The 57671-nt window shown below is 48.9% G+C and carries 47 protein-coding genes, 1 pseudogene and 1 riboswitch (1 of these 49 cut by a window edge); of the genes and pseudogenes, 11 read left to right on the top strand and 37 right to left on the bottom strand.

Features of this window, described 5'->3' with window-relative positions:
• Window positions 1-52: 52 nt before the first annotated feature.
• Window positions 53-898 (bottom strand): metallophosphoesterase, encoded by an 846-nt coding sequence (locus tag C792_RS0111910; protein ID WP_017549680.1) that lies wholly within the window; start codon window positions 896-898, stop codon window positions 53-55.
• Between the two features lie 143 nt (window positions 899-1041).
• On the opposite strand from C792_RS0111910, the gene C792_RS0111915 reads away from it, so the two are divergent.
• Window positions 1042-1980: an aldo/keto reductase gene (locus C792_RS0111915; protein WP_017549681.1), complete on the top strand. Its 939-nt coding sequence runs from the start codon at window positions 1042-1044 to the stop codon at window positions 1978-1980.
• Between the two features lie 42 nt (window positions 1981-2022).
• Here the strand turns inward: C792_RS0111915 and C792_RS0111920 are convergent, their stop codons facing one another.
• The gene (locus tag C792_RS0111920; RefSeq protein WP_017549682.1) at window positions 2023-3006 is read right to left on the bottom strand and encodes a Gfo/Idh/MocA family protein; all 984 of its coding nucleotides are present in this window, start codon (window positions 3004-3006) and stop codon (window positions 2023-2025) included.
• Between the two features lie 132 nt (window positions 3007-3138).
• Between C792_RS0111920 and C792_RS0111925 the strand changes: the two genes are divergently transcribed.
• Together C792_RS0111925 and C792_RS0111930 are read left to right on the top strand one after the other, a co-directional pair.
• A complete protein-coding gene (locus C792_RS0111925; protein WP_017549683.1) occupies window positions 3139-3513 on the top strand; it encodes an ArsR/SmtB family transcription factor in 375 nt (124 codons plus the stop codon).
• A complete protein-coding gene (locus C792_RS0111930) occupies window positions 3497-5566 on the top strand; it encodes a heavy metal translocating P-type ATPase (protein WP_017549684.1) in 2070 nt (689 codons plus the stop codon). The genes C792_RS0111925 and C792_RS0111930 overlap by 17 nt, the downstream gene beginning before the upstream one ends.
• Window positions 5567-5630: 64 nt before the next feature.
• Here C792_RS0111930 and C792_RS0111935 read toward each other — a convergent pair whose 3' ends face one another.
• The 10 genes from C792_RS0111935 to tcuA all read right to left on the bottom strand — a co-directional run bounded on the left by C792_RS0111935 (window position 5631) and on the right by tcuA (window position 17818).
• Window positions 5631-6866 carry a hemolysin family protein gene (locus tag C792_RS0111935; protein ID WP_017549685.1) on the bottom strand — a complete coding sequence of 412 codons (1236 nt, stop codon included), beginning with the start codon at window positions 6864-6866 and terminating at the stop codon, window positions 5631-5633.
• 183 nt (window positions 6867-7049) lie between these two features.
• Complete coding sequence (locus C792_RS0111940; RefSeq protein ID WP_017549686.1) at window positions 7050-8450, bottom strand: bifunctional 2-methylcitrate dehydratase/aconitate hydratase; 1401 nt, start codon at window positions 8448-8450, stop codon at window positions 7050-7052.
• Window positions 8447-9367: a methylisocitrate lyase gene (gene prpB, locus C792_RS0111945; RefSeq protein ID WP_017549687.1), complete on the bottom strand. Its 921-nt coding sequence runs from the start codon at window positions 9365-9367 to the stop codon at window positions 8447-8449. The genes C792_RS0111940 and prpB overlap by 4 nt, the downstream gene beginning before the upstream one ends.
• Before the next feature lie 6 nt (window positions 9368-9373).
• The gene (locus tag C792_RS0111950) at window positions 9374-10879 is read right to left on the bottom strand and encodes a tripartite tricarboxylate transporter permease (RefSeq protein ID WP_017549688.1); all 1506 of its coding nucleotides are present in this window, start codon (window positions 10877-10879) and stop codon (window positions 9374-9376) included.
• Window positions 10880-10891: 12 nt separating this feature from the next.
• A complete protein-coding gene (locus C792_RS0111955; protein WP_017549689.1) occupies window positions 10892-11341 on the bottom strand; it encodes a tripartite tricarboxylate transporter TctB family protein in 450 nt (149 codons plus the stop codon).
• Between the two features lie 24 nt (window positions 11342-11365).
• Window positions 11366-12349: a Bug family tripartite tricarboxylate transporter substrate binding protein gene (locus C792_RS0111960; protein WP_017549690.1), complete on the bottom strand. Its 984-nt coding sequence runs from the start codon at window positions 12347-12349 to the stop codon at window positions 11366-11368.
• A 133-nt stretch (window positions 12350-12482) separates the two neighbouring features.
• Entirely contained in the window at window positions 12483-13151 is a 669-nt protein-coding gene (locus C792_RS0111965; RefSeq protein WP_017549691.1) for a response regulator, read from the bottom strand.
• Window positions 13132-14751, bottom strand: coding sequence for an ATP-binding protein (locus tag C792_RS0111970; RefSeq protein WP_017549692.1), 1620 nt, complete (start codon window positions 14749-14751; stop codon window positions 13132-13134). Before C792_RS0111970 ends, C792_RS0111965 begins: the two co-directional genes overlap by 20 nt.
• A gap of 111 nt (window positions 14752-14862) precedes the next feature.
• Window positions 14863-16287, bottom strand: coding sequence for an SLC13 family permease (locus C792_RS0111975; protein ID WP_017549693.1), 1425 nt, complete (start codon window positions 16285-16287; stop codon window positions 14863-14865).
• A 31-nt stretch (window positions 16288-16318) separates the two neighbouring features.
• Entirely contained in the window at window positions 16319-17818 is a 1500-nt protein-coding gene (gene tcuA / locus C792_RS0111980) for an FAD-dependent tricarballylate dehydrogenase TcuA (protein ID WP_017549694.1), read from the bottom strand.
• A gap of 116 nt (window positions 17819-17934) precedes the next feature.
• Here tcuA and C792_RS0111985 point away from each other — a divergent pair, with 116 nt between their 5' ends.
• Complete coding sequence (locus tag C792_RS0111985) at window positions 17935-18795, top strand: LysR family transcriptional regulator (protein WP_017549695.1); 861 nt, start codon at window positions 17935-17937, stop codon at window positions 18793-18795.
• 62 nt (window positions 18796-18857) lie between these two features.
• Here the strand turns inward: C792_RS0111985 and C792_RS14505 are convergent.
• From C792_RS14505 to C792_RS0112040, 11 genes and pseudogenes are all read right to left on the bottom strand, one after another.
• A pseudogene (locus tag C792_RS14505) lies at window positions 18858-19604 on the bottom strand (IucA/IucC family protein); the annotation flags it as partial.
• Window positions 19605-19755: 151 nt separating this feature from the next.
• Window positions 19756-19935 (bottom strand): hypothetical protein, encoded by a 180-nt coding sequence (locus tag C792_RS0111995; RefSeq protein WP_017549697.1) that lies wholly within the window; start codon window positions 19933-19935, stop codon window positions 19756-19758.
• A 224-nt stretch (window positions 19936-20159) separates the two neighbouring features.
• Window positions 20160-22193, bottom strand: a complete 2034-nt coding sequence (ptsG, locus tag C792_RS0112000; protein ID WP_017549698.1) for a glucose-specific PTS transporter subunit IIBC — start codon at window positions 22191-22193, stop codon at window positions 20160-20162.
• Window positions 22194-22307: 114 nt separating this feature from the next.
• Entirely contained in the window at window positions 22308-23153 is an 846-nt protein-coding gene (glcT, locus tag C792_RS0112005; protein WP_040608821.1) for a glucose PTS transporter transcription antiterminator GlcT, read from the bottom strand.
• A gap of 95 nt (window positions 23154-23248) precedes the next feature.
• Window positions 23249-23920 (bottom strand): (Fe-S)-binding protein, encoded by a 672-nt coding sequence (locus C792_RS14510; RefSeq protein WP_017549700.1) that lies wholly within the window; start codon window positions 23918-23920, stop codon window positions 23249-23251.
• 230 nt (window positions 23921-24150) lie between these two features.
• Complete coding sequence (gene lhgO, locus C792_RS0112015; RefSeq protein ID WP_017549701.1) at window positions 24151-25347, bottom strand: L-2-hydroxyglutarate oxidase; 1197 nt, start codon at window positions 25345-25347, stop codon at window positions 24151-24153.
• Window positions 25344-26624, bottom strand: a complete 1281-nt coding sequence (locus C792_RS0112020; protein WP_017549702.1) for a (Fe-S)-binding protein — start codon at window positions 26622-26624, stop codon at window positions 25344-25346. Before C792_RS0112020 ends, lhgO begins: the two co-directional genes overlap by 4 nt.
• Window positions 26617-28023: an FAD-binding oxidoreductase gene (locus C792_RS0112025; RefSeq protein ID WP_017549703.1), complete on the bottom strand. Its 1407-nt coding sequence runs from the start codon at window positions 28021-28023 to the stop codon at window positions 26617-26619. Before C792_RS0112025 ends, C792_RS0112020 begins: the two co-directional genes overlap by 8 nt.
• Window positions 28024-28035: 12 nt before the next feature.
• Window positions 28036-28737: a FadR/GntR family transcriptional regulator gene (locus C792_RS0112030; RefSeq protein ID WP_017549704.1), complete on the bottom strand. Its 702-nt coding sequence runs from the start codon at window positions 28735-28737 to the stop codon at window positions 28036-28038.
• Window positions 28738-30684 carry a TRAP transporter permease gene (locus tag C792_RS0112035; protein ID WP_017549705.1) on the bottom strand — a complete coding sequence of 649 codons (1947 nt, stop codon included), beginning with the start codon at window positions 30682-30684 and terminating at the stop codon, window positions 28738-28740.
• Window positions 30677-31696 (bottom strand): TAXI family TRAP transporter solute-binding subunit, encoded by a 1020-nt coding sequence (locus C792_RS0112040; RefSeq protein WP_017549706.1) that lies wholly within the window; start codon window positions 31694-31696, stop codon window positions 30677-30679. The genes C792_RS0112035 and C792_RS0112040 overlap by 8 nt, the downstream gene beginning before the upstream one ends.
• A 174-nt stretch (window positions 31697-31870) precedes the next feature.
• Here C792_RS0112040 and C792_RS0112045 point away from each other — a divergent pair, with 174 nt between their 5' ends.
• The 4 genes from C792_RS0112045 to C792_RS0112060 all read left to right on the top strand — a co-directional run bounded on the left by C792_RS0112045 (window position 31871) and on the right by C792_RS0112060 (window position 35044).
• Window positions 31871-32200 (top strand): winged helix-turn-helix transcriptional regulator, encoded by a 330-nt coding sequence (locus C792_RS0112045; protein ID WP_017549707.1) that lies wholly within the window; start codon window positions 31871-31873, stop codon window positions 32198-32200.
• Window positions 32201-32344: 144 nt separating this feature from the next.
• Window positions 32345-32447: riboswitch (SAM riboswitch) on the top strand.
• Between the two features lie 99 nt (window positions 32448-32546).
• Window positions 32547-33569: a methionine ABC transporter ATP-binding protein gene (locus C792_RS0112050; protein ID WP_017549708.1), complete on the top strand. Its 1023-nt coding sequence runs from the start codon at window positions 32547-32549 to the stop codon at window positions 33567-33569.
• Window positions 33559-34209 carry a methionine ABC transporter permease gene (locus tag C792_RS0112055; protein WP_017549709.1) on the top strand — a complete coding sequence of 217 codons (651 nt, stop codon included), beginning with the start codon at window positions 33559-33561 and terminating at the stop codon, window positions 34207-34209. Before C792_RS0112050 ends, C792_RS0112055 begins: the two co-directional genes overlap by 11 nt.
• Before the next feature lie 16 nt (window positions 34210-34225).
• Window positions 34226-35044 (top strand): MetQ/NlpA family ABC transporter substrate-binding protein, encoded by an 819-nt coding sequence (locus C792_RS0112060; protein ID WP_017549710.1) that lies wholly within the window; start codon window positions 34226-34228, stop codon window positions 35042-35044.
• Window positions 35045-35075: 31 nt separating this feature from the next.
• On the opposite strand, the gene C792_RS0112065 is transcribed toward C792_RS0112060, so the two are convergent.
• The 4 genes from C792_RS0112065 to gltB form a co-directional block, all read right to left on the bottom strand.
• The gene (locus C792_RS0112065) at window positions 35076-36248 is read right to left on the bottom strand and encodes an MFS transporter (protein WP_017549711.1); all 1173 of its coding nucleotides are present in this window, start codon (window positions 36246-36248) and stop codon (window positions 35076-35078) included.
• Window positions 36249-36353: 105 nt separating this feature from the next.
• The gene (locus C792_RS0112070) at window positions 36354-37778 is read right to left on the bottom strand and encodes an SLC13 family permease (protein WP_017549712.1); all 1425 of its coding nucleotides are present in this window, start codon (window positions 37776-37778) and stop codon (window positions 36354-36356) included.
• 131 nt (window positions 37779-37909) lie between these two features.
• On the bottom strand, window positions 37910-39379 hold the full coding sequence (locus C792_RS0112075; protein ID WP_017549713.1) for a glutamate synthase subunit beta: 1470 nt from the start codon (window positions 39377-39379) through the stop codon (window positions 37910-37912).
• Between the two features lie 16 nt (window positions 39380-39395).
• Window positions 39396-43865, bottom strand: coding sequence for a glutamate synthase large subunit (gene gltB, locus C792_RS0112080; RefSeq protein ID WP_017549714.1), 4470 nt, complete (start codon window positions 43863-43865; stop codon window positions 39396-39398).
• A gap of 119 nt (window positions 43866-43984) precedes the next feature.
• Between gltB and C792_RS0112085 the strand changes: the two genes are divergently transcribed.
• Window positions 43985-44866 (top strand): LysR family transcriptional regulator, encoded by an 882-nt coding sequence (locus tag C792_RS0112085; RefSeq protein WP_017549715.1) that lies wholly within the window; start codon window positions 43985-43987, stop codon window positions 44864-44866.
• Window positions 44867-44946: 80 nt separating this feature from the next.
• On the opposite strand, the gene C792_RS0112090 is transcribed toward C792_RS0112085, so the two are convergent.
• From C792_RS0112090 to C792_RS0112110, 5 genes are all read right to left on the bottom strand, one after another.
• Entirely contained in the window at window positions 44947-46002 is a 1056-nt protein-coding gene (locus C792_RS0112090) for a tartrate dehydrogenase (protein WP_017549716.1), read from the bottom strand.
• A 27-nt stretch (window positions 46003-46029) separates the two neighbouring features.
• Window positions 46030-47451, bottom strand: a complete 1422-nt coding sequence (locus C792_RS0112095; protein WP_017549717.1) for an SLC13 family permease — start codon at window positions 47449-47451, stop codon at window positions 46030-46032.
• 167 nt (window positions 47452-47618) lie between these two features.
• Entirely contained in the window at window positions 47619-49100 is a 1482-nt protein-coding gene (gene mqo, locus C792_RS0112100) for a malate dehydrogenase (quinone) (protein ID WP_017549718.1), read from the bottom strand.
• Window positions 49101-49156: 56 nt separating this feature from the next.
• Window positions 49157-50905, bottom strand: a complete 1749-nt coding sequence (locus C792_RS0112105; protein WP_017549719.1) for an L-lactate permease — start codon at window positions 50903-50905, stop codon at window positions 49157-49159.
• Between the two features lie 140 nt (window positions 50906-51045).
• A complete protein-coding gene (locus C792_RS0112110; protein WP_017549720.1) occupies window positions 51046-51735 on the bottom strand; it encodes a FadR/GntR family transcriptional regulator in 690 nt (229 codons plus the stop codon).
• A 228-nt stretch (window positions 51736-51963) separates the two neighbouring features.
• Here C792_RS0112110 and C792_RS0112115 point away from each other — a divergent pair, with 228 nt between their 5' ends.
• Entirely contained in the window at window positions 51964-53403 is a 1440-nt protein-coding gene (locus tag C792_RS0112115; RefSeq protein ID WP_017549721.1) for a carbon starvation CstA family protein, read from the top strand.
• 19 nt (window positions 53404-53422) lie between these two features.
• Window positions 53423-54490 carry a branched-chain amino acid aminotransferase gene (locus tag C792_RS0112120; protein ID WP_017549722.1) on the top strand — a complete coding sequence of 356 codons (1068 nt, stop codon included), beginning with the start codon at window positions 53423-53425 and terminating at the stop codon, window positions 54488-54490.
• A gap of 87 nt (window positions 54491-54577) precedes the next feature.
• On the opposite strand, the gene C792_RS0112125 is transcribed toward C792_RS0112120, so the two are convergent.
• The 5 genes from C792_RS0112125 to C792_RS0112145 all read right to left on the bottom strand — a co-directional run.
• The gene (locus C792_RS0112125; protein WP_017549723.1) at window positions 54578-55324 is read right to left on the bottom strand and encodes a 2-keto-4-pentenoate hydratase; all 747 of its coding nucleotides are present in this window, start codon (window positions 55322-55324) and stop codon (window positions 54578-54580) included.
• Between the two features lie 94 nt (window positions 55325-55418).
• Window positions 55419-55754 (bottom strand): cupin domain-containing protein, encoded by a 336-nt coding sequence (locus C792_RS0112130; protein ID WP_017549724.1) that lies wholly within the window; start codon window positions 55752-55754, stop codon window positions 55419-55421.
• A gap of 12 nt (window positions 55755-55766) precedes the next feature.
• A complete protein-coding gene (locus tag C792_RS0112135) occupies window positions 55767-57050 on the bottom strand; it encodes a TRAP transporter large permease (protein ID WP_017549725.1) in 1284 nt (427 codons plus the stop codon).
• Window positions 57047-57523, bottom strand: coding sequence for a TRAP transporter small permease (locus tag C792_RS0112140; protein ID WP_017549726.1), 477 nt, complete (start codon window positions 57521-57523; stop codon window positions 57047-57049). The genes C792_RS0112135 and C792_RS0112140 overlap by 4 nt, the downstream gene beginning before the upstream one ends.
• A gap of 40 nt (window positions 57524-57563) precedes the next feature.
• Window positions 57564-57671: the 3' portion of a DctP family TRAP transporter solute-binding subunit gene (locus C792_RS0112145; RefSeq protein ID WP_017549727.1), read on the bottom strand. It continues 903 nt past the right edge of the window; 108 of the gene's 1011 nt are visible here — the last part of the coding sequence; the start codon falls outside the window, past its right edge — the gene reads right to left on this strand; its stop codon occupies window positions 57564-57566.

Below are 57671 nucleotides of genomic sequence, written 5' to 3' on the forward strand. Positions count from 1 at the left end.
AAAACAGTACATCGGGCCCCTGTGAACTGCCCGATGTACTGTTTTTCTTCTATTAATTCACTTCACGCTCGAGATCCACTATGACGATCTCAGGGTGGTTGAACACCCTGAATGGGAATCTGCTGTTTCCGAGCCCCCTGCTGATTACGACACTCGTATCATTTTTCGTATGGACCCCTTCAGTATATTCTGGCAATATTCCCTGGTGCGGTGCGTAGAGGCCTTTGACAAAGGGCAGTCTGATCTGTCCGCCGTGTGCATGGCCGGTGAACACAAGATCGATTGGAAACCTGCTGTACAGATCGATCTGATCCGGTCTGTGGGACATCAGCAGGGTCAGCCGGTCATCCTTATCCTGCATTCTCTCCCTGAGTGACAATTCAAACCGCTCCATGATCATAGGGTCCTCTTCATCACCGTAGAACCAGAGATCCTCGAGACCCAGAATATGGATGTACTCGTTGCCGATATACAGCCTGTCACTCGTCCGGCTGATATTCTTCATGGCCGACTGTCCAATCGCACGTTCGAGTGTTTCAAAATGTTTATAATGGGCTTCGTGATTCCCCGTCACATAATATGTCGGCAGTATTTCAGTCAGCTGGTCGATGAAACGGAGTGACCGTTTCAGATAAGGCGTGCGACGGTCGATGATATCACCGGTGACGAAAATCACGTCACCGTCCGCTTCTTTTATTTTCTCGAGAAGATTTCTGGAACGCCTGCCGAACCTTGCGTTATGGAAATCGGAAATCTGGATTATCCTGTAGCCGTCAAATGCATAGGGGACCCTGTCCGACTTGTGCACGTAGCGTGTCGTGACGATGTCCTTGTCCTCTTTATACAGGAAGCGGGCCAAAGCGATGAGAAACCCCAGTATGATGTGTGAATATTTCATATTGCTACCTCTGGTTTTTATATTCATTATAATGCAAAGCAGCGCATCTTGAAACAATTATCATTCGCCGTCCCGCACCCGTTCATTTTTCGATACTGCGGCTGCCGTGCACTATGGTATCATCATACTTGAGGTGATATAAGATGGAAAAGATAAATTTAGGCGGTTCGGAACTTTCAGCCTCCCGGATTGTCCTGGGATGCATGCGCATCAACCAGATGGACAACCGGTCGCTGTCGAAGCATCTGCATACAGCCTTGGAGCTCGGCATCAACAACTTCGACCATGCAGACATCTACGGAAAAGGAGAATGCGAGAGGAAGTTCGGTAAAATCCTGAAGCGGGAGCTACAGCGGGAGGACATCATCCTTCAGAGCAAATGCGGCATAAGGTACGGACATGCGGCGGGAGGGGACATTGAATACTATGACCTGTCCAAAGAATCTATCATCGATTCCGTCGACGGTATCCTCCAGCGCCTCGGCACCGATTACCTCGACCTGCTCATGCTCCACAGACCGGACACCCTGATGGAACCCGGAGAGATTGCCGAAGCGTTCGATCATCTGGAACAGTCAGGGAAAGTGAGACATTTCGGCCTGAGCAATTTCAATGCTCCCCAGTTCGACTATGTACAGCAATACACCGATCAGAAACTGATTACGAACCAGATGCAGTTCGGACCGGCAGAGCCCAAAATCATCAACAGTGGACTGCAGGCCAACACTCCATTCGCGGGAGCAGCGGACCGGGACGGCGGCCTCCTGGATTATGTGCGTCTCAAAGATGTCACCCTGCAGGCATGGTCACCGTTCCATTACGGCTATTTTGACGGCATCTTTCCTGATGACCCGAAGTATAAGGTCCTGAATGAAAAACTCGAAATGATCGGTGAAGCCCACAGCGTCTCTAAAAGTGCGGCAGCGGTGGCCTGGATATTGCGGCATCCGGCCGGCATGCAGACCATCATCGGTACGACAAACACCGAGCGTCTTACGGAAATTGCAAAAGCGGACGATGTAACCCTTTCAAAAGAGGAATGGTACAGCATCTATAAAGCCGCGGGACATGTGATTCCGTAAAGCAACACCCCGGCTAGACCGAGCCGGGGTGTTGTCAATTCCTCATTTTTCATCTGCAGGGTACAATATGCCTGCACTCTTTCGGGCAGCTTCCAGAAATTTCATCACTGTCGCTGAATGGTCAAGCAGCTTTAATGCCTCATTGCCGTCCCCGGTTTCAAAAATCTTCACGAATGCTTCAAGCTCCGCAACCATATTGTTCGTGTTCTGTCCGAGGTCAATGGTCTCTATTTCATCACCGGCATGGATTTCTATATAGTCTATCGTATTGGCAGCCCCCCTGACGCGGATATACCCCTTATCGCCCTGAAGCAGCACGAAGTTTTCAGATGCAGTGTCCTTGGAACCGACGCATGTGGCGAAAAAGCCCTCATAATCGAGCACGCTGACCCCCGACGTATCCACACCATTTGCATGCCTGTTTGGTACATAGGTGATTTCCTCCGGCCCGCCGAACAGACCGATCATGAAATGGATGTTGTAAATATTGATGTCGGAAAGTGACCCGCCTGAAAATTCCAGGTTGAAAACGTTCGGTGTCTCCCCCGCCTTCAGCTTGTCATAGCGGCTGGAGTATTGTGAATAGTTGGACTGGACAACTTTGAGCTCACCAATTTTCCCGAGGTTCTCCCTTATGGCCTTAAAATGGGGAAGATGGATTGTCGTAATCGCCTCAAACAGAAAAAGACCCCTTTTTTTGCTCAGGGCAATCAGTTCCTCCAGCTCCCTGAGTGTCGATGTAAATGGCTTCTCGCAGATGACATGCTTGCCGTTCTCAAGTGCCCGCTTCACGTAATCGTAATGCAGACTGTTCGGCGAAGCCACATAGACCGTATCGTAGTTAGTGTCCTCCATCATTCTGTCCATATCCGTAAAAGTCATGCCTATCCCGAATTCATCAGCAAGCTGACGGGCCTTTTCCCCAGTTCTCGAATAAACACCGTAGCATTCCACACCTTCCACCTGTCCCACTGCATCCAGAAAGCGCTCGACTATGAATCCGGTACCGATCGTTGCTATTTTCATGTTCCGTATTCCCCTCTTCTGCGAATTTTCATAATCCATCCTATCATAAAATACATTCAAGCGTCAGTTTGCTCGATCAGGCAATCTATTATATAATTACATTCAAACATATATTTGAATGAGGTGCATTTTATGACGGAGACAAAACACACGTGTGAAGTGGAAAGTGTCGATACAGACAAAGTCAATCATGCGAAAGAATTCATAGATTCAGATGCCGTACGCAATGTTGCATCCATATTCAAGGCGCTCGGCGATACCAATCGGGCACGCATCGTCCGGGCTTTGAGTATAGAAGATGAGCTGTGCGTCTGCGATCTCGCCAACATAATGGAAGTGAGCACCGCATCCGCATCCCACCATCTCAGAAGCCTCAGCAGGCAGGGGGTCACAAAATCCAGAAAAATGGGCAAGATGGTCTACTATTCCCTGGATGACAATCACATCAGACAGATTGTGGATATGGCTTTCATACACCAGGAGGAGCTGAATGGGAATGCAGAATGAACAGAAGACATACCGGATTGATGGTTTCTCCTGTGCCAACTGTGCCAAAACATTCGAAAAGAATGTGAAAGACATCAGCAGTGTCAAAGATGCGGCGGTCAACTTCGGCGCTGCACAGATAACAATCACCGGGGATGCCACTGTACAGCAGATAGAAAAAGCAGGGGCTTTTGAAAGCCTCAAAGTGGTTGATAGAAACCGACCGGAACCAAAAAGGACACCGTTTCTTCAAAAACACCGTGAGGTATTGATTTCGTCACTCTTCATGCTGACAGGTTTCGCCCTGGTCATCATAGGCGGTGGACAGACATGGACCACATCAGTGCTCTTCCTCGCGTCGATCCTCACCGGCGGACACCGCATGTTCCTGACGGGGATCGGCAATCTTGCAAAGCTGCGCTTTGATATGAAAACACTCATGACCATTGCTGTCATCGGCGCTGCACTGATCGGGGAGTGGCCGGAGGCTGCAGTCGTCGTCGTTTTATTTGCCGTGAGTGAATCACTCGAAAGGTATTCCATGGAAAAGGCACGGGCATCCATCCAGTCATTGATGAACCTCGCGCCGGACACGGCAGTCATCAAAACAGTTTCGGGAACCAGGACCGTTTCTGTAGAAGATGTGGATATCGGAGACATCGTGGTCATCAAACCGGGTGACAAACTTTCCATGGACGGCATCATCAGATACGGTTCCACCGACATCAACCAGGCGGCCATCACAGGGGAGTCACTGCCTGTTATGAAACTCGCAGGGGATGAAGTCTTTGCAGGCACTCTGAACGGTTCCGGCTACCTGGAAGTCGAGGTCACAAAAAACAATGAGGATACCACGCTCTCAAAAATCATCCGGCTTGTCGAAGAAGCGCAGGGGAAACGGGCACCTGCTCAGCATTTCGTTGATCAGTTCGCAAAATATTACACTCCTGCCATCATGGCCGCAGCCCTGCTTGTGGCAATCGTACCTCCGCTGTTCTTCGGTGCCCAGTGGACCGTATGGATCTACCAGGGTCTTGCAGTACTGGTCGTCGGCTGTCCCTGCGCCCTTGTCATATCGACCCCGATTGCCATTGTATCGGCCATCGGAAATGCTGCGAACAAAGGGGTTCTCATCAAAGGTGGTGTCTACCTTGAAAAAATCGGCCAGAGCAGGGCAATCGCATTTGATAAGACGGGCACCCTGACAGAAGGACATCCGCATATCACAGATGTCGTAATATATGACAATGAAAAAAAAGAAACCGTCCTCGCCATCGCCGCCGCCCTGGAATCAAGGTCCGGGCATCCTCTCGCCTCTTCTATATTGGAATATGCGGAATCAGAAAACATTGATTATACCACGCTCCACATTGATAATTTCATGTCTGAGACAGGTACAGGCATCACCGGACGTATTGGTGGCAGGACATATACGATAGGCAAACCGGAAAAGTTTGAAGATGCCGCACGCTATCAGGCGGATGGCAAAACCGTCATGATAATGAAAAAAGACGGCCGCACAACCTGTCTGTTTGCAGTGATGGATCAGCCGAGGGATTCCAGCAGAGAAGCTGTTGAAAAACTGCACGATATGGGTGTCAAAACTGCAATGCTTACAGGCGACAATCAAAGGACGGCGGATGCAATCGCAAAATCGATCGGCATTGACGAAGTGTTCGCTGAACTCATGCCCGAGGATAAACTTGATGCAGTCAAAACAATGAAAGCGGAGGATAGTGTGGCCATGGTCGGAGACGGCATAAATGACGCGCCCGCACTGGCCACGGCGGACGTGGGCATCGCCATGGGGAAAGGCACGGATACAGCCCTTGAAACCGCTGATGCCGCACTGATGGGGAATGATATAAGACAGCTGCCGTTCACAGTTGACTTGAGCAGGCGTACGCTCCGTATCATCAAAGCCAACATTACGTTCTCACTGGTCATCAAGCTGATTGCGCTGCTGCTCGTCATTCCGGGCTGGCTGACTTTATGGATTGCGATACTGTCGGATATCGGAGCAACACTCATAGTGGCCCTGAACGGCATGAGACTGCTCAGAGTAAAAGAATGATCGATAAAAGAGCACAGGAACAGCCATCCTCACGGAAGCTGTCGCTGTGCTTTTCTGTTGTACACTATTCTTCTTCGTCTGTCTTCGTGATATGGACTTTACGGATCATCTGATCCTCCATTTCAACCACTTTGAACACAAGACCCTCCTCTGTCAGAGTATCCCCTGCTTCAGGAAAATCGTTGAATTCCTTGAAAAGGTAGCCTGACAGTGTGTCCTCTTCCTCCGGAATACCGGTACGGAAAATCGAATTCAGCCTATGCAGTGTAATCTTGCCATCGCAGACGATCTCCACTTCCGTCATAGACTCGACCAGCGGATCATTCCTCAGATCCGTTTCGTCTTCTATCTCGAATCCGAGCATTGCCTCGATGATATCTTCATGGGTCAGAATACCTTCCGTGCCGCCGAATTCATCTATGACGATGGCCATATGACGGCGTTCTTTCGTCATTTTCCTCAGGACATACTCCACAGATTGGAACTCGTGGATGATGATCGGGTCATCATCACAGTATTCCATCAGCGGCCTTTTTGGATCGGTGGACCACTGGAGCAGATACTTCGAATGGAACACGCCGATGATGTCATCCATATCCTTATCGTATACCGGATAGCGGGTATACATCTGATCAATGACAAAATCACGGACTTCCTCATATCCGGCATTCTTTGAAAGAGCTTCCATCTCTGTTCTCGGAGTCGTCAGAACATCTTTGACATTCAATTCACGAAAATCCAGCACGCCGCGTATCCTGTATGATTCATGCTTCGCAAATACACCTTCGGAATCCGCAATGTCCACAATCGTCCTGAGTTCATCCTTTGAAACCGATGATTTTTCCATCTCCCCTTTTGAGAGTACCCTGGTAATCGTATCCGTCAGCCAATTCAACACGATTGTAATCGGTTTGAAGATGACAACGAAAAATGAAATTACCGGACGCACCGTGAGGGCTACCCGCTCTGGGAATGTTGCCGCCACCGATTTCGGTATCACTTCCGCCAGAACAATGATGGAAATCGTCAGAGAGGCCGAAGCGACCGCAACACTGATACCGTAATCAATTGCCATTGCAGTCACGAGAGTCGGAAGCAGTATGTTCGCTATATTATTTCCGATCAGTATTGTCGTTATGAATTCACTCGGTTTTGAAGTAAGGGCAAGCAGTTTTTGCGCCCCGGTATCTCCATTTTCCGCTTTTGTGCGGAGTTTCATCGTATTGACGGCCGTCAGGGCCGTTTCACTTCCTGAAAAGAAGAAGGAAGTGAAAAATAGTATTATGATCGCTATGATCAATTTGTCTCCTCCTCATGAGTCTTCCTGAATAAAAAACAGCCAGTCCATGAAACGGACTGGGAATTTAACGATATGTATCTATTTTAACATTTTATAACAATATTGCTCATCTTGCAAAATGAATGACCGCCGATGGCACCTGCCGCCGGCGGTCATTTTGTGTCAGTAATGCTCCTTCCGTAATCACTGGAATCCATGCATAAAAGCACATATATCCATTTTCATCAGGGAATCAGGGTTCTCAAACATTTTTCCTATCCGTCCGATCTTATCTTCGCCGAACCAGCCGCTCAGATTGTTTTCAAATTTCCTGTCGATGACCGGTATGGCCTCATGCCGTCTGAACCTGTGTCCTATGGGATATTCCACTTCCATCTTTTCAGATTCCTGTCCATCTTCAAAAATAAGCTGTACTGCATTCGGAACGGACCTTTTGGCCGGGGCCAGGTAGTCTTTTGAATACTGTCCATCCTCTTTGACAACCATCCTGCTCATAAGATGATCTATTTCCGGATGGCGGTCATGATAATCGTCTGCATAATACTCGGTCTTCAAGTCCCCGTTCAACAGGCTCACAGCAATGATATACTCCAGGGAGTGATCTCTGTCCGAAGGATTTTTCAGTTCCGATTTGCCGGCGATGATCCGGACTGCCGATTCATGTGTGGAGATACGTATCTCACTGATGAGGGCAAGTTTATCCCGGTATTCACTGTGCAGTGCCATCGCCGCCTCTGCCGCTGTCTGCCCGTGGAATTCTGCCGGGAAATCCGCCTTGAATAAAATATTGTTCACTACATAATCATCCAGTTTTCGTCGCAGTGTTATGTCATTGCCACCCATCATATTTTCATTGAATCCCCAGTCCGGTTCACTCAGTGCGTCCGGATAGCCTTCATTCAATTTATCAGTCAGCAGAGCCAGCCGAACACCTCTCATCGTCGCATCACCAGCCGCCCAGGATTTCCGTGTGGTTACGTTTGGTGCATGCCTGTATATACGGAGCGCTGCTCCGTCAGCGAATGCATTGCTTACCGTACTTCTTACTTTTTCCGCATCTCCACCGAGAATTTCGGATACAACTGCCGATGTGGCAAGCTTGACGAAAAACACATGATCATAACCCACTCTGTTAAGACTGTTGGAGAGCGAGAGGACACCCTGTATTTCATGCGCTTTGACCAACGATTGAAGCACGTCCCCCACCGTCACTTTCTCCCCCCTGGAGGAGACGTGATATGATGCAGCAAGGATGCCTCCGAGATTATCGGACGGATGTCCCCACTCCTCCGCTAAAAAGCAGTCATTATAATCCAGCCATCGGATGAGCATGCCGATGTTCCAACTGGCATCCAAAAGCCCGAGCGGCCCGCTGATGCCAGGGACCGGCATGCCATGTTCCCGGAAATCGCCTGCTTCTATGGGGCCGACCATCTTTTTACATTGCGGATTATCCAGGGACTTGATCATGCAGCCCATACTGTCCTTCAGAATCAGGAGTGCAACATTCAGAGTGTCCCTGTCAAACGCTCTCTCCTCCGTGACGTACCCGGCAATTTCCTCAATCACTTCATCGTATTTCAATCTGCATCCCCCTGTCCCACCGGAAGCACGGTACGGTCGATTTTGGAATCCATCTCTTCGTAATCGTGCAGTTTCAGAATTTCATACAGTTCCTTTCGGGTCTGCAGACTGCTCAAAATCTGTTTCTGTGTACCCTGCTCCCTGATTGCCTTATAGACCCCTTCCACATTATGGGCAGCAGCCCTGAGCGAGGTGACAGGGAAAATGACAAGATCAATGCCGATTTCAGTGAATTTTTCCATATCAATATAATCCGTTTTTCCGAACTCAGTCATGTTGGCGAGTATGGGTATTCCAATCTCTTTCCTTACATGACGGAAGTCTTCGACTGATTGCATCGCCTCGGGAAACACGATATCCGCTCCTGCATCTGTGTATGATTGCAGTCTGCCGATCATACCCTCCATACCTTCAACAGCATAGGAGTCAGACCGGGCAACGATTTTCAAAGTCGGAGCCACCTCCCTGATCATCTGGATCTTTTTGACCATATCATCCTCCGGTATCAGCCTTTTGCCGTTCAGATGTCCACATTTTTTTGGAATCTGCTGATCTTCGATCTGTACAGCAGCCACGCGGGCCTCTACCATTTCACGGGCCATCAGCGCCACGTTCAGAGGTTCCCCGAAACCATTATCGACATCGACCAGCAACGGCATGTTCGATGCACGGACGATTTCACGCGCACGTCCCGCAACATCTTCAAGTGTCAGAAGACCGATATCCGGGATACCTTTGCTTGCAGACAGTGCACCGCCTGAGAGATAGAGTACTTCAAAACCCGTCCTTTCTGCCAAAAGGGAGCTCATGCCATCATGAGCCCCTATTACCGGCAATGCCCTATTTTCTTTTACTTTTTCCATGAAGCCGGAAGCCAGCTGCTGCTGGCTTTTCGGCTGTTCCACTATCCATGTCATTTTTCATCATCCTTTGTTATCGACTTTTACCCTGGACAGACGGTTGAAGAGTGCCGGAAGGAAGATGGAAGCCACCGTCAATACAGCAAACAGTATCGCTATAGGTGACGCCGTTATCATTGCCCACAGACCGTCGTAGCTCACACTCGCCATCCTGTAGTTCTGCTCCATCTGATGACCGATGATCACTGCCAGAATCAGCGGTGCCGTCGGAATGTTCAGTATCTTCATGAACAGCCCGATGATGCCGAATATGACCAGTATGAAGAAATCGATGATGCTGTAGCCGAGAGTATATGTCCCGATGAATGCGAGTACCAGTATGATCGGATACAGTACATGCGGCGGTGTCTTCAGTATTTTGATCAGGAACCCGATGAGAAGAATGTTCATGATGACAAGCACAATATTTCCGATGAAAAGGCTGTTGATGAATGTCCATGCAACATCAGGCTGATCCTGGAACAGCATCGGACCCGGCTGCAGTCCAAGCATAATCAATGCTCCGAGTATTACTGCAGTTGTCCCCGAACCGGGGATACCCATTGTAAGCAGCGGTATGAATGCACCTACAGCCGCTGCGTTATTGGATGATTCCGGTGCTGCGACCCCTTCCGGCGCCCCTTTTCCGAATTCATCACTCTTTTTGGAAAGCTGCTGTTCTGTTGAGTAGCTGATCATAGATGCGATTGAACCGCCCGCCCCCGGGAGAATGCCCACCAGGAACCCAACCGGTGCCTGACGGACCATAGGCCAGAAGGAGCGCGTCCACTGTTCCTTCGTAATCCATGACCTTCCAACATCATCCTTTATACGCTGATCTTCATTATTGATGAGTAAAATATTGTAAAGTACCTCACCGACTGCATAAATACCGATGATTACGACAAGAAAGTCGATTCCCTCACTCAGATGCGGTATATCAAATGTGTAACGGTAGACACCCGATTGGGAGTCGACACCAATAGTAGTGATCAGCAGGCCGAGTACCATTGAGACGAACCCCTTGATCATATTCCCTTTGGACAGCGACACTACTGCTGAAAGCGTGAAGACAAGCAGGAAGAAATATTCCGCCGGACCAAACTGCAGGGCAAAGCTTGCCAGGGGCTTGGCCAGGAATACAAATCCTATGATAGCTACAAAACCACCGACCAGTGATGCAAGTGTCGACAGCGTCAGCGCCTGGCCCGCCTGGCCTTTCCTGGTCATCGGATAACCATCGAACGTCGCTGCGATTGCAGAGCCGTCACCCGGGGTATTGATCAGGATCGAACTTCTGGACCCACCGTACATCGCACCGTAATAGATGGCCCCAAGCAGAATAAGAGCACTCGTCGAGTCCATGCCGAAGGTTATCGGAATGAGGACAGCGACGGCTGTAGCCGGGCCCAATCCCGGAAGCATGCCGACAACTGTCCCGAGAAGACCCCCGATGATGATGAATATCAGGTTCTGAAAGCTCATGGCTGTGGTGAATCCTTCTAAGAAACTATTCCAATCTACTCCCATCGATATACCTCCCTATGGCAGACTGACGCTTAACAGTTCCGCGAATGTATACCATGAAATGAATGAAAACAGGATTGTCACGATAATATTCATCAACCATTTGCGTCTTCCGTTTATCAAGAATAGTAATGCGCCTAAAAATAAGATTGTAGAAATTAAAAAGCCGATGCGTTCAAATATGAATGTGTAACCTAAACATAATACGAGCACAATGATTACCTTGATTGTCAGTTCCCTGTCCGAAAAAATCTTATATGCCTCAAAGATTTTCTTCCTGTCCTTGATCTCTGACAGGATATAGAGAATGGACAATCCCAAAAGGGAAAATCCTATCAGCAGCGGATAATTCATCGCTGCTGTAGGGTTTCCTACTTTCGATTCAGGCAGATTGAATGTGAGTATCAGATAGATTACGGAAATTAACAGTATGATTGAAGGTACTATGAATCTGATGATCTCCACCCACTTTTTCCGTATTTTGATATGTTATTCAGTCAGACCTGCAGTTTTCATAAGGTCTTCATACATTTCGTTCTGCTCATCCAGGAAAGCTTTCGTCTCCTCGCTGTTCATGTAGTAGTCCTGCCAGCCGTTGTTATCGAGGACTTTCTGCCATTCCTCGCTTTCAACCATTTCGCTGAAAGTTTCATCCCAGTATGCAATTTCTTCCTCGGTCATATCAGGCGGTCCCATGATGCCTCTCCAATGTGGGAAAGTGAAGTCAATTCCCTGATCCTGCCATGACTCAATGCTTTCATCTTCCGGAATCGGTTCATCAGCCGTGGTTGCAATAATGTCAAGGTTGCCGCTCAGATGCTGTTCCAGTGATTCTGAAATGGAAAGTGTCGCTACGTCGACATGACCGCCGAGAAGTGCCGTCAATACATCGCCGCCACTTTCATAGATCATGAATTCAAGCTGGGATACATCCACACCATATTCATCGGCAACACGGACGAATGACAGATGATCATTGTTGCCGAGTGCCGGCCCGACTGCGATTTTCAGTGACTTCGGATCTTCCTTTAGTCTCTCAAGCATATCCACACCGTCTTCAATGTCAGAATCAGACGGTACTGCAACGGATATCCATTCAGTAGCGAGTACTGCAAGCGGTGTGAAATCTTCATATGTAAGGTCACTCTGACCCAGAAGATTATTTGCAATTACAAGGCTTGAGTTGATTGAAAGTGAGTGGCTGTCCTTTCCTTTAAGGTACTGCCAGCCGACTTCACCGCCGCCGCCAGGTTTGTTTACAACGTTCATGTTCTGTTCCACAAGTCCTTCCTCGTCCAGAACATTCTGCAGAGCACGTGCAGTGGCATCCCAGCCGCCGCCAGGTGTTGCAGGTGCCACAATTTCAACGTTTTTACTCGGATAGTCAGACTCCGCAGAACCGTTGCCGCAGGCGCTGAGCACGAGCACCAGGGCGAGCATGATTACGGAAAGAAACTTCATACGACTTTTCATAGTTACATCCCCCTAAAAATATTCCTAATATTCTTTTTATTGCCTGAGTCCATATTAAACAGCTCCAGCCCTTATGTAAACGCTACCAAAATTAAAAATATAAAGAACTTTATGTGATTAAAAAACATAAAGTTCACAGCGTGATTATCTTATACTTTTTTTCAGGACGTCCCTTATCCCCAAAATCCTGTGAGACAGCCAGTTTCCCAGATTTTCTCAAATACTCAAGATACCGTCTGACAGTCGTCCGTGATGTTCCAAGATAGTCTCCGAGTTGCGAGGAAGTCCATTCCTCTTCTTCAGAGAAAGCATTTTCTATCTTCTTCAATGTTACCGGGTCGATGCCCTTTGGAAATTCATCTTCTTCGATGCGCTTTTTTCTGCCAAAATAACGGTCTATCTTCTCCTGATCCATTTCAACGGATTCTGACAGCCCCCGGTTCCTCTCGGCATATTCATTGACCGTCTCGCCCAGTTTGTCCAGCTTCACAGGCTTCACCAAATAATAAAGGACACCGAGCTGCATCATATTCTTCACTTTCTCACTTTCCTGGCTGGCAGTGACAGCTATGAAATTCACATAAGGGTATGCTTTCAGAACTTCCTCTATCAGCCTATCCCCTTGCATATCAGGCAGATAGACATCGACCAGCATAAGATCGATGTCCTTCTCTTCCAGAAGACTTAGACTTTCCGTTGCATTGAGCGCTGTGTATATTTCATCCGCACATGTATTTTCCAGCAGATACTCCCTGTACATCTCCCCTATCCTGAAATCATCTTCAACTATAAGGATCTTCATCATCCTCTCCCCTTTCCTGCGCCATCGGTATTTCGGCAGTAAATATGGTTCTCCCTTCCCGGGAGTGGACATCTATATATCCTCCCAGCAGTTCAACATTATTATTCACATTGTAGAGTCCGTATCCCCGGCCGGGACTATCATTTTTGGTCGAATATCCCTTTCTGAACACTTCATCCGTATCGCTTATTCCGCTGCCGTTATCCTTGACTGCGATTTCCAGCCAGCCGTCGAACCAGCCGGTGTAAAATTCGATTTCTGATGATTTCCTGCCCGCCACTGCATCAAAGGCGTTGTCGATGAGATTGCTGATGATTGTAATCAGTGCATTGATGGTGACCTTGTCCGAAATCTCCTCCATCCGGCTTTCCTCATCGACTCTGAAATTCACCCTTTTTTCTTGGGCTGTATTCATTTTGGCAATCAGAAGTGCTTTGACCCGGTCTTCCCGTATGCCGTGGAGGTTGTTCTGGTATGAATCCAGGTTATCGATTTCATCATTGAGCACTTCTCTTATGGCCGTATATTTTTCCATCTCCAGCAGCCCTGAAATCAGATGAAGCCGGTTCTTATACTCATGGCTTTGCGCCCGGAGATCGTCAAACAGGGACTCTACGATGGTAAGCTTATTGGAGAGCTCCGACATTTCCGTCATATCCCTCAATATGACCACATGGCCGGAAAGCTCCCCCTTTATATACAGATCATTGATGATGACTATGATTTCCTTATCGTTGAGCTGGGTCTCGAAGTAGCGGATTCCGGGGGCGCTGTCCTGAAGCACCGAATCCATGTCATGTCCGAGATGGTTGCGTATATTACACGCATTCCAATCGGCTGATTCCGGGATATCAAGATATTTACGGGCAGCTCCGTTAAGATAGATGATCCTGCCGGATAGATCGGCCCCTATGATCCCTTCATCCAGCGCAGAGAATATATTCTCCCTGTTCTTCAGGATCATTGTGATTTCTTTGGGCTCATAGCCGAGCGTTTCCGATTTTATGTATTTCCCGAACCATCTGCTTATGAAGAAACTGAGAATGATGAAGACCACGACAATGAAGGACAGCTGGGAGAGCTTTACCATTATCCTTTCGATGATCTTACTCTCGAAGTAGCCGACTTTCACTACGCCACTCAATTGTTTTGCCTCGTCACCAGCGTAGATGGGGGCAATAGCCAGAATGGCCGGTTCTATATATTTGTCTGTCTCTTCGGTATAATATGCCCCGAATATGTTTGCCCGGGCATCATTGCTGAATGGTTCATGAGTTCCGATCATTTCAGGATCAGGATGTGACATGATGGTGCCTTCCTTGTTTTTGACGATGACAAAATCTATGTCATTTTCAAAAATATACTGGTTGGTGAGCGTCTGGATCTTTTCATTGTCGCTCAGATCATCACCGTCGACCAGTGAAGGCATGAAGGAGATGGTTTTTGCAGATTGGAGCGTAAGCCTTCTGGCATTGTCATAGTATTCACTGCCGGAATGGTAGAGATAGAACACCGACAGGGAAATGATGATCAGACTCATCACCCCGATCAGTATGCCGTTTATCTTCGTTTCAAGACTTACATCTAACAGTCGTTTCATAATAATCATACTTCCCCGGATGAATTAAGAACCATTATACCAGTAATATATGCTTCATTGAAGATACTCCGCACTTTTTGAAGGAATATTCAAACAACTTTCCTGTCTGCACTACTGCCACAGCATCCAATATGATGCCGCAGCAATGATTGCGGTCATGATGAATATACAGGTGGAGAAAGAGGCGATGATGTAATGGTCCCTTTTACTGAGCACACCTGTCTGGAACGCGAAATATGACGTCGGTGAATGGATTGGAAATATGTTGGTCCCGCCAACAATCATGATCACGAGGAATGCGATACTCACGCCAGGTATGCCCGTGATATCCGCATAGGAGATGATGACTGGGAAAATCACGATGATTGCAGAAGACGGGACGACGAATATCATCCTGAACAGGAAGATGATGAGTGCAATGATCATGATTTTGAAAGTCATTCCGGAACCATCAGGCACAAACTGCAGCATCTGTTCAGCTATTACAGAAGCCGTCCCATTCTGATCCAGCAGTATCCCTATTGAAAATGATGCGCCCAGAAGCAGGAAATTCTCCCAGTCGAATGCCCGGATATCCTCATTGCCGAGAAGTCCCACTTTAGGTAATGAATAGATGACCAGCAGAATCATCGGCGGCAGCAATGTCGGTACAGCATCATTGTTTGTGACAATCCACGTGAGTATCATCAGGGCGAAGGTGATGATTACGAACCAGAATTTTTTCTTTTCAGAGGGTGTTACGAAGTCTGATTCCGTCCGGGCTTGAGGATCCCGCACATCTGCAGGAATTTCCGGCGGATAGTTATGTTTCAGATATTTCCATGCAAATACATTCACCATCAACAGTGATGCCCAGAGCGGAGGCGCGACTATCAGGAACCATTCCAGCCACCCCAGATCTGCAACATTGTAATCCTTCAGCAGCTGCGCTGCGAGAACCGGGAAACCACCACCTGTATAGACGATGATGGTGCCATTCTGGTTCATCAGACCGACCACGTACAGTGCATACTTCCTGAAGATGCTCCGGTCTGAAAAACCGAACGCATCGTTCAGCCGGTCAATGAACGGGAGCAGCATTTTCAACCTGGCAAATGCAGAAGGCATGAGCACGGGCAGTATCGCAATCATGAGCGGCAATGCGACAGCTATGGCTTTGGGGCCTTTTCTATTCAGCCTGAGCAACTGTGAAGCGACGACCTTGTCCACCCCGGCCTTTACAAGAACTCTCGCAAGTATCGTCAGAATGAGGATGAAATACAGGGCTGATGACAGGAAACCTGTCATCGCCCCCTCCACCGAATCCACCAGACCGAGTATCATCATCATGGCCAGAAGCAATATACTTGCAGCACCAGATGGCAGCGGCGAAATTGTCCAGAGATATATTGCAAGCACAAGCAGCCCCACCGTCCTTTGCTGTTCCGGAGTGAAGTCCGAGAGAAAGGTCGATGGAGCTATTAGTGTGAGAGCTGCAACAGCTGCCAGTATTAGGATATTGAATGTTTTCGTGAAACGTCTTCTGATAATTTGCATAGATATCACCTACTCCGCTGAACCCTGACTGCTATTTGTCAAATGCCTTACCCCTGATCATTTCCGCTGCAGACATTCCTGCAGTCCTTCCGAAAACGGAGCCTGACATCAGCCCTGAACCGCCTGGATAGTTGTGATAGAACAATTCGCCGACCATTTCCCCGGCAGCATACAGCCCTTTGACCGGCTCTTCCTTGTCACCCAGGACTTCCGCTTTACTATTCACCTTTACCGCACCGAAAGTAAATGTGATACCGCATGTTACCGGATAAGCATAGTAAGGCGGCCGATCGAAAGTCAATGCCCAGTTCGTCTTCTCCGGTGACAGGCCCCGGGTAGACTTGCCATCCTTGACACTCGGGTTGTAATCCCCCTCCTGCACGGCCCTGTTATAATCCGTGAGAGTTTGCATGAACGACTCTTTATCCACACCCATCTTCACTGCAAGCATTTCGGGTGTGTCCGCTTTGAATACTGTCGCCTCCTCAAGATCATACTCGGCTCTGAGCATCGGGCGCACCTGGCTGTCATACAACTGGAACGCTTTATGGTCCGGCTGCTTCAACGTCTCTTTACCATATTTGGCATACGTATAGTTACGGAAATCTGCACCTTCATCCACAAAACGCTTACCTTCCGTATTCACAATCAGACCAAGCGGATAGGATGACTTCTTGTAGATATCCCCCGGCTTACTGTAATCACCGACTTTTGGAGCATTATAATCCGTCGTATGCGCATGGCACCCGTCGTACTGTCCAGCACGCACCGCTCCAGCTTCAAGTGCCATTGCAATGCCATCGCCCGTATTGTATTCGCTGCCTCTGACCACAGCATCCTTCCATTCATCACCGAGGTACTCCATGCGTTTTTTCTTATTTGCTTCAAACCCGCCGCAGGCCAGGATGACGGAATCTGTCTTTATAACCGTATTCCCTCCATGTTTACGGCCGATGTGTATGGCGGAAATTTTACCGTCTGTCTTCTCAAGTTTTACCGCCGGGGATTCATACCAGATTTCCACACCGTTTTCCCTGGCTTTCTTGAGCATCGCTTCAACGAGACCGATACCTTTGTTCTCTGTCTTTACAGGCAGGCCGCCCCAGAAAATCTTTTTGCCGTCTTTTTCAAAAAACTGGTTTTCATTCATGATGAACTTCACGCCCTGATCTTTCATCCACTCTATCGTCTCATATGATTTGGAAACAAGGTGATCCGCAAGTTCCGCTTTACTTTTCCCCTGCGTCACTTTCATCAGATCGCCATGGAAATCCTCCGTTCCATATTCAGGCATTTCAATATCATCGTCTTCAGAAAGACCATCAACGATCCGTTTGATACCCTCGAGGTCCCTGTATGCAAAACGGATTGCACCGTCTGTGAAGAACGAGTTGCCGCCGCGTTTATGTTCAGGTCCCTTCTCCACCATCAGGACGCTTGCCCCTTTTTCACTTGCTGCGACTGCAGCACTCAATGCCGCGTTCCCTGTGCCGACTACAACCGCATCAAATTGCTTTTCTGTTTCTGCCATCCTTCATCCCTCTTTTATAAATATTCTTGAGTCAAGATTAGAAGAATGCTTGACATAAGTAAAATATATACATTCAATGGTTATAGATAGAATAATTCAATGTCAGGGTGATGATTATGAATGAAAAGGACTGGCAGCTGCTCACACTCCTCTACGAGGAAAGAAATATCACAAAAACCGCGAAGAAACTCTACCTCTCCCAGCCTTCGCTCACATACAGGCTTAAACAGCTTGAACAAGAATTCGGCATTTCTCTGATGCACCGTGGAAACAGAGGGATAACTTTCACCAGTGAGGGGGAATACCTGGTCAGGTACGCTGAAAAAATGCTCAAGGAACTGAAAAACACTGAAGACGCACTTTCAAACATGAACAGGGAAGTAAGCGGGACTCTTAGGCTCGGTTCTTCCAGCAACTTCGCACATTATGAGCTGCCGGACATACTGGAAGGATTCATCAGCCGGTATCCGGGCGTCGATCTTCAGCTCAAAACCGGCTGGAGTTCAGATATCATCAGTCACCTGCAGGATGAATCCATCCACGCAGCATTCCTCCGCGGTGATGTCAGATGGAAAGGCAAAAAGATACTGATCGCAAGAGAACACATGAGCGTCGTTTCAAAAGAGGAGATAACGCTTGAAGAGCTGCCCCGCCTGAACTATATAAAATACCAGACAGACCCGCTCCTGAAAAACACATTTGATGACTGGTGGCTGAAAAACTTCGACAGGCCCGCTCATACATCCATGGAGGTGGACCGCATAGAAACATGCAAAGAGATGGTCAAAAGAGGCCTCGGGTATTCTTTGATGCCGAACATCAGCATCCAGGATGAGGATGATCTTTATACTCTGGATATGAAAGCGGACGGCAGAAACATCGTCCGCAACTCCTGGTTCCTGTATAAAGAAGAGACGTTGGACCTGAGAATAGTCAGCAGTCTGATGCAGTTCGTCAAAGAATATTACAGTATTTGAAAGGACTCACCCGAATATCAACAGAGACAGCATCCAATGGATGCTGTCTCTGGTTTCATCTTTCAATTCATTTTTGCCGCTTCCGGCCTGTGGAGCGCATTGGTCACCTCTCCATGCTCACTTGCATGGGGACGGTCATCACCGTCTTCATATTCGTAGTCAAGCATGAGGTTGCGGTTCAGTGCCAGTTTTGTAAATGTCGGCCGCAGCAGATCGAACAGTTCGAATCTGCCGCTCAGGTGTGGAAATCTTTCCTGATAGGCAAGGATTTCATCCCTTACCATCTGCCAGAAGCCACTCTCAGGAAATCCTTCGTAATCTTCGAGTATATCCGCCAGGTAACGGAAATGACAGATGAAAAGCCCTGTAAGTATGAACTGGGTCAGCCCTTCAGGCGCTTCGGTACGCAGGACTGCTTTAAGATTGTCCGAGAGTCCGTCCAGTTCCGGCAGCGGCCGGTCACTTATATTGACATCATCCACAAAGTCTTTCATGATTATACGCTTCGGAATCAAATCTTTCAGTACGAGCACCGTATTCTGTCCGTGCGGAGAGAACACAGTGCCATACTGGTACATGAAATGCACCAGTGGAGGCAACAGGGCATGCATCAGCCTTTTCACCCACTCCTCTGCCGTCAGCCCTGATTTCTCAATCAGTTTTGAAACAAACGGCGTATCTTCATGATCCACGTGCAGCAATAATGCCAGCGTAATCGCATGTTCCCCTGTTCCGAGCTCCCTGTATATGCTCTCCCGCCATACGACGCCCAGCAGTTCCTGATACTGGTATGGCACACCGGCAACACTGCTTGCCTTGCCGGGTTTTCCGGAATCAAAAAAAATTTTATAATGAATGTTGGCAAACATAAAAAAGACACCTCCCTTTTACAGAAGATGTCTTTTCAAATCATTTCTTACATTTACCTTTTTCACCAATGAAACCCCGGCGGCCTGACGATCATACCGCACTGAATATGCTGCGTATCGCCCTGAATATCAGACCCGCTGTCCCAAGGAATGCTTCAAACATGACTGAGTACCAGGCATCCTTTTTCCATGTATCCCGCTCCGCCGGCAGTTTTTCCGCTTCACTGTCCAGTTCGTTCCGCGTAATATTCCATTCAGCATCTCGTTGCATGACATCGCCTCCTGTAAGAATATCCTATCTCAGTCATCTATACCCTGATTTTCTTGAATTAGTGTCATTTCATTGATGTTTCCCAAGAAGTTCGACAGTCGCTGCATCCCCTTTTCATAAAAACAGATGTTTACACTTCCCATTTTAGACCGGACTTTAAAGTGTTACAACAAATGACAAAACACATCCGGATGCGATATCGATCCGGATGTGTCCCCATAAACTTATTTAACATTGATTACTACATCATCATTTGAAACAGTACCGTTTTCTCTTGCTGCGATTTCAGTGCCTGCCGGTCCTGTGATGATGATTGGTGTGATGTCGCTCTTGGCATTTTCCCTGATATATTCAAGGTCCACTTCCATCAGAACGTCACCTTTTTTAATCTTGTCTCCTGCTGCAACCTTCAGATCGAAACCTTCGCCCTTAAGGTTCACCGTATCGAGTCCGAAGTGAATGAGGAGTTCCAATCCGCCTTCATTTACAAGGCCCAGGGCGTGTTTTGTCGGGAAGTCTGTGACGACTTCACCGTCAAACGGCGCTTTTACGGTACCGTTTATCGGTTTGATCGCTATTCCGTCGCCCATCATCTTCTCGCTGAATACCTGATCCGGCACTTCAGATAGGCCGACCGCTTCGCCATCGATCGGGGAGTAGACATCTTTATGTTCGTCTGTCTGAATCTCTGTTGCCGCTTCGCTTACACTCTCTTCATCTTCAGTCACCGTCGTCTCTTCAGGCGAAGTGATCTCGCCGTCCATGATCTGCTGCATATCATTCTTGATCTGATCGGATTTAGGACCGAAGATTGCCTGCATGTTGTTGCCGACCTTCATCACACCGGAGGCCCCGAGTGCTTTCAGTTCCGCTTCATTGACAGAACCTGTATCTGCAACTTCCACACGGAGGCGTGTGATGCATGCATCAAGATGTTTGATATTTTCCTTACCGCCCATTGCTGTAAGGACATTGAAAGGAAGCTCCTGTACATTGGAGGCCGTTGCTGTTCTCTCCTCGTCTTCACGTCCAGGTGTTTTCAGATTCATCACTTTGATCAGAACACGGAATAGGACATAGTAGACAACCGCATAGACCGCACCGACTATGATGACCCACCACCATTCGGTTCTGTTCTGCAGAATACCAAAGAGGAAGAAGTCTATGAATCCCCCTGAGAATGTATAACCAAGGTTAAGGTCCAACAGGTACAGTATCAGGAAGCTGAGTCCGTCGAGTAATGCGTGAACGACATAAAGTATCGGCGCTACGAACAGGAATGAGAACTCGAGCGGTTCTGTAATACCTGTCAGGAAACTTGTCAGTGCGCCGGAAGCCATGATACCTGCAACATATTTCTTATGCTGTGGTTTGGCTGCATGGTACATCGCAAGAGCTGCCGCAGGCAGACCGAACATCATCACCGGGAATTCACCCTGCATGAAGTTACCCGCCGTCAGTTCCACTCCATCACGTATCTGCGCAAAGAATATGTTCAGATCACCGCGAACTATGTTGCCGGCAGCGTCTGTATATGTGCCGAACTCGAACCAGAACGGTGCGTGGAAAATATGGTGTAGACCGAACGGGATGAGCAGTCGTTTGATCATACCGAATGCGAATACGCCAATAGCCGTATTTTCTTCCATCAGCCATAATGAAACCTCGTTAAGGCCTGTCTGGATCGGCGGCCAAACAATGTACATGCCGAGACCAATCAGGAATGAAAATACTGCAGTAACAATTGGAACAAAACGTTTGCCGGCGAAGAATCCCAAAAATGCCGGCAGATTGATGTTGTAATACTTGTTATACGCCCAGGCGGAGATGACACCGATGATAATACCGCCGAACACCCCGGTCTGGATTGTCGGCACGCCGAGCACTGTGGCGAACGCCGGATCATCAGCAGCCATTTCAGGTGTCACACCTGCCACCTGACCCATCGTCACATTCATGATCATGTAACCGACGAATGCCGCAATTGCTGCAACACCGTCACCTTTGGCAAGGCCTACGGCCACACCAAGAGCAAACAACAGTGCCAGGTTGTCAAAGACGACGCCACCCGCTGCCTGAAGCATATCGGACAAGGCTACAAGCCATCCCGCTTCAAGGAAAGGCAGCCAGTCTATCATCGCTTCTGTCTGCATTGCCGCACCGATACCGAGCATCAGACCGGCAGCAGGCAGTATCGCGACCGGCAGCATGAGCGCCTTACCGATGCGCTGAAGCTGGCCAAAAAGCTTCTTGAACATAATAAATTCCCCCTGAAAATTTAATATTTACAGAATCAACAGAAAAAGGGCATAAGTATACAGGTATAGTTAAATAAACTATTCCTATAAACTTATGCCCTTCCGGTAACACGTCTATTTAGAATAATGCTCGAAATGTTGTATATGCATTGTCAAATAAACAACTTCAGATTCGTAGACTTTCCTCTGAAGTTTGTTCTGTATCATCTTAACTATTTTCACTGCTATATTATAGCACACCGGATATTGCGCTTTCAACAGCGAGTCAAAATGTTCCTGTGTCGGCACACTCTCACCGTTCATCACACGCTGCACGCAAAAGCTGATATGGCGGACAAACCGGTCATACTGGATGGAACTCTGGTCCACTTTAGTATCCAGTCCGTACTCGATCATCGTAATGGCCTGGTGCACGACTTCGGACAACATGTTCATGTCCCTGACGGAACGGTTATAGATTGATGAATGCACATGCAATGCGATGAAACCCACTTCAGCCTCAGGCAGGCGGATGCCATATTTGCGGTTGAACATTTCCACAACCGCCTCAGCTATTTTGTATTCCTTCGGATAGAGCGCCTTCGTTTCATTGACGAACGGATTGGAAATCTCCATCCCCTCCTCCATCCGCTTCATCGCAAACAGCAGGTGATCTGTCAGAGAAAGGAGTATGCGGTTATTGATCTTTTCGCTCGTCATGTCATCGATGAGTTCGATAGCTTCGAGGGTCGACTGGAACAGCGTTTCATCCGCCATTGTAAGGAGTGTCTGGTACCTGCTCGTGTCCTGCTGCCCTTCAAGTTTATATACTTTTTCAGCCTGGTCTATCTCAAGGGTATCCCCGGCCTTTTTCTTGAAGCCGATGCCGCGGCCGATGAGGACCACTTCCTCAAATTCATCTGTGCCTATGACTACATTGTTGTTTAATGCTTTTTCTACAGTGACCACTATATATCCCACTTTCGTTCCCTGCTAATTTCAATATATAGGAGGTTCTGCCGACTTACAAGAACATAGGATGAAAAAGAAGGTTTTTTACAATACGTCGGCATAAATTACTGATTGGAAGCGATGCCGCAGGATTCCGCAACCACTTCCACTATATGCTTCACTTCAACCGGTTCATCCACTCCATCCAAATTCGCGTCCACCGGCATCCGGGCGCACCACACAGGGTGGGAGGTCACCACCAGATCCGGCTTTGCATAATCTTCTTCATGCTTCGCTTCAATATAATCGAGGCCCGGTATCTGCTTAAGTATCTTCACCGGTTCGTCGAAGACCTCCACCATATCAGAGAGCGGGTCCGGCGACTGATATACAGCTGTCCTTCCCACTTCATGCTTGAATTCAAGCTTCGCCATCTTCATGATATCCGATATATCCCGGACCTGTTCAGTAAACCGTTTTGCACGTTCATACCAGGCAGTACCCGGAACGAATAATTTATCATATTCTTTCAGAGAGGTGCCGGGGCCACCGATTGTATTCACAATGTAATCAAAGTCATGCTCCTCAAAAACCTTGATATTTTCCATGGCCATTTCCAGAGTCAGGTCAAATTCCCCTGTCATATCCCTCTCCGTACTCACACCAGCCGGAAATGCCATGCTGGTCACCCGAACATTCCCCGCCTCCATGATCCTGATCACCAGTTCATTGATCTTTGAAAACGTCGGATTTGAAACAGGATCTTCAAATAATCCCACAGAAATAGTTTGTCTCATACAATCCTCCTCTTCATGATGAATGCGTTTACATTCACGAGTGGAATTCTCCCTTACAGGAGACTTCCAGGAATGTAAACCATCATTTTGTATACGCTTACATTATACCCTGTAAAATGGTTAAATATCAAACTATTTTAAGTGAAATTTCGAACATTTTATGACAAAAGGAAATATTTTTATGCACTGATAAAAAAACGGAAGATGAGATCGTCATCTTCCGCGGAAAGTCACCGTATTTTCTTTGCAAATCGTTCGACTATTTCCCTCCCTATCTCTATTGAGCATGTTGCAGCAGGTGAAGGTGCATTCAGTACATGGAGACTCCTTGCATTTTCTTCAAAATGGAAGTCATCCAGCATACTGCCATCCGGTTTCATAGCCTGCGCCCTCACACCAGCTTCCATTGGTTGGATATCTCCTTCCTTCAGCAGCGGAACCAGTTTCCTGGCTTCTTTGACGAAAGCTTTCTTGTTGAACGAACGATAATACTCTCCCACGGCCTCTTTTATATTTTTAAGACCCATTCTATAAAGGCCGGGGAAGGTGAGTATTTCTCTAGTTTCTTCAAAATGGAACCCCAGTTTTCTATATGCCTCTTTCCTGAAACCGAGCACCGCGTTCGGTCCGACATCGACGCCTCCGCCTACCATATTGGTGAAATGCACTCCCAGAAACGGAAGCTCCGGATTGGGAACCGGATAGACCAATGTTTTTACATAGTGTTCAACACTCTCATGCAGTTTGAAGTATTCTCCCCTGAACGGTATGATCTTCACATCCGTGTCCACACCGCTCATTTTTGCCAGTTTATCACTGTACAGCCCGGCACAGTTTATCAGGTAGTCTGTTTGATACTGAACGGCGTCCGTACCTGCTGTGATTCTTCCATCCTCTTCAGTGACATATTCGACTGACGTATTGTAATGTATCTCTCCACCGTTTTGCTCAAATAATTCACCGAATTTTTCCGTCACAGCTTTGAAATCCACAATGCCGGTATTTTTCACAAGAATTCCACCGGCTGTATTCACGAACGGCTCAATCTCCCTGACTTCATAACCGTTCAGCAGTTTGACATCCAGCTGGTTCTCCAGGCCGCGCTCATACAGTTTCTTCATCCTCGGTATTTCTTCTTCATCTGTTGCGACTATGACCTTGCCGCATTGTGAATAATCAATATTATGTTTGTCACAAAATGCCATCATGGACCTGGAGCCGCTACGTGCGAACCTTGCCTTGTATGAGCCTGGTTTATAATAGATTCCTGAATGGATTACACCGCTGTTATGTCCAGTCTGATGCTTCGCCGCCTCCCCCTCCTTATCCAGAACAATGATCTTTCTGTCCCTGAATTTTTCCGAAAGGTGATATGCTGTGCTCAGTCCTATGATTCCTGCCCCTACTATCAGTATGTCTGTTTTCAATTTCCTCTCACCCCGCAAGCTTCTGCCGCTATTTCCACAATATGTTTCACTTCAATTTCATCAGCCAGACCTTCACGCTCCACACCCAGTTTCATCTGTATATGGCAACCCGGGTTCGATGTAATGATAAGGTCCGGCTTTGATTTTTTAACATTTTCCATCTTGAGGTCAAGAATCTGCATGGATTCATCGAAATGGAGGATATTATATATTCCCGCCGATCCGCAGCATAGTGATTTCTCATTCATTTCCATATAATTCAACCCCGGCACCTGGTGGATCACATCCAGCGGGGCTTCAAACACCTGCTGGACATTCTCAAGATGGCAGGAAGGCTGGTATACAGCATTCTTTTTAATCTCATGATTGAAATCAAAATCGATCATCGCCATGATTTGGGAAATATCCCGTACTTTCCCGGTGAACTTCTTTGCCCGCTCATGCCAGCCTGTACCCGGCTCGAATAATTTGTCGTATTCTTTCAGTGTCGCTCCACAGCCGCCGATCGTGTTGACAATATAATCGAAGTCGTATTTTTCATATGCCTCTATGTTTTCCATCGCAAGCTTCAGAGTCTCTTCCGATTCACCTGTGTGATGCTGCAGGGCGCCGCAGCATGTCTGACCCGGTATATTCGTAACCTGTATATTATTTTTCTGCATTATTTTCACAGCCAGCCTGTTCACATTTGCGAAGAATGCATCCATGATGCACCCTTCGAAAAAGCCGACCGACAGACGTTTCCTTCTGAAAGGGTTGACGTTCCTCGTAATGCGCCTGCTTAAAATGATGTCAGGCATCGCCCTGTTCATCTGATCCATCTTTTTCGACTTTCCCAGGATACCTGTCATTTTTACAGCTTTTTTCATACCGGATGACTGGTAGGCATAGATGCCTCTGTTGATCAGTCCGAGCACTCTCTTATTCTTCAGCGCAAACTTGAATGATGATGTCCTGGCCGCCTTTTCCACGATATCCATCTGTTTGTTCTCTTTCAATACTTCCACCGCTGACATGAGGATGTCCCCGTACCTTACATTTGTCGGACAGACCGTCTCACATGCCCTGCATCCCAGGCACAGATCGATGCCTTCCTGCATATCATCAATCGATATTCTTTCTTCCGCTGCCAGTTTGACGAGGTTGATTCTTCCCCGCGGGGAATGCTTCTCTTTTTTGAAAGCGATATATGTCGGACAGACCGGCAGACAATAGCCGCATTGTACACAGTCAAAAGTCGCTTCATAATCCAGTTTTTCAACCAATGATTCAGTCATTGCGCAACACTAACCTTTTTTCTCCTTTTTCAGGAAATATTTTTCCCGGATTCAAAATGTTTTTTGGATCCAGGGCACGCTTTATCGCCTGTTGGAATGCCACTCCCTCTTCGCCCATCTCCGTGGCAAGGAAGGCTTTTTTCATCGTTCCTATACCGTGTTCGCCCGAAAGTGTTCCACCGAGTTCAATTGCATAGTTGAATATTTCTTCAACAGCCCGTTCCACCCGATCCACTTCTTCCGGGTCGCGCATATCCGTGTTGATTGTCGGATGCAGGTTTCCGTCCCCTGCATGGCCGAAGACTACAATATTCAGATTATACTTCTTTTTAATCTCATCGATTTTCCTGAACATATCCGGAATTCTGCTGAGCGGTACGGTCGCATCCTCGGAAATTTTCGTATAACCGCTTGAGACGACTGCAGGAGACACCAGTTTGCGCACCTGCCAGAGCCTGGCCTCCTCCTCTTTATTCGATGCTACCTGCACATTTTCCACTCCGATTTCACTCAATGCCTTCCTGACAATGCCCAGCTCTTTCACAAGTACGTCCGGATCACCATCCACTTCAACGAGTATTATGGCAACTGCTTCCCTCGGCAGACCGAGCCCGGCGTAGTCCTCCACCTTATTGATTGCGTTATGGTCGAGTATTTCCATTTTGGATGGCCTGACACCCGATGTCAGTATTTTTGATATGGATTTCCCGGCTGTATACAGATCTTCGAAAATTATCATTGCCGTCCTGGTGTCGGACGGTTTCGGTATCAGACGTAAAGTCGCTTCCGTAATGACAGCCAGTGTACCTTCAGATCCGACAATCAGCTTCGTCAGATCATAACCCGTCACATTCTTGACCGTCCTGCCGCCTGTCCTCAAAACTTTCCCATCCGCCGTGACAATTTCCAGACCAATCACAAAATCTTTGGTGACCCCATACTTGACCCCCCTGGGACCTCCGGCGTTTTCTGCAAGATTCCCGCCTATGGTACAGATCGAAGAGGACGAGGGATCGGGGGGATACATCAGATTATGCGCTTCGGCCAGTTTGTGTATGTCCCCCGTCCTGACACCCGGACTGACTTTCATGATCAGATCATCCGGGTATATTTCAAGCTTGGTATCCCATTGCGAAAAATCGAGCACAATACCGCCGCGGACCGGCAAAGGTCCGCCCGACAGACTCGTACTCGCCCCGCGGGCACAGACTGGAATTTCATGCCAGTCCGCAATTTCCATTATTCTCTGCACTTCCTCAGTGGACATGACCTGGGCCACACAGTCAGGGATGTACTGGCCGAAAGACCCGTCGTATCCATAGGACATCCTGTCGTCAATTTCAGTCAAAAGACGTTTTCCCATTATATTTTCAAATTCCTTCAAAACAACATGCTCCATAATTGCCTCCCGCTATATTCTGTCATCACCAAGCTTCCTTCTCATATTGAAAAGGTGCTCCTCCATCCTTCGGGATGCCATTCCAGCATCGCCATCCTTGATCGCTTCAAATACTCTGACATGCTCACCGTAGACCATTTCACGCTTTCTCGGTTTACCTATATTCAGTTTTAATGAAAACTCCAGTGCATCACGGTGAACACTCTGCAGATTGCTGAATGTCTGGATCATAAAATCATTATTGGTTGCTATGACGATTGCCTCATGAAAATCATAATCTGCTTTCATTCCTATGATCCGCTGGTTCTGGGTGATTTTTTTAAATTCACCCAGAGCAGCGTCTATTCTTCTCAAATCTTCTTCCGTACGCCTTTTTGCTGCCAGTCCTGCTGACTGCACTTCCAATGTGGTACGCATTTCCAAAAGATCGAACAACTCCTTTTTATCAAAGTCACCATAGGTATATCCCTTCATCTCATCGGCTACCGATATATTTTTGACATACGTCCCTCTTCCCTGGCTGGATTCCACGTATCCCATGGAAATGAGTTTGCTGATTGCCTCCCTTACAGGAGCCCGGCTGACTTCGTAGTATGCTGCCAATTCATTTTCTGAAGGAAGTCTGCTGCCTATCTCGTATTCACCGCCCTTGATCAACCCGACTATATTCTCATAGATGAGTTCGGATAATTTCTCTTTTCTTATTGGCTTCATTTAATTTTGCGCCTCCACTACTCTCTTACTTTTTACACAATGAATGGTCATCACACCAATGAACAATACAATACCCACCAGATCAAACATCGGATCTGTAGTAATCAACAGGAACGCCACTGCAACAAACAGTATTCTTTCAACTATATTCATCCTGGTCCTTACAAAGTTGCCCATGCCTACAGCAAGGGCATATACACCGACGAGTGCTGTAGCGACTACTATTGCGAATCTCCAGTAATTGACCGGCCCTTCAGTTGTATCCAACAACAGGATGGGATCGTAGGCGATGATGAACGGGATGATGAATCCGGGAAGCGCGAGTCTCAGGGCTGTCCATGAAGTCTGCATCGGATTGGATTTTGCTATCCCGGCCCCGGTATAAGCGGCAAGGGCTACCGGCGGGGTTACGTTGGACATGGCACCGAAGTAGAATACAAAGAAATGCGCTGCAAGCGGTGAGATTCCCGCTTCCACCAGTGCTGGTGCTGCTGTAACAGCAACTACAATGTACAGTGCCGTAGATGGAAGGCCAAAGCTCAGGATGATACAGGTCGCCATCACCATGACAAGCACCAGGAACATGCTGCCCCCTGCAATGTCGATAACATTATAGGCGAGCATGGAACCGATACCACTCATGGAAACGACTGCTATGATGATGCCGACGACAGCACAGGCAATAGCCACCTGTATGGAACCTCTCGCCCCGTCTGATAATGCCCCGAAGAATCTTGATATGGTGATGCGGTTACTCCTGTCCCTGGTAAGATAGGAGGTGATGATGGAAGTGATGATGCCGGCAAAACCTGCAAATATTGCCGTTTTTCCTGCAAGAAGCACTGCAAACACGACTATTATGGGAAGCAGCAAAGCCCCTCTCTCCATTAGCACTTTCTTGACTTCAGGTATATTGTCCCTGCTCAGACCTTTAAGCCCCTGTTTTTTCGCTTCCGTATCCACTGCAAAAACAAGTGCAATATAATATAGGAGAGCCGGTACAATACCTGCAATCACAATGGTCGTATAAGGTACACCCAGGAAGCCCGCCATTATGAAGGCTGCAGCCCCCATTATCGGCGGCATGATCATCCCTCCGGTTGATGCCGCCGCTTCCACACCTGCTGCAAATCTCCCTTTAAGGCCGATGCTTTTCATCAAAGGAATGGTGAATGCGCCAGTGGTTGCCACATTTGCCACCGCACTCCCGTTCAGAGTACCTGTCAGGGCACTTGTGATCACTGCAACCTGTGCCGGGCCGCCGCGCCTCTGTCCCGCAATTGCAAGAGCAAGGTCATTGAAGAGCCTGCTTGCTCCACTTGCGCTCAGGAAAGCACCAAAAAGTATGAAGAGCACTATATAAGTGGATGCAATGGACAGTGTGCTCCCAAAAATACCATTCGAGGTCATGTACACTCTGTACAGCAAGCGTTCCAGACTGAAGCCAGAGTGCGCAAAATCAATCGGGAAATATGCACCATAAATCGCATAGATCATGGCAAGAACACTCAGCACCGGTATGAACCAACCAATCGCCCGCCTTGTTATTTCGAATAGCACAAGTATGCACAGCACCGCGAAAATATAATCCATAGTGTTTGCCTGCGACATACGATCAACATGCAGGTCGGTATAATTCAATGTAATATAACCGACTGAGATGACTGACATGACAATCATGAAAATGTCCAGATATGAAAATTTCTGCCCGGGTTTATTTTTATTGAATGGATAGATGAAAAAACCAAGTACCATTATCAGACCGATGAAAATGGTGTTACGGTAGAACCCCTGCATGTTCAGGTAACTGGATGTCAATAATACAAAAATGGATAAAATGATTCCTATTACAGCCGCAGCTTTGGATGGCCATCCTTCGAGCCTTCTTTGAGCCATATCCATCTCAGCCTCTTCAGAAGCGGCATACCGTTGAGTGTTTTCATTCATTTTCTCCATCCCCTTCCTTCACTTCTTCCGGAATCAGCCGTTCCTCGATTTCTACTCCCTGTTCCTTGAAATATCGATATGCTCCTGCATGAAGTGGGGTGTTCAACCCATCAAGTGCAGTTTCGACCTGCATCTCCCTCGCGGAATTATGTACACCGATCATGAAGTCCCTGTTCTCAAATAATATTTTTGTCAGGTTGTACACCATCTCTTCATCCATCTCCGTCGTTGCTACAAGGACGTTCGGCTGGGCGATGGTTTCGATATCTTCCTCCTGTTTCGGGTATGTTCCGGCTTCAATCGTATACCTGTACCAGGCATCGACAACTCCATTAATTTCTTCCAGCTGTTCATCAGTAACTTCAAGGATATCTGCCGAAAGCCCGCTTGCATACATATCTGTTATGGCTGAAACTGGTGTGCCTGCCGGCAGTGAACCGCCATCCAGACGCCCGTCCCTCATCGATGAAATTGTATCATCATAACCGAGGTATTCCGGACTGATATCACTCTTATCCATTCTCATGCCTTCCATCATCGTGAGGGTAGATTGCTCTGTTCCACTCGCCTGCGGCCCGACTGAAAATGAATTCCCTTCAATATCGGAGATGTCTCCGGATTCTATTTCAGAATCCATCATTACAAAATGTTCAACATTTGGCCAGATCATTCCAATCGCTCTCAGTTCTCCGTAACCTTCCCCTTCATAGATTCCGCTTCCTTCAGAGGCCTGTGTGGAAATAAGATTCTGTAGTATGGCCATATCGGCCTCTCCATTTTTCATCAGATCGATATTCTCAACAGAACCTGCTGAAGACTGGCCATTGAACTTGATATTCCGATCTCTGTAGTGCTCGGTCCATAGCTGCCCCATCCCTACACCGATAGGATAATAGGTGCCACCTGTTGATGCCGTTGCAATATTGTATATCTCCTTTTTCTCGAAGTTGCATCCGGCTAATGACAAAGACACCAGCATCAACGACAGGAACATGATGATATTTTTCCTCATTACTCTTCCCTCCCACTATATGAATGCGCTTTCACTTGTATGACAACAAGACCACATTACAACATAAAAACAGAAATTTCAATATATTTAAGACGAAAGTTTTTTCCTTCCGAACCATATTCATTTGTAAAAATACTATATGTAGGGTTATAATGTTCTGCGAGGAGTGATTAAATGGATACTTCAATCTGTCCAAAATTTGAAAATGCCATGGGTGTCATCGGTCAGAGATGGACGGGTCTGATTATCTTTCAATTGATTGACGGGCCTAAACGTTTCTGCAACCTCGAATCCTCCATGGGTGTGAGTGGCCGCGTCCTGTCCGAGCGCCTGAAGTCGCTGGAAGCGGAAGGTATTGTAGAACGCGAAGTTTATCCGGAAACACCGGTGAGAATAGAGTACAAACTGACTGAAAAAGGAAAAGCCATCGAACCGTTCATGAAAGAGCTCCAGAAATGGGCTGAAGAATGGTGCGAACCTGACAAAAGCCTGCAGGAAGCATAACCGGATAAAAACCCGCCCTGATAGGAGGCGGGTTTTTATTGTAATGAATATCCTAATTTATCATTTTTTGAAAAATCTTATTGCTTTATAATTGGTTCCCTGTTAAACTTTCTCTAAATCATTAAACAGACAACTGCATATTATTTCTTATCAAGAGAAGCGGAGGGACTGGCCCTGTGATGCTTCGGCAACAACTCGCATGAGTGATGTGCCAAATCCAGCAGGCGTCGTGCCTGGAAGATGAGAAGAAACTTTTTATAGATATATAATTATAAGTCCTTCTCATTAAAAGAGAGGGACTTTTTTTATGCGGCTGAAAAACGGAATGGTTTAAGGAGCGTTTTATATGATCGAATTCAAAGGACTGGAAAAAACATTCGAAGGGAAGCATGGTACCGTCCATGCTCTGAAGGATATAAACATGAAAGTGGGTAAGGGCGAAATCTACGGTGTGGTCGGCTTCAGCGGTGCAGGCAAGAGCACCCTGATCCGATGTGTCAACTATCTGGAACAGCCCACGGCCGGCAACGTGATTGTCGACGGCTCGGACCTCACCCGGATTTCCACAAAAGAAATCAGGAATGCCAAGAAGAAGATCGGCATGGTTTTCCAGCACTTCAACCTGCTGAATTCAAAGACTGTCTATGCCAATATTGCGATGCCCCTCATACTGGACAATGCTCCAAAGCCGAAGATCAGGGAAAGGGTCATGGAGCTCCTCGATTTTGTCGGCCTGGCCGACAAGGCTAAAATGTATCCGGACCAGCTCTCCGGCGGTCAGAAGCAGAGGATCGGCATCGCCCGTGCGCTGGCGACCCGTCCATCGATACTGCTGTGTGATGAGGCGACTTCTGCGCTTGATCCACAGACGACCGATTCAATTTTGAAACTGCTCCAAAAAATCAACGAGGAGTACAATATTACCATCCTGCTGATCACCCATGAAATGTCAGTCGTCCGGGAGATATGCAACAGGGTTGCTGTAATGGAGCATGGCAATGTAATCGAGGAAGGCACCGTCTTTGAAATATTCTCCAATCCACAGACTGTGACGGGACGGAATTTCGTCAATACGGTAATGCACACTGAAATCCCGAAATATGTAACCGATATGATTGCCGCCGATGACAATGTCTACCGGATCAATTTCGTCGATCATACCGCAGCACGTCCTTTCCTGTCGCAGATTTCAAAGAAATTCGATGTGGAGGTCAACGTCCTGTTCGGCAACATCACTGAACTCCAGGGTGTGCCTTTCGGCAATCTCATTGTGACATTAAAAGGAACCGGCCAGGAGATTTCGGATGCTCTGTCCTATCTCGAAGATAACAAGATTGTCTACAGTGAGGTGAATACATATGCTGGTTAATCAGGATCAGATTTTAAGTGCAGTCATCGAGACCGTGCAGATGGTCACGGTGTCATTCATTTTTTCAATACTGCTCGGGCTGCCGCTCGGTATCGCACTTTTTGTGACGCGGGCGGGTCAGATCCTTGAAAACAGGGCGGTGTTCAGCGTTCTCAACATTGTCATCAACGTTTTCAGATCCATCCCGTTCATCATCCTGCTTGTTGCAATCATTCCGTTCACAAGACTCGTCGTCGGCACTTCGATCGGTACAGCAGCAGCAATCGTACCGATGATCGTCTATGCCGGGCCCTACATAGCACGACTTGTCGAGAGCTCGCTGCTCGAAGTCGATGACGGCGTCCTCGAAGCTGCCGATGCGATGGGGGCCACCCCGCTCCAGACGATTCTCAGGTTCCTATTGCCGGAAGCCTTAAGCTCGCTCGTCGTCAATTTCACCATCGCAACAATCGGACTGATAGGCGCCTCTGCCATGGCGGGTACGGTCGGGGGCGGCGGTGTCGGCGACCTCGCCATCACATATGGCTACCAGCGCTTTGATACGGTCACCATGGCAATCACGGTGATCATCCTCATCGTCATGGTGCAGGGACTGCAGTCACTCGGAAACTTCGTGTCACGTGCTGTCGGAAGAAGATAAAAGGAGAAGATATATCATGAAAAAATCAATTCTACTCACATTCATTCTTGTATTGTCAGCTGTTCTTGCCTCCTGCGGGGGCGGCAGCGAGGAAACGGTCAAAGTCGGAATCAGCGGAACGGATACATCGACATGGGATTTCGTTGCTGAAAAAGCGGCTGAGGAAGGCATCAATATCGAAATCATTTCATTCAACGATTACGTACAGCCGAATACGGCACTCGCTGACGGGGAGCTTGATATCAACTCTTTCCAAACCGTCGCCTACTTCGATGAATTCATCGAAGAGCGCGATCTGGATCTCGCGCCGATTGCGACTACATACCTTGCACCGATGGGACTCTACTCGGATTCGCTTGCAGCTCCTGAAGAAATTCCCGACGGTGGAAAGATTGCACTGCCGAATGATGTATCCAACCAGGGTCGTGCCCTGATGCTGCTTGAGGATGCAGGGCTCATCACTCTTGTTGACAACTATGACGGACTGGGGTCAATTTCCGACTCTGTTGTTGAAAATCCTAGAAACATTGAACTCGTCGAGACAGCGCCAGCACAGATCCCGAGGGCACTCGGTGATGTGGACGCCGGAGTGATAAACAACGGTATCGCAAGGGATGCAGGATACAATCCGGTTGAAGACTCCATCTACCATGAAGATGAAACGGCCACTGATTACGTCAATATCATAGCTTCAAGAAGTGAGGATACTGATGATGAGACACTGCAGAGAGTGGCTGAGCTCTTCCAGGAAGAGGATACCAAGCAATTCATAGAAGAAGAGCACGAAGGTTCTCTCATCCCGGCCTTCCTCCCGCTTGAGGAAATCGGCTGGTAACACAAAAGCTCCCAGAAACTGGGAGCTTTTTTCATATTCTCTGTTTTTTGGATTCGTACCTGCCGTAGACCATGTAGTAGACCAGGAACCCGAGTGCGACAAGCACGACCATTGAACTGTAGAGGCCGCTGTAGCCGAGTGCCGGTACGAGTACTCCGAGTATATAGGAGCCGACACCGAGTCCGAAGTCGAGGGCGATGAAATAAGTGGATGTGGCGAGACCCACATTTTTGGCATCTGCAATTTTTATGCAGAGTGCCTGGGAGATGGACTGGAAGTTTCCGTAACCGAAACCGATCATCACACCTGACAAAAGCAGCATGAAGCCGGATCCTGTCTGTCCGAGTACGAGGTAGCCGATGGCGAGTACAATCAGCGATGGATACATCACTACATTGGCACCTCTCTGGTCCATGATCCTTCCGGTGATCGGGCGTGTGATCAGGATGACGATTGCGTATACCAGGAAGAAGTAGGAGGAAGCGGCGACAAGACTCTGTTCTTCTGCAAACAATGCAATGAATGACAGGACCGTTGAATAGGCCATGCAGATGAGCAGCACGACAATCCCAACCGGCATCGCCTTTTTATCAATCCATTCGAACTTCGGCTTCGGTTCTTTTTCAAGATCGACTGTCGTATTATCCGTACGCACGAAGAGTGTAAATATACTGGCGGTCAGTACAAGGACGAAGACGATCAGAAACAGCATCTGATATTCGATGAACTGCAGCAGGTAGAAGGCCATGAACGGCCCGAGCGCTGTGGCAATGACGAAGCTCAGACTGAAGTAGCTGATGCCCTCCCCTCTTCTGCTCTGAGGCAGGGCGAGTGCCGCAAGTGTCCCGACAGCCGTCGTCGCCACACCGTTTGATAGTCCGTTGAAGAATCTCACTATGAGCAGGAGCGTCAGGTTGTCGGCGATAAAATAGAGGCCGTATGTAATGACGAACATGACCGTTCCGATGTACATGATCTTTCTCGCTCCGATCAGACTGAGCTGATGGCCGGTCAGTATCCTGCCGATCAATGATCCAACGATGAAGATTCCGGCCACCAGACCGGCGGTGCTCGTGGATATGCCGAATTCATCCACGGCATAACCGCTGATCGTCACCATCAGCAGGAACATCGCCAGCATGATGAAGAAATTAAATATGAATATGATGATGAAATCTTTTGTCCAAAGCCTTTCCTTTGCCATTCAACCATTCCTTAAACTAATATAATAAGCATTTCAGACCATACGTGAATCATATCATACTGCGCTTTATAACTCCTATGGATTTTAAGGATGAGCCATGAAAAATCAGCACCACATATTCCAGTAGAGGAGTGCCGCAAGTATCGACACGACAAGGAATGTAAGACTTGAGAATACCGCCATCACATAGTGATCCTTCCTGCTCAGGACACCTTCTTTGAATGCGAAATACAATGTTGGGGAATGGATCGGCAGTATATTCGTACCACCGATTATCATGATGACGATGAAGGCGAGGGTGAGCACCTGTACACCGGTCATATCCGCGTACGAAATCATGACGGGAAATATCACGATGACAGCTGAAGTCGGTACGATAAAAATCATGCGGAATAAAAACATGATCACTGCGACGATGATGATATTGAGGACTGTACCGGCATCCTCCGGCACCAGACCGATCAGCTGCTCCGCAATCACACGTGCGGTGCCGTTCTGATCCAGTATTACACCGATGGACAGCGATGCACCGATGAGCAGGAAGTTTTCCCAGTTGAACCCACGTATATCCTTGTCGGTAATCAGCTCTATCTTCGGCAGTGCATAAAGCACGAGAAGGATCATCGGTGGCAAAAGCGTCGGCACTTTTTCCGGATCCGTGAATATCCAGGTCAGTATCATCATACTGAATGTCAGAACTACGAACCAGAAGCGCTTCGTCGGCCTATATTCATGATGATCCATGCCGGTCAGATCCTTTTCCATGGTAAAGTCCTCCGCACTTTCTGATGGATAGGACAGTTTCAGATAAAACCATGAAAACATGCTTGTAACGATGATAGCACACCAAAGTGGCGGCGCGATGACCATGAACCAGTCAAACCAGCCCAGGTCGGCAATTCCATAATCTTTCAGCAGCTGAGCCGCAAGTATGGGATAGCCTCCGCCAGTGTAAACGATCATCGTGCTGTTCTGATTGACGAATCCCGTGACGTACAGAGCATACTTTTTGAACACACTGTCCCCTGGGAAACCGAATGCTTCATTCATACTGTCAACAAAAGGAAGTACTGTTTTCAGCCTTGCGAATGCAGAGGGCATCAACACCGGCAGCACAGACATGAAAACCGGCAGAATAAGTGCGATCTTACGGGGTGTGATGTTTTTGATCCCCAATATCTTTGTAGAAATCACTTTATCTGCATCCGCCCTGATAAGCACCCGGCTCAATATGGAGAGGATCAGTATGAAATATAGCGCAGAGGAAAGAAACCCGGACATGGCATCTTCCACCGAGTCTGTCAGGTTCAGGAGGATTATCATCGCAAGTATCAGTATGCTCGCCGCACCGGTCGGCATTTTCGAAAGTGTCCACAGATAAATGGCGAGTGTCAGGAGCGAAACGGTTCTCTGCTGTTCCGGACTGAAGTCACGGAGAATGGAATCCGGGGCAAAAATTGCAAAAAGGATGATGCCCGCAATTATTGCTGCATGTACCGTCCGGGACTTGAATCTGCCTGTAAACTTCATGTTCATCACCTGTCATGTTCCGGATTCATGTCACTTCCCAGATGCCGATTTCTTTAACATTACCCTTTACAGGGCATTCAGAACCCAAAAGAAAAACGGAATGCCCGCCGGGGCATCCCGTTTTTTGAACCCTAACCTGTCTTATGGAACATCTTGTTCTGCACAGCGAATTTATGGGCCGCCTTGGCAACGCCGCGGCCTTCCTTGATGGCCCATACGACCAGACTCTGCCCGCGCCTTGCGTCCCCAGCGGCAAACACTTTCCTTCTGTTCGTCTTATAGTTATCTTCGTCTGCAGCAATCTTGTTCTGCTCCATATGAAGGTTGAAAGCTTTCGGCAATTCGCTCTCCACACCTTCGAATCCGATGGAAAGCAGGATGAGATCCGCCTTGAAATACCTTTCCCGCTCCTCAAGCGTCATCCCGGACAGTGATTCCTGTCCGAGCACCTGGGTGTTGACCCCTTTCAGATCACCGATCATATCCACATCATACCCCATGGTCTGTACACCATAGGCACGCGGTTCGATGCCGAACTTCGCCTGGTACTCCGCATGCGCGTAGTCCAGTTTGAACGTCTGCTTTTCGAGCGGCCAGAATGGATTGCCCTTCATTTCATCAGGCAGACGGTCGTATTTATTGAACTGGAAGACAGACTTGCAGTCTTCACGCAGGGCCATGGCAACACAGTCCGCCCCTGTGTCTCCGCCGCCAATGACGATGACATGCTTCCCTTCGGCGGTGACCCCGGGCTCATCAATCTCACCGAAATGATACTTCGTCTGCTCGGTCAGGTAATCCATCGCAAACTGTATGTCACGGCTCTGACGCCCTTCAAGCTTCAGATCCCTCTGCTTCCTGGCACCCACTGCGACAATCACTGCATCATATTCTGCGTCCAGGGTATCGTAAGTGACATCGGAACCGACATTCACGTCACAGATGAACCTGATGCCCGCTGCCTGCATGATGCTTATACGTCGTTCCACCACTTCCTTATCCAGCTTCATGTTCGGAATGCCGTACCTCAGCAGACCGCCTGGTTTCGCATCACGCTCATAGACATCCACATCATGGCCCCACGAATTCATCTCATCGGCGGCCGTAAGACCCGCCGGTCCGCTGCCGATGATGGCGATGCGGGTACCCAGACGGTGTTTCGGTTTCCTCGGCTTAACCCAGTCCTGTTCGTAGGCCTCATCAATGATGGTCCGTTCTATCCCCTTGATTGCCACCGGTTCGCTGTTGATGGCGAGGACACATGAAGATTCACACGGTGCAGGGCAGACACTGCCTGTAAACTCAGGAAAGTTATTCGTTTCCGCCAGGCGTCGGTAAGCTTCCCTGAAATCCCCCTGGTGGACGAGGTCATTCCATTCAGGGATATAGTTGCCGATAGGACAGCCGACCGTTTCTTTGCCGACACCTGTGCCCGTCTGGCAGAACGGGGTGCCGCAGTCCATGCAGCGTGCCCCCTGCTCACTTGCTTCATCATTGCAGAATCGATGCTGGAAAGCATCGTAATTACCAATCCTTTCCCTGGGATCCGCTTCGTCCTGTTTCTTTCTGTCATATTTTAAAAACCCTTTGAATTCTCCCATACGGCAGTGCTCCTTTCTAATGGATATTCATCTTTTCAAGTTCATCATCCGCTACTTCCATTTCATTGTTGAATGCATTCAGTTCCGCCTCTTTTCTGGATTTTTTCGCCCCAAGTCCGAAACGGATCTTCTGCTGCATTTTTCTGTATTCTGCCGGAATCACCTTGATGATCTCCAATTCACCGCTCTCAATACGCGCGAGCGCCGTCCGTGCTTTATCACTGCCGGTAAAGTAATTGTGGCCATACAGCAGATGCTTCACCTTCTCCATCTCTTCGGCATCTGTGACATGTCCCAGTTCAATCATTTCACCGTTCATGTTCACTTTGTTTTCTGCAATGGATTTTTCATTGATGATATAAGCAATGCCGCCGCTCATCCCTGCAGCAAAGTTTTTACCGATATCCCCTAGTATTACAGCGCGGCCGCCGGTCATGTATTCAAGACCGTGGTCTCCTATCCCCTCGACGACAACTTCTGCACCGCTGTTCCTTACACAGAAGCGCTCTCCGGCCATACCATTGATGAACGCCTGTCCAGCTATCGCACCGTACAGGCATACATTGCCTGTGATGATTTCATGGCTGCGGTTCACATTTGGTGCCTGTACGATGATGCGGCCGCCGGAAATGCCTTTGCCGACATAGTCATTCAGATCCCCGGTATGGTGCAGCGTGAGCCCCTGCGGTATGAATGCACCGTAACTCTGCCCTCCGTGACCAAACGTATTGACTCTGTAATGATCGTGCCTGAGCGTGTCCATGCCATGAGTGTTGGTAATGAGACTCCCCAGCCTCGTACCGACGTTCCTGTGCCTGTTCTTCACATGATAGGCCGCTTCGTGACTTTCTCCCATTTCCACCTGTTCTTTGAAATCCGGCAGCATCGTCAAATCATCGAGCGACCATTCGAACGGATGCTCCTGCCCCTTCGTCTTTCTTCTGTCCCCTTCGATCTGTATGAGGAGCGGGGCGAGATCAATCTCACTCATCTGATGCTGGGCCGTCTTGGCCGTATCCACCTCAAGATGTTCAACAGCGCCGACGAGTTCATCCATGGATTTCAGCCCGAGTTCCGCAAGGATCTCCCTGATGTCTTCAGCAATGAAGTGCATGAAGTTGACGACATGCTCCGCCTTTCCGGTAAACAGCTTTCTGAGATCGCCATTCTGCGTCGCGATGCCGACAGGACATGTATCCTTATGGCACACACGCATCATGATGCAGCCGAGGACGACGAGCGGTGCTGTGGCGAATGCAAATTCTTCCGCGCCAAGGGCACACGCCACCGCGACATCGCGCCCGGTCATCAGCTTGCCGTCCGTTTCGAGTGTCACACGGGACCTCAGCCCATTCAGCTGCAGTGTCTGATGCGCTTCGGTCAGTCCGAGTTCCCACGGCAGACCGGCGTGCTGAATGCTCGTGATCGGTGACGCCCCCGTACCGCCGTCGAAACCGCTGATGACGATCTTATCAGCATATGCCTTCGCCACCCCTGCAGCAATCGTCCCGACACCATCTTTTGCCACCAGTTTCACTGAAATATCTGCGTCCTTGTTGGCATTCTTAAGGTCGTGTATGAGCTGTGCCAGATCTTCAATGGAATAAATATCATGGTGCGGCGGCGGTGAGATCAGACCGACTCCCGGTGTGGAGTTCCGTATCTCCGCCACCCACGGATACACTTTCTGGCCGGGCAGCTGGCCGCCCTCGCCCGGTTTTGCACCCTGGGCAACTTTGATCTGTATTTCCTTTGCACTGTTCAGGTACTGGCTGTTCACACCGAAACGGCCCGATGCCACCTGTTTGATGGCGCTGTTCAGGTTTCTGCCGTCTTCATCCGCTTCAAACCGCTCCGGATTCTCTCCGCCTTCACCACTGTTGCTTTTGCCGCCGATCATATTCATGGCTTCAGCAAGTGTTTCGTGTGCTTCCTGGGAAAGTGACCCGTAGCTCATCGCCCCCGTCTTGAAACGTTTGACGATTTCCTCTTTCGGCTCCACCTGGCTGATGGGAATCGATCTGCCCGCCTTGAACCTGAGCAGATGCCTGATGCTCGAATGATGGCTGTCGTGCATATAGTCCCTGTACTCCCTGTATGCCTCCCCATCATTTGTACGGCATGCCTTCTGCAGCAGGCGTATGGACTCCGGATTGATTACATGATGATCGCCCTGCTGTCTCCACTGGAACTTGCTGCCCGCTTCAAGATACTCGAGTCTCACGTCCTGCATCTTTTTATTCCTGACGTCAATATCCCCAATGGACAGTCCCCCTATTTTGGACGTTGCGCCATCGAAGTATTTCTCCATGACCGATGCCCCGAGGCCGACCGCTTCAAATACCTGTGCACCATGATAGCTCTGGACTGTAGATATGCCCATTTTCGCCATCACTTTGATCAGCCCTTCGGTGAGTGCCTTATTGTAGTCGGTAACAGCTGTATCGTGCCCGCCGGATACACCCGCAATCGTCTCCTGTGCAATGTATGGGAGAACGGCATTGGCACCAAAGCCGATCAACGCAGCCACATGGTGCACTTCCCTCACCTCGGCAGTCTTCGTGACGATGCTGGTCCTTGTCCGCAGTCCCTCTCGGATCAGCGCCTGATGCACCGCACTTGTTATGAGGAGGGACGGCATGACATATACACCATGATCCGAAAGTATCCTTTCATCCGTAAGAACCAGCACGCCATGCGTTTTTGCTTTTTCCACCGCTTCAGCAGCAGTCTGGCGGACCGCCTCCTCAAGCGATCCTGTGTACGTAATGTCGAGCTCGGCAATACCGAGCTTCAATACATCCTCACGGCCTAGTGTCCGGTAATCGATGACCGGACGCTCTATCTGCACCCTGTCCAGCGCGGAAATATCCGGCGCAACCAGGCTCCCCTCGCCGCCGAGGTAGGTGATTTCACTCGTCACGATCTTTTCCCTGTAGGAATCAAGCGGCGGGTTCGTCACCTGTGCGAAATGCTGCTTGAAATAGTCGAAAAGCAGCTTCGGACGTTCCGACAGGAAGGCAAGCGGCTGGTCAAATCCCATCGCGCCGATCGGATCCTTCACTGCACTGGTCAGTGGCTGCATGTACTTTTTGATGTCCTCTTTCGTATAACCGAAGCGCACGAGCACATTATGCAGTGTCTCCGGATCAATATTCATGCCTTTCAACGGAGGAAGGTCCACAGCCCCCCTGCGCTTTTGAGCCATCCATTCACTGTAGGGCCTCTCCGTTGCGATACTGTGCTTCAATTCATCGTTCTCGATGATCCTTGAGGCATCAAAGTCGACAAGCAGCAGTTTACCCGGACTCAGCTGGCCTTTGTACATGACATCATCCTCTTCGACATCGACTACGCCGACTTCCGATGAATAGATGATTTCATTATCATTCGTGACATAGTAGCGTCCCGGCCTGAGACCGTTCCTGTCTGTCAGTGCCCCCAGTTTGTGGTTGTCGCAGAAACTGATCATTGTCGGACCGTCCCACGGTTCCATCAGATAGCTGTAGAACTCGTAGAAATCCTTGACAGCAGGATTGTCGTAGGACTGGTACCTCCACGGTTCCGGAATCATGATCATCGCCGCCTGCTCCGGCGTCATCACAAGACTCATGAATTCCAGTACATTGTCGACCATCGCAGAGTCACTGCCGTCCATGTCGATGATGCTTTCTATTTTCCTGCCCTTCTCACCGAATGTGTCCATGAGCCACTGTTTCGTACGCGCCTTCATCCAGCTGGCATTCCCCTTGATCGTGTTGATCTCACCGTTGTGCATGAGCAGCCTGTTCGGGTGCGCCCTGGCCCAGCTCGGAAAAGTGTTCGTGCTGAATCTCGAATGGACTGAGCCGAACTTCGACACATAACGCTCATCCTTAAGGTCCACATAGAACTCCTTGATCTGGCCGGCACGCAGCCATCCTTTGTACACGATGGTCTCATTGGAGAACGATGCCACATAATGGCCGACATCCGCTGATTCCAGATTCTGTTCAATCATCTTCCTCATATAATAAAGATCGGGTGCATCGCTCACATCCGTAATCACCTGGATGAACTGGGGCATCGTCTGTTGAACATGGGAGGCAATCGCATCAACACTGACCGGGACTTCCCTGAATGCGATCAACCCATGCCCTTCCTCATCCACCGTGTTTTGCACGATTTCCCTGAATGACTCAATAGAGGCGTCCGTGTCAATCAGATACATACCCACTGAATATTCGCCGAACCCGGGAAGTTTCGGGTATTCTTCTTTTAAAAGGTCATGGGGAATCTCGGTCATGATGCCGGCGCCGTCCCCTGTCACTCCATCAGAACCGATGCCTCCGCGGTGATCCAGCCTCTCAAGCATTTCGAGGGATTTATGGACGATATGATGGGAGCGCCTGTTATCCATATTTGCATAGAAACCAATACCACATGCGTCGTGTTCGTTTTTAGAGTCATACAGACCTTTTTGTGTGATTGATTGATATAAACTCATTTTGAGTCACCTCTTTTTTCAGAATATTTCTGTAAGTCTATATTATCCATATTTGATTCGATACAATCAATATATCAATGATATAATATTGATATCATTATTAGATTGGTTGTGAGCGTATGGAGATAAAACAGCTGAAATATTTCGTGGAAACCGCCAGACAGGAACATATGACGGAAGCTGCCGTGGTGCTCAATGTTGCCCAGTCCGCCCTTTCCAGGCAGATCGGTCTTTTGGAGAGTGATCTGGGGACCGAATTGTTCAGAAGGGAAGGAAGGAACATCAAGCTGACAGATGGGGGCAGGTCATTTTACGAGGATGCGGTGCAAATACTCGACTCCATTGAGAGATCCAAAGAAAGGCTCATCGATGTAACGGACAGGAAAGAACATACATTCAACATCCACATCACCCGGTCGGACATGACGGGCAAGGTACTGCAGTCATTCAACCACTTCATGAAGCAGGATGAAACCATCGACTTCACCATCCATTCCGAATCAGAGGAAACGCTCGGGGAAAAGTTACTGGATGAATCGCTCGATCTTGTCATATCACCTCAGAAATTCAATGACGGAGATCTCCGGAGCACATTGCTGTTCGAGCAGAACTACTATTATGTCTTCCGGCAGAAACGCAGCCTCAACCTGCCCGTACAGGCTTCCTCCAGTGAGCTCGAAAGCCTGCCCCTTGCGTCTTTCGACCCAGTCATAGAGATGGAGCGGCTGTTCAAAAACAGCCGGATACACAACTATAAAGACCTTTCAATCATCCAGCACCTCCTCATCGATCACGGATACGTCGCAATCGTCACAAGTGATGAAGCCAGACAGCTGACCTACAACTATCCGAATTTCGCCGTGCACAGCCTGAAACACCTGAATATAAAACATCCCATGTATGCAAGCATGCGCAAAGACAATGAAAAACCCTTCGTCGGAAAATGGTACGGACGGCTCAGACAGGAGTTCATGTCGATACATTCCCCCTATCCCGACTGACGCCTCTGATGTGATCAGACTTTTTACAAAGGAACTCAAAAAGGTGCGCCCCTGTAAAAACAAGGGCGCACCTTTTTGAGTCACCTCTTCAATCTTCCGATTATCTGCTCCGTCACTTCGTGCGTGGTGCTGGTTCCTCCGACATCCGGCGTGAGGAAACCATCGGCCGTCACACTTTCCATCGTTTCAAGCAGCAGCCTGCCCATCTCTTCCTCCCCGTGATGATCGAGCAGCATCTTCGCCGTCCATATCTGGCCGATCGGGTTGGCGATGCCGCGCCCGACGATGTCCGGCGCAGAGCCGTGGACCGGTTCGAACATCGACGGATGTCTGCCGTTCAAGTTGAGATTCGCCGAAGGCGCAATGCCGATGCTGCCCATGATAGCCGCCCCGACATCCGTCAGGATATCCCCGAACAGGTTGCTCGCAACCACTACATCGTAACATTCAGGATAGGTGACGAAGTTCGCTGCAAGGGCATCGATATGCCTTGATGCCGTCTCTATCCCTTCGAATCCGGCCGCAGTCTCCTTGAACACTTCATCCCAGAATGGCATCGAATGGAATATGCCGTTGGATTTCGTTGCACTGGTCACATGTCCCCGCCTCGATCCGGCCAAATTGAATGCATGTTCCATGGCCTGTTTCACCGCTCGTTTCGAGAACACATTGTTCTGTATGGCAATCTCATCATCCCCCTGGTACATCCGGCCGCCGACTGAGCTGTATTCCCCTTCACTGTTTTCACGGACGACCATAATATCGAAATCCTTCGGGTTCAGAAGTGGTGAGCGGATACCGCGGAAAACTTTCGCCGGACGTACGTTGACCTCAAGCTGGAACTCCCTTCTGATCTTAAGGAGCAGACCCCAGAGGGAAATATGGTCCGGCACTTTCGATGCATCTCCCACCGCTCCAAGTAATACACTGTCCGACTGGCCCAGCCGATCCATACCGTCTGAAGGCATCATGCCGCCGTGTTCCATGTAGTAGTCACAGCCATAATCAAACTGTTCATATTCAAACTTCAGTCCGCCATGTATATCAGCGATCGTATCCAGCACCCTCAGGGAGGCGGGTACCACTTCCTTTCCGATTCCGTCCCCGGGTATCACCGCAAGCTTTATGTCCTTCATGTGCATCCTCCAAAATTTTCATATTTTCTATGGCCAGAAACCGATCCATCTCCAGTAAGTATACGCCACCAGGGTGATGATTGCGATGCTCGCAAACGTCGCCCATATGCCCGGCCAGAGGAAATCCTTCTGCGTCACCCGGCCGGTGCTGTGGGCGACAACGTTCGGCATCGTCTCCACAACAAGCAGGAACCCCAGTAGCAAAGAAACCGCCGAAGCCACGGACATGACGGCGGGATCCAGCCCGGCCTGTGAAGAAACACTGATGAGAACGGGCAGTATCGTTATGACCGCCGTCGAGACATTCGTCACTCCGAGGTGATAGATCTGTGACAGAATGACCACGATCGGTATCGCAAGCCACGGATTGCCGAACACCTCTATGAATCCCTCTGGCGACAACAGCGTCTCAAGCAGGTCGATTGCGCCGGATTCAATCAGTGAGTAGCCGAGGGACAGTGTCGCACCAAGCAGGAGGATCATACCGAAATTCACATCAAGAAGCTTCCTCCACTCTATGAACCCAGTACCCGGCAGAGCCATCAGAACAACCGCACAAAGCGCTGCAAACGTCGGATGATATCCATGAAGGGACTCAGTCAGCCACAGGAGGATGGTAAAGAGAAGTATCGCCAGGCACTTCTTCTCATCCAGTGTGAATTTACCGATGGCCCTGTTCTTGCGCTTCATTTCCTTATGGAGTTTCTCGAATGTTTCCACCTCCGGCGGATAGCACTTCCAGACGATGTACATGATGACAATCACCAGCAGTATCCATATCGGTGCTGTATAGATGAACCATTGCAGATATGAAATCGACACATCCGCATACAGCCTGAGTATTTCAACGGCAAGTATGTTCCCGATGGCAGCAGTAAGCACAGCCACACCACTGATGTTGCCGCCGAATGCAGATCCGATATACAACAATCTGCTGAAATTCGAGTTTTTGCCCACACCGGTTTCTTCTATTATATTCGACACAATCGGCATCATCAGAGTCGCACGGACAGCGGTCGCCAGTATGAAAAATGCCTGGACCTGCATCAGTATGATGAACCCTATGTAGATGCCCTTTGCCGATTTTCCCATCACAGCAAGCAGGGAATACGTCATCCGCCTGATGAGCAGCGTATGATTCACACCGATTGCCATCATCATGCCACCGATGATAAGGAAAATCGCGGGGGAGGCAAAGCCGCTGAAGATGATCTCTATATCAACAGGTCTCAGCAGCAGAAGGAGCACCAGGACAAACAGGGCCGTCAGTCCGATCGGAATCGGTGCAAACGCCCACAGCACCAGCGCATACACCATGATCGCAATCGTACTGCGGGCCGGCCAGCCGATACCCTCAGGAAGCAAAAAGAGGACTGCCAGGAACAGGAACGTGGCAGACAGAAGGATGAGCCATCTGCTGATCTGATAATGCGTTCTGCCGTCGGACATCGCTCCCCCTCCAATTTCCTGAATATTTTATCATTATAACCATTATGCGCCTAATATTGTTTTGGAAACAAGTCTTTCCGTCACATCCCAGCGAATTAAATACTGTATAAAAAAGACACTGAGTGCCCTGTTTAAGCATCAGTGTCTCTCTTATAACCCGGGGGGCTCTACTCCAGTCCGAGCTCCCGGGAAGTTTCTTTCCTTATCTTCTTCATCAGCCCGCTGTCTTCTATCAAAGATTCGCCGTATGAAGGGATCATTTCTTTTATCTTCGGTGACCATTCCTCCATGTACTGCGGGAAGTTGTTTTCCAGCACCTCGAGGGCGACGGAGACGGAGGTGGAGGCTCCGGGTGATTCTCCGAGCAGGGCCATGACAGTGCGGTCCTCTGAATTGACGGCTTCTGTCCCGAATTGGATGAACCCTTTTCCGTACTCTTTTGTATCTTTGATCACCTGCACGCGTTTGCCGGCAACAAGGAGATCCCAATCCTCATCTTTGGCACCTGGGACGAACTTCCTCAGCTCTTCCATCCGGTCTTCCTTCCTCATCATGACCTGCTGGATGGAATATTTGACCAGCGGCATATTCTTGGCACCGGCGGAAAGCATGGTCAATACGTTGCCCGGATTGATGGACTTGAAGAGGTCCAGGTTGGAGCCGTTTTTCAGGAACTTTGGACCGATGGCCGCAAATGGACCGAACAGAAGGCTCTCCTCACCCTGTATATACCGCCTGTCCAGATGCGGTACAGTCATCGGCGGCGTGTTCGGCGGCTCTTTCCCGTACACTTTGGCGCCGTGCATACTTACCACTTCCGGGTTGTTGCATACCAGGAACGCGCCGCTGATCGGGAATCCGCCGAGCTGCCTGCTCTCCGGTATCCCGGTCTTCTGCAGCAGCGGAATCGCGTTGCCGCCTGCCCCGATGAATATATAATCTGCGGTATGGTATTCAATCTTCCCTTCCCTGATGTTGAGTATCTTGACTTCCCACCTGCTGTCTTCCAGCTGTTTGAAGTCAAGAACCTCGTGCTTGTAATGGACTTCTGCTCTATCATGCCCGCTGATATTCTTTGCCAGTTTCCGTGTGAGCTCCCCAAAATTGACATCCGTACCATAATCTATCCTGCTCGCTGCAACCGGGGTGCCTGAGGGGCGCCCCTCCATCATGAGCGGCATCCATTCTGCCAATACATCTGGATCCTCTGAATACTCCATCCCTTCGAACATGTCGAACGGACGCATCGCTTCATAGCGTTTCTTCAGAAAATCCACGTTATCCGCACCCTGGACGAAGCTCATATGCGGCAATGGCCGGATGAATTCCTCCGGACTTTCTATTTCCCCGGCTTTGACCAGATAGGACCAGAATTGCCTGGACTCCTCGAACTGCTCATTTATCTCCTTTGCCTTTTCAATATCTATGGATCCATCCTCCTGCTCAACTGTATAGTTCAGTTCACACAGCGCCGCATGCCCGGTTCCAGCATTATTCTTTTCATTCGAACTTTCTATCGCCGGTTTATCCAGCCTTTCAAAAAGCTTGATATTCCAATCGGGCTCTATATTTTTCAGCAGGGAACCAAATGTAGTACTTAAAACCCCCGCACCAATCAGAATGACATCTTTTGATTTTGCATTGACCATTTTACGACCGCCTCTCCAAGTTAAATTTCAGATTTTCATGTATCAGTTACTGCATATCATCCCGTCTCCGAAGCTTTCCGTCTGTATGAGCGCAGAATCATCATCAGAATCGATACCAGTACGAGGACGACGAGGATGAAACCGATATTGAAACCGATACCGTTCACCCACGCAAAGCCGATGGCACCGGCAAACACAAGATAGAATGCTGTCGGAATGAGCAGCTTTGTAATTATCGTACCCTCTTTGCCGACCATACCGACTGCCGCACTCGCAGCGACAACATTATGCACACAGATCATGTTACCAGCTGCACCGCCGACTGCCTGGAGCGCCACGATTACAAGCGGACTCATATTGATCTGTTCGGCGACTCCGAACTGGAACAGCCCAAACATCATATTGCTCACCGTATTGCTTCCTGCAGCAAAGGCACCCATGCCTCCTATCGTCGGTGATATCAGCGGCCAGCTGTCCCCGAAGAGTATTGCTGCACCGTTCGCAAGCACAATCGGCATCGAATCATAGCCGGCACCGTTTATCCCAGAATTAATGAACACCTGCACAAGCGGTACGGAGACGATCAGTGCCGCCATCGCGGAGAGAATGGTCTTCCAGGACACCCGAAACGCATCCCCCATCCCCTTCATATCAAGTTTGTGTATCCATCCCGTGACCACAGCAACGACTATGAATACGACACCCGGAATCATGAGCGGCGTCAGACTGTGTTCTATTCCTGTACCAAGGATATCATCAAATGAAATGGTCCATGAAGACATCAGTGCATTCAGGCCCAGCGGCTCGATGCGTGTGATGACCAGAAGGACCGCAACCAATACGTACGGCAGCCATGCCTTGAACATCGATATCTCCTTCGGTGCCCGGGCCTCAGCCGCCATTTCGCTGACCCATGAACTGTCCCAGCTGGAGCGGGGTTCAAAATCAAACGTCTCCTTCGGCATGAGAAACCCTTTTCTGGCCAGGGGAATGACGATGATAAGCCCGACCAGACCACCGATGAGCGAAGGGAATTCAGGCCCCAGAAAGTTGGCAGTCAGCGTATACGGAATGACGAACGACAGTCCCGCAAATATCGCAAACGGCCATATTCTGAAACCTTCCGAGAAACTGCGGTTTCTGCCAAAAAACCTTGTCAGCATCGCAGACATGAGCAAGGGTATGAATAAGCCGACCATGGCATGGAAAATGGATACCTGTCCACCGATATTGAATATGAAGGAAGACAATTCCATACCTTCACCGTCCAGAAAGCTGTTTACCACCGGCTGATTTTCAAGACTGGTATTCACTCCGACCAGTATCGGTGTCCCGACGGCACCGTATGACACCGGTGTCGATTGGAGCATCAGTGCAATCATGACTGCGGCGAGCGCCGGGAATCCGAGAGCGATGAGCAGCGGCCCAACCACTGTAGCCGGTGCCCCCCATCCGGCCGCACCTTCCAGGAAAGTTCCGAACAGCCATGCAACGATGATTGCCTGTACGCGTCTGTCAGGAGATATGCTTGTAAAGGATGTACGGATTGTATCAACCGCTCCACTCTCCTTGAGCACATTGAGCAGAAGCACTGCACCGAAGACGATAACCCCCACCTCGAGCGCAGTCAGTATTCCTTTGAAGGAAGCTGCTGTAATTTCGACTGCTCCCATCTGCCAGCCGAAGAACGCAATAAGTATTGTGATGATGAAACTGTAGAACATCCCCTTTTTAGCCGACCATCTGAGTATGACGAGGAAAAAGAAAATGGTAAGAATCGGTAGAAGACTTAAAAATATAAGCATAATACTGCCCCCTTGATTTAACGCAATCGCTTTAATCATATAGTCATCTGATGACTCAATGTCATGTAGCCATTCTATGTAATCGCTTTCCAAATGTCAAATATTTTCGGCAAATTAAAGAGGGCCAGATTTCTGGACCCTCAATAATTGGCCAGCAGCACATCCTCAACACCCTTTAGATGGTCGTACATATACTTTGCAGCTGCTTCCGCATCTTCATTTTTTATCGCTTCGAGAATGAGCTTGTGTTCATCATAGATTTTCTGGATGGATTTCTCCGTCTCATACAGCCATATACGCCTTGTTTCCTTCATGGTCCGGATCATCGTCTCCGACACATCTTCGAGTAGGTTGGCGAGCAGCGGATTGCCGGTCGATACGGCGATTGCCATATGAAAATCGTAGTCGGCCTGTTCACCGAGTTCATTGTTTTCCACTGCAGTCCACATCTTGCCGAGCGCTTCTTCCATTTTTTCATGGTGATGCGCTTCAGCTTTTTCACACGCCGCCCTCACACTGCCCACTTCTATGATCTTCCTCAGATCCAGAAGATTGGCGATATCCGCCTTTGTAATGATTTCGAAGTTCTGTTCAAAGCCTAAGGGCATCTGCTCATTGATGAAAGAGCCCTGTCCGTGCTTCACATGTATGACATCCAGTACTTTCAGACTGTTCAGCGCTTCCCGTATGGATGCCTGTGACACCTGGTACGATTCTGCCATTTTCGTAATTGCAGGCAGCTTGTCTCCGGGTTTCAGTTTTCCGGATCTGATTTCAGACAGTATGATATCCGCAATCTCTTCATATACTTTTTTCCTCGCCAGTGCCACTCAATCACATCCGTTATTGTTATTCTCATCTCAATAATAGCATATATCACCGGTTTCCAATCATGCTGAACATCATTTTCCCTCCATCACAATAAAGAATTTACACCCATCCGGAGCATGATTCATAATTTGCAACAAAAATATAATCATAATTATCTGAAAATACATTGATTTCTGCGCTCAAAATTGTTAAGATATAAACAATTTTTAATTAAAGGAGGCATTCGGATGCTAACACTTATTTTCGCAATCATACTGCTCATTGCAGGCTATATGGTATACGGAAAGATTATTGAGAAGATTTTTGTCATCGATGACAGCAACGGAACACCGGCTTATAAGAGCGGAGATGGTGTTGATTACATTCCAATGCATCCGGTAAAGGGCTGGCTGATCCAGCTGCTTAACATCGCAGGGCTCGGCCCGGTCTTTGGTGCGGTGGCGGGTGCGTTATATGGACCTGTCGCACTCATCTGGATCGTTTTTGGCTGTATTTTTGCCGGGGCGGTACACGATTATTTCTCAGGAATGCTGAGCATACGCAACAACGGTGCACAGTTCCCCGCCTTGGTGGAGAAATACCTCGGGAAAAGTGTCAAAGTCTTCGTCTATGTGGTTTCTTTGGTACTCATGATCCTGGTCGCCGCTGCATTCACTGCCGGTCCGGCTGAACTGATTGCACTTAAAACAGGCGGTGCCATTCCATTCGCAGCCGCTCTCATCATCATATTCGGTTATTTCGTCATCTCTGCAATACTGCCGATCAATAAGATCATCGGGAAGATCTATCCGGTCTTTGGCGCCATTCTTATCATCATGGCCGTCGCTGTACTGGCAGGTCTGCTCTTCTCAGAAACCAGGATACCCAACCTGACACTCTCAAACGCACATCCTGAAGAATTGCCTGTCTGGCCGCTGCTCATGATTACCATATCATGCGGTGCCATTTCCGGATTCCACTCAACACAGAGTCCGATCATTGCGAGGACCGTCAGAAAAGAGTCCGAGGGCAGAAAGGTCTTCTTCGGTGCGATGATTGCAGAAGGTGTCCTCGCCCTGATCTGGGCCACTGCCGGCATGACTTTCTTCGGCGGAACCGGGGGGCTCGCCACAGCTCTCGCAAACGGGGGTCCGGCAGGCGTCGTGGACAGCATTTCCATCGGCTATCTCGGATCTATCGGTGCTCTGCTCGCATTTTTAGGCGCCGTCATCCTGCCGATAACTACGGGGGATACTGCGCTCCGCTCATCAAGGATGATTCTGACCGAAGCTGTAGGCGATTATGTTAAAGTGGGGGCAAGACCAAAACTCTTCATCATGACAATATGCGTCGGTGTCCCTGCATTCCTGCTCGCAACCATTGATTATATGTTCTTATGGAGATACCTTGGGTTCTCCAATCAGATGGTTGCCGCTACAATGCTCTGGGTCGCAACAGCCTATCTCATCAAAGAAGGGAAGTTCCATCTCATCTCAGGACTTCCTGCAATCTTCATGACTGGAGCAGTCGGGGCCTACTTCTTCTATGCACCTGAGACATTGAATATGAACTATGAAATTTCCCTCACCCTGGGAATGATTCCCGTCGTCGTAACAACCGTGCTCTATGCAAGAGCTGCATTCCGACAAAAATCAAGAAACCTGAAAGAGAACACCCAATTAGGATAATAATCGAGGAGGAATTGCCATGTCACAAACACTGCAAATCGAAAGAGCCAATGAACTTAAGCACAAACCGGATGTTTCAACGGTACAATTCGGCACCGTCTTCACAGATTACATGTTCACAAACAGATATACACCTGAATACGGATGGTCCGGCGCCTCCATCGTCCCCTACCAGAACCTGCAGCTGTCACCGAGCGCCCAGGCCATCCATTACGGCCAGTCCGTATTCGAAGGCCTGAAAGCCTACAAACAGGGGGATGACATCCTTCTTTTCCGCCCCGATCAGAACTTCAAGCGGATGAACGAGTCACTGTCCCGCCTGTCCATGCCGGAAATCAATGAAGAGAATGCGCTGAATGCCCTGTACGAACTGCTCAAAGTGGAGCGTGACTGGGTGCCGGACGGCGAAGGACAGTCCCTCTATATCCGGCCGTTCGTTTTCGCCGATGAGCCGTTCCTCGGTGTAAGGCCGTCGGAAACGTATCAGTTCAACATCATCCTATCCCCTGTCGGCGGCTACTACGGTGCCACACAGCTCAACCCGACAAGCATCTATGTGGAAGATGATTTCGTCCGTTCCGTCCGCGGTGGCGTCGGTTTCGCCAAAGTGAGTGGCAACTATGCAGCCAGCCTGCTTGCACAGAAGAAGGCAAATGAGCTCGGCTATGAGCAGGTACTCTGGCTGGATGGTGTCGAGCAGAAATATGTCGAGGAAGTCGGCAGCATGAACATCTTCTTCGTGAGGGACGGGGAACTGATCACACCGCAGCTGAACGGTTCCATCCTGCCCGGCATCACGCGGAAATCCATCATCGAACTTGCCAAGCACAAAGGCTATACGGTAAAAGAGGAGAAAATCCACATCGATGATCTTGTGGAAGATATTCATGGCGGCAGGGTCACGGAAGTCTTCGGTGCAGGGACAGCGGCAGTCATCGCACCTGTCGGCAAGCTGAACATCCACGGCATCGACTATATCGTCAACGACAACCAGGTCGGCGAAGTGTCGCTTGACCTGTTCAACGACCTGACAGACATCCAGTATGGCAGAAAGGAAGATCCATTCGGCTGGGTCGTCAGACTGTAAAAGTAAAAATAACGCAGACAGTTAAACTGTCTGCGTTATTTTTATGCCCCCACTGTTATTGTCCTTGAAATCGGGCAGAATGTATTCCTATTCCGTCACTTCAAACTCCACTCTTCCGATATTTTCATATTCCACGGTATATTCACCCGCTTCAAGTTCGACCGGGATATTGAAGGTTCCCGCAGAGACGAACAGGCCGGCATTCAGCGTTCTGCTCCTTTCGGACAGTGCTCTGGCGAGCCACTTCACTGCTTTTGCAGGATGACCAAGCACTTCCGTGGACTGTCCTTCCTTGATGATTTCGCCGTCATGTGACAACGTTCCTCTGATGTCATCAAGGTCATCATATTCAAACTTCCGGGGTTCGCCGAAAATCACGGCACCGTTCACCGCCCCATCAGAAACGACTTCATAAAGGTCGATGTTCGGGAACCAGTCTTCATATCGGCCGTCCGGAATTTCAGCCCCCGGCGCCACCCTGCATTTCCTCATGATATCGTCCACATTGTCTTCGGGAAACACGATTTCATCCACGATGAATACAAGTTCCATCTCAAGGAGCGGGATATTGAAGTCTTCGAGTGAGACCTTCTCCAGAATCGTGCGGTCCGTCATTGCACCGTACAGCGGCTGGTCACTCCTGAACAAATCCTGTGTTTCCCCGCTCGTCAGACTTATTTTATAGCCGCTCAGCACCTCTCCCGACTCTATTTTAAGGTCCAGCACCGCATCCTGGACCGAGTATGCTTCCTCCAGGTCAGTGACCCCGATGACTCCGCGCTTCAAAGGCTCATTTTTAGCATATGCATCATACAGTTTTTTTACAGCTGACATATAAATACCTCCGGGACATTTACTCTAAATATAACACAATTGTTTTGTCTGCAGAAAAACCCTCTCTGACAGAGAGGGTTTTTTTTCGACCGTATCAGAACACCACGGCGAGAAACTTCAGTTCCGTATCGCCGGTGTTCCTGATGCCATGTGACTGTCCTTTCGTTATCAGGCATAGTTCTCCGGCACCGACCGTCTTTACCGAGCCGTCGGCATCGGTGAATTCAGCGTCTCCCGACAGGATGTAGTACCCCTCCGAATCATTCTGATGACGGTGGTATCCGATGCTGGCACCTGTCGGGACTGTGACGACTGCGAAAAGGTGCAGCCCTTCGGCCACTCCCTTATCAAGCAGTGTGCTGATTGTGACCTCACCTTCACCGTCATGCAGTTCATTGTATCTGTCTGTTTCTTTCACATTAAGTATCATTTCGAACACCTCTTATTTGAACAGTCCTGGCAGGAATGTGGAAATGGCCGGGAAGAATATGATAAGCAGCACCATGATGGCCACGATGGCCAGGACATGGAGTACATAGGGCAGTGTTTCCTCTATCCCCATTTTCCTGTCGGTGATGCTGCAGCCTGCTATCAGGGAGAGCCCGACCGGCGGTGTGATGTTCGCCAGGGCAAAGTTGATGATGAGCACCATGCCGAAATGGATCGGATCGATGCCGAATTCTGTAGCTATCGGCATGAATATCGGACTGAGCAATATGATCAGTGACGTCACTTCGGTGAGTGTTCCCAGTATAAGCAGTATCAATGATACAATCAGCAGGAACATGAGCGGCGAATTTGCAAATCCAAGGAAGAAATCTGTGATCATCGCCGGGATGTGGTTGACAGTGAGCACGTATGTAAATGCATTTGCCGCAGAGATGATGATCAGTATGGTTGCTGATGTCACGGCCGAAGTGACCATGATATCCCTGTATTTCACGAAATCAAGTTCCCTGTAGATCATTGCCAGAACCAGACCGTATGCCACTGCAATGACAGCGGCCTCTGTTGCCGTAGCAAGCCCGCTGAATATACTGCCGATGATGAATACCGGAGTGAGGAGCGGGAAGAATGCCGCGCGCCCTGTTCTCCATATTTCCCTCCCCGTCACCTTCTCTGTTCTGATTTCCCCGTAACCTTCTCTTTTAGCCATGAATGCCACGTAGAGGCAGAGTGCTGCAGTCAGCAGTGTTCCGGGGATGACGCCGGCGATAAACAGGCTGCCGATTGAAATGTTCGCTGTAATCCCCAGTATGACCATCGTAATGCTCGGCGGGATGATCAGTCCAAGCACCCCGGCCGGCCCCATTATACTGGCGATAAATGAATTGCTGTATTTCTCCTCCTGCAGCCTCGGCACCATCACCGAGCCCACAGCGTATGTTGTCGCCACTGTCGAGCCTGAAACCGCGCCGAATAATGCCGTAGTCACGACGGTGGTTATCGCCGTACCGCCGGCCAGCCTGCCGACCAGGGCACTGGAGAATGCCATCAGTCGCCTGGTCAGTCCCCCTTTGCCCATGATGTTTCCAGCAAGTATGAACAGCGGCAGTGCCAGATAGGAGAAGTTGTTGACGCCGGCAAACATCCGCTGCACCAGTATCTCAAGCGGTACGCCGCCCATGAGCAGCATCGCTATGGCAACGATGCCGATGACATAGCCTATCGGCATCCCCAGAAACAGCAGTCCGAAAAATACGACCAGTATCCCGAATATCATCATACCGCTCCCCCTCCTTCATCTTCCGTAGGAGATTTCTTCATGCCGCTCAGGATGAAATAAAGGGAGAACAGTCCACTGACAGGCAGTGCGAGATAGAAAATGCCCATCGGCAGCTGCAGTGCCGGCGACGATGATGACATGGAATCCGCCGCCAGTCTGAACCCGTACACAGTAAGAACCCCGTAAAACAGGGCGAGCAGTATATTGACGAACAGGTGGACGTACTTCCTTTTGTCCTTCCCGACTTTCCTTACAAAATAATTGACGGCAAGGTGCATCTTTTCATGTATTGCGAGACTGCTGCCAAGAAACGTCAGCCATACAATCAGCAGCCGGGCCAGCTCTTCTGTACCGGGCACGAAGATGTCCGATACCCTTGAAATCACCTGCAGCAGGACAATCGCCGTAAGCAGAGTGATGGAGATGATACAAAGCCATGTCAATATGCTGACAAGCGTTTTTGTGAATTGCATATGTAAGATTCTCCTTATTGTAAAAGGAAGGGAAAAATGATCATTCTTCCCAACCAGATGCATCATTATATATTCCCATTAATTCCTCTCCGAATACTTCCTGTTCCCATTCTTCATAAATGGGCAGCATCTCTTCCCTGAATGCTTC

Origin of the sequence: Salinicoccus carnicancri Crm (genome assembly GCF_000330705.1) — a bacterium.
GTDB classification, from domain to species: Bacteria; Bacillota; Bacilli; order Staphylococcales; family Salinicoccaceae; genus Salinicoccus; species Salinicoccus carnicancri.

Coding starts and splice junctions, on each gene's coding strand:
- C792_RS0111910 (WP_017549680.1), bottom strand. CDS start 898: ATGAAATATTCACACATCATACTGGGGTTTCTCATCGCTTTGGCCCGC.
- C792_RS0111915 (WP_017549681.1), top strand. CDS start 1,042: ATGGAAAAGATAAATTTAGGCGGTTCGGAACTTTCAGCCTCCCGGATT.
- C792_RS0111920 (WP_017549682.1), bottom strand. CDS start 3,006: ATGAAAATAGCAACGATCGGTACCGGATTCATAGTCGAGCGCTTTCTG.
- C792_RS0111925 (WP_017549683.1), top strand. CDS start 3,139: ATGACGGAGACAAAACACACGTGTGAAGTGGAAAGTGTCGATACAGAC.
- C792_RS0111930 (WP_017549684.1), top strand. CDS start 3,497: ATGGGAATGCAGAATGAACAGAAGACATACCGGATTGATGGTTTCTCC.
- prpB (WP_017549687.1), bottom strand. CDS start 9,367: ATGACATGGATAGTGGAACAGCCGAAAAGCCAGCAGCAGCTGGCTTCC.
- C792_RS0111950 (WP_017549688.1), bottom strand. CDS start 10,879: ATGGGAGTAGATTGGAATAGTTTCTTAGAAGGATTCACCACAGCCATG.
- C792_RS0111960 (WP_017549690.1), bottom strand. CDS start 12,349: ATGAAAAGTCGTATGAAGTTTCTTTCCGTAATCATGCTCGCCCTGGTG.
- C792_RS0111965 (WP_017549691.1), bottom strand. CDS start 13,151: ATGAAGATCCTTATAGTTGAAGATGATTTCAGGATAGGGGAGATGTAC.
- C792_RS0111970 (WP_017549692.1), bottom strand. CDS start 14,751: ATGAAACGACTGTTAGATGTAAGTCTTGAAACGAAGATAAACGGCATA.
- C792_RS0111975 (WP_017549693.1), bottom strand. CDS start 16,287: ATGCAAATTATCAGAAGACGTTTCACGAAAACATTCAATATCCTAATA.
- tcuA (WP_017549694.1), bottom strand. CDS start 17,818: ATGGCAGAAACAGAAAAGCAATTTGATGCGGTTGTAGTCGGCACAGGG.
- C792_RS0111985 (WP_017549695.1), top strand. CDS start 17,935: ATGAATGAAAAGGACTGGCAGCTGCTCACACTCCTCTACGAGGAAAGA.
- C792_RS0111995 (WP_017549697.1), bottom strand. CDS start 19,935: ATGCAACGAGATGCTGAATGGAATATTACGCGGAACGAACTGGACAGT.
- ptsG (WP_017549698.1), bottom strand. CDS start 22,193: ATGTTCAAGAAGCTTTTTGGCCAGCTTCAGCGCATCGGTAAGGCGCTC.
- C792_RS14510 (WP_017549700.1), bottom strand. CDS start 23,920: ATGAGACAAACTATTTCTGTGGGATTATTTGAAGATCCTGTTTCAAAT.
- C792_RS0112020 (WP_017549702.1), bottom strand. CDS start 26,624: ATGACTGAATCATTGGTTGAAAAACTGGATTATGAAGCGACTTTTGAC.
- C792_RS0112025 (WP_017549703.1), bottom strand. CDS start 28,023: ATGGAGCATGTTGTTTTGAAGGAATTTGAAAATATAATGGGAAAACGT.
- C792_RS0112030 (WP_017549704.1), bottom strand. CDS start 28,737: ATGAAGCCAATAAGAAAAGAGAAATTATCCGAACTCATCTATGAGAAT.
- C792_RS0112035 (WP_017549705.1), bottom strand. CDS start 30,684: ATGAATGAAAACACTCAACGGTATGCCGCTTCTGAAGAGGCTGAGATG.
- C792_RS0112040 (WP_017549706.1), bottom strand. CDS start 31,696: ATGAGGAAAAATATCATCATGTTCCTGTCGTTGATGCTGGTGTCTTTG.
- C792_RS0112045 (WP_017549707.1), top strand. CDS start 31,871: ATGGATACTTCAATCTGTCCAAAATTTGAAAATGCCATGGGTGTCATC.
- C792_RS0112050 (WP_017549708.1), top strand. CDS start 32,547: ATGATCGAATTCAAAGGACTGGAAAAAACATTCGAAGGGAAGCATGGT.
- C792_RS0112055 (WP_017549709.1), top strand. CDS start 33,559: ATGCTGGTTAATCAGGATCAGATTTTAAGTGCAGTCATCGAGACCGTG.
- C792_RS0112060 (WP_017549710.1), top strand. CDS start 34,226: ATGAAAAAATCAATTCTACTCACATTCATTCTTGTATTGTCAGCTGTT.
- C792_RS0112065 (WP_017549711.1), bottom strand. CDS start 36,248: ATGGCAAAGGAAAGGCTTTGGACAAAAGATTTCATCATCATATTCATA.
- C792_RS0112070 (WP_017549712.1), bottom strand. CDS start 37,778: ATGAAGTTTACAGGCAGATTCAAGTCCCGGACGGTACATGCAGCAATA.
- C792_RS0112075 (WP_017549713.1), bottom strand. CDS start 39,379: ATGGGAGAATTCAAAGGGTTTTTAAAATATGACAGAAAGAAACAGGAC.
- gltB (WP_017549714.1), bottom strand. CDS start 43,865: ATGAGTTTATATCAATCAATCACACAAAAAGGTCTGTATGACTCTAAA.
- C792_RS0112085 (WP_017549715.1), top strand. CDS start 43,985: ATGGAGATAAAACAGCTGAAATATTTCGTGGAAACCGCCAGACAGGAA.
- C792_RS0112090 (WP_017549716.1), bottom strand. CDS start 46,002: ATGAAGGACATAAAGCTTGCGGTGATACCCGGGGACGGAATCGGAAAG.
- C792_RS0112095 (WP_017549717.1), bottom strand. CDS start 47,451: ATGTCCGACGGCAGAACGCATTATCAGATCAGCAGATGGCTCATCCTT.
- mqo (WP_017549718.1), bottom strand. CDS start 49,100: ATGGTCAATGCAAAATCAAAAGATGTCATTCTGATTGGTGCGGGGGTT.
- C792_RS0112105 (WP_017549719.1), bottom strand. CDS start 50,905: ATGCTTATATTTTTAAGTCTTCTACCGATTCTTACCATTTTCTTTTTC.
- C792_RS0112115 (WP_017549721.1), top strand. CDS start 51,964: ATGCTAACACTTATTTTCGCAATCATACTGCTCATTGCAGGCTATATG.
- C792_RS0112120 (WP_017549722.1), top strand. CDS start 53,423: ATGTCACAAACACTGCAAATCGAAAGAGCCAATGAACTTAAGCACAAA.
- C792_RS0112125 (WP_017549723.1), bottom strand. CDS start 55,324: ATGTCAGCTGTAAAAAAACTGTATGATGCATATGCTAAAAATGAGCCT.
- C792_RS0112130 (WP_017549724.1), bottom strand. CDS start 55,754: ATGATACTTAATGTGAAAGAAACAGACAGATACAATGAACTGCATGAC.
- C792_RS0112135 (WP_017549725.1), bottom strand. CDS start 57,050: ATGATGATATTCGGGATACTGGTCGTATTTTTCGGACTGCTGTTTCTG.
- C792_RS0112140 (WP_017549726.1), bottom strand. CDS start 57,523: ATGCAATTCACAAAAACGCTTGTCAGCATATTGACATGGCTTTGTATC.